Origin of the sequence: Streptococcus sp. FSL R7-0248 (assembly GCF_037967965.1) — a bacterium.
Taxonomy (GTDB): Bacteria; Bacillota; Bacilli; order Lactobacillales; family Streptococcaceae; genus Streptococcus.
The window spans coordinates 2,091,004-2,145,946 of sequence record NZ_CP150201.1 but is presented as its reverse complement, the minus strand read 5'-3'; the positions used below and the strand labels follow the sequence as shown (position 1 = coordinate 2,145,946).

Sequence of the window (54,943 nt, the reverse complement as noted above, 5' to 3'; positions counted from 1 at the left end):
ACAATAACTAGATTCATAACTTGAATAGGACTCATATCAAGTTTCAGCATAAATACAGATACAGAAATCATATATCCAATCAAATGAAGTGTAAGGTTGACAGCTATCTTAGCATTTAAAATCGTTTTCACTTCAACTGGAGAACTTTTCAAAATCCAAATATTTTTACCTTCTAAAGATATAGATGAAGCTGCTGGACAACTGAGTGAAAGCATAGATGCAATAAAGACGGGAGCTAAGTTTGAAAGATACTCATTTATATTTTCAATTCCTGCTGAATTTCCTATTTGACCGACAGAATTAAACAGGAAACATATACTAAAGACACATAAAAGAATCACTCCAAGCCCAGCATTCAAGACTGCCATATAAGAACTTAAAAATCGTCCAAGCTCTTTTTGATACAAGGAAAAAAATACCGATTTTCTTTCATAAGATACTTTGTCATTAGCATAACTTGATTTTGTATTGGCAAGTGTATTAAGTAGTCCATACTTCAACGAAGCAATTTTGACAAATAGATAAAAGACGACTATTGAAAGAACTATATAAAATCCCATCCCATAGTACATTGGAAAATTGTAGTATGACATAAATAGTCTAGAAATTGGATACAGTCCAGTAATTTGCTTAGCCAGAGTAACCCCAATACTACTTTTATCACCTGATTGCAAAGCTGATAATGCAAAATATCCAATTATACCTAGCATCGCAAATGAAAAAATAAGAGAGATAACATTTTTTCTTTTAAAAAAAGATGAAGCGACAACAATAACGAGTCCCATGCATGCCGCTATACACATGGGGATCAAAGGGGCAAAAATTATAGAAGTAAAATACAATATAATCTGTAGGATGTTTAAACTTCCGTTCAAGCCCCATATAATTCCACCCGGAAGCATAAACATCAAGCCTATTAAAAAATTCAATAAGTACATAAACATGAACTTGCTGGTGATAATATACGAACTTTTAACAGGTAAGGATTGGAGAATTTCCATATCTCGACTGCCAAATAAAATGCCATTCGAATAAAATACTGTCAAAAATAATATTGAAAAACTTGAGACAGATACCATATATGCTGGAATCAAGTTCTGCTGTCCGACGTGTACCAATGTTTTCGCTGTTATTATATTATAAACAAAGCAAAATAAGGAAAGAGTTATTATGCCAAAACTCGCAATAGCCATTGAACTTTGTTTTTTATTTCGTGAATCTCTAATCTCGTTAATAGGAAAGAAATTAATCAATTGCGCTTTAAGCAGTATCCAAATGTTACTCATTGTTCTGCACCTCCATGAAAAATGCCTCCAATGATTCATCACCTTTGACGTCTCCTGTATTGCCACTTGCAATTAACTTTCCATTTTTGATAATGGCAATCTTATTACATAATTTTTCCGCAACATCCAATACATGGGTTGAAAAGAAAATAGCACCTCCATCTGAAACACACTCATGCATAATTTTCTTTAGTAGGAAAGTTGCTTTGGGATCTAGCCCAACAAAAGGTTCATCTAAAATCAACAGTTTGGGAGAATGTACAAGTGCAGAAATAATGGCTGTTCGTTGCTTCATTCCATGTGAATATGAAGAAATAATCCCCGAAAGATGATCAGTCATATCAAATAAATCACCGTATTTTTGTATTCTCTCCTTGCGTATTTTTGTAGGAATTTCAAACAAGTCAGCAATAAAATTAATATATTGAAGTCCTGTCATATGTTCATACAAATCTGGATTATCTGGGATATACGCCATCATTTTTTTACAAATAACAGGTTCTTCTTTAATAGAATGACCGTTGATAATTATACTTCCGTCTTCAAAATCATGGATACCGACAACTGCCTTTATCGTTGTCGTTTTGCCTGCACCATTTGCTCCAATAAAACCATAAATATCTCCAGGCTGTACTGAAATAGATAGGTTATCCACAACCTTCTTGTCCCCATAACTTTTACTAAAATTCTTTATCTCTAACATATTTTCACCTCTATTGACAATTTGTCAGTCATATTTTGAAATAATACCGATAGCTTGTTTTGATTTAGCTATCGGTACATAGTTCTCTTTACAAACATTCTATCTTTTTTTAATTGCTAAAGAGTCCTTTTGTATTTAGATTTTGTTCCAGCATTATCTTAAATGCATTCAAGTAATCTTTGGCAGTTTCTTTCTTTGAAGTTTTTATACCTATGTTATTTGAAACAAAAACATAGGCTGTCATCAGAAATTCTGCTGTTTCTGATGGATATTTTACAGAAAATACTTTTTCTGAGATGCCTTGATTTATTATCCTCTCAAAATATATAGTCAGTTTTTCAATGAGCTTATGAGATAACTTATCTAACATATAACGATTTTCTTCAAGATCAACCGTCTTTTGTAACTCAGTTCCTTCCGCTGAAACGTTATCTGTAGAGATTATTGTGGCATCTATAAAGGTTCTTATTTTTTCAATAGCAGTTTTGTCATCATCATAGACAATCACGTGAATATCACTCAATAATTTCTCTGAATAACGTTCCACGAGACAATACAGAATATCTTCTTTATTCTTAAAGTGATAGTATAGCAAACCTCGTGATATATTTACCTTATCGACTATATCCTGAGTTGTTGTGTTCGCATATCCTTTCTCCATAAAGAGGAGCATAGCAGCGTCCATAATCTCAGCCCGTCGAATTTCCGGATCTTTTACATCTCGCATTTTATTCCTCCTGCTTATAAATTATACTACTCTACTGACAAATTGTCAATAGGTGTGAATAATGTTATTTATATCCATATTGTTTTAGAGCGTTTTTATATGCTTCGCTACCTTTAAGATAGTAGTCGTGCTTAACTCCGCTAATATCAACAGAAAAGACCCCATCTTTAAATGAATAATCTTCTGATCGACTCGTAATATTTTGTCCAGTTAATTCGATCGTATTCTTTTTTTGTTAATGATAAAACTATCGGCTTCTCCATGCTCTATGGAAGCGTTATCTCCTTTAATAGTAAACACCAACTCGTTTCTTTCACTTGAGATCCAATAATACTCACCATCTAAAGATTGGTGGTTGTTTTTTGAGCAAGCAATTAAAGTAATTATTGATAATGAAAGCAGTAATATACCTACTAATTTTCTCATAATCTTTGCCTCCTTCTATAATTTTAATTATACCAAAATAATATTACAAGAGCATGCCAGTGTCTGTTATAACGGAAAAATGAAGAAATGTCTATTATAACAGCAAATATTAAACTTACGTCGATTGATTTTATTTAAGATTGAGACAAAGTATAGATCAATAGTACTATATAACTTAAATATTGATGGATTTGATCTTGATACAGTAGCATATCATTGTAAAATTCTGCCTGATGCAGGCTTCCTAGATAGTTATGAACCTACATGTTGTATTGAAAATAAAATACAGATAGAATTCTGCAAGTGTCTGATACTATGCTATTTTAGACTAATTGAAAGCTAACTTTTTATTTTCCCCTATTCAATCAAACTCAATCAGTTTTTTTTGAAAAAAGAGATAGAATTCTGTGAGTGCTTGATGCTGATGCTACGCTGTTTTTAGCCCAAATGAAACCCATACTTTCCAAACCAAATGTTACTATTTGTAAGTAAAAAAACAAATAACAAAAAGAGGAGCTTCACACTAAAGTTCCTCTTCTTTTAAATATCCGAATCATTATTTTTATTTCAAAAAAGGTAGTGAAAAAGGTAGTGATTCGGTTGATTTATATTGCAATGTAGTGAAATTTAGAATTTCAAAAATCGCTTTAAATCAAGGTTTCTCACATCTATTGACGTGTAGTGAATCCCTATTTCACTTCAGTAAAGATTACGTGTTTACGCAATTTTGGTGAGTATTTTTTCAATTGAAGACGGTCTGGAGTGTTACGTTTGTTTTTTGAAGTAAGGTACAAGCGTTCACCAGATTCTTTGTGTTCAAGTGTAATATTTACGCGCATGGTATCTCCCTTCTATTATTTAGTTGCGTTAGCTTTAGCGATTTTACGTCCTTTGTAGTATCCTTTAAGTGATACACGGTGTGAACGTGAGTAATCTCCAGTTGTTTCGTCAAATTGTACTGATGGAGCAGTCAATTTGTAGTGTGTACGACGTTTGTTTTTCTTCGCTTTTGAAGTGTGACGTGCAGGTACTGCCATTTCTTTATTTCCTCCGAATTAATATTTATGTTCTTGATTTTAAATCAACTATAACAGAATAACATATCTTTTTTGTAAAGTAAAGTTGCTTGACAAAAAAACTTGTCAATAAAATATATAGTTAAAAACTATATCGTATGATAACAAATATATATTTCACAGCTATAACAGCAAGTGCTAGAATAGGCTTATTATTACATTAAGTGAAAGCATAAAAGGAGTAAATAACTATGAGTAAAGTTCATTATCATTTTGATCATGTTGGTTCTTACCTTCGTCCACAAGCTTTAAAAGAAGCACGTGAAAAATTTGCCAATGGTGAGATTTCGCAAGATGAATTGTTGAAAGTACAAGATGAATTGGTTAAGGAATTGGTTCATCATGAAGTAGAAAATGGTCTTCAAGTCGTTTCTGATGGTGAATTTGGTCGTTCTTGGTGGCACCTTGACTTCCTATGGAACCTAACTGGTTTTGAAGCTTACCAACAAGAGGATTCATATAAATTCCATGGAGCTAAGACACGTACAACTAACGTTCGTATCAATGGTAAAATTGCTGAAAATCCTAATCATCCTTTCTATCGTGACTTTGAATATCTTAAATCAGTGACTCCTGAAGGAATTACTCCAAAAGTAACTATTCCAAGTCCATCACTCATCATTAACCGTGACCACCGTAGTGATCTTTATGCAGATTACTATGATTCATGGACAGATTTCCTTGATGATTTGGCTAAAGCTTACCATGATACCATCCAACATTTCTACGATTTGGGTGCACGTTATGTACAGTTGGATGATACGACTTGGGGTTATTTGATTCAACAGTTTGAGAATGAAAAAAATAATCCTGAGAAAACAGCTGAGTTGGCAAAAATTGCTGAGGATGATGTGTACACTATCAATAAAGCCTTGGAAGGTCTTCCAGAAGATTTGACTTTGGCTACTCATATTTGTCGTGGGAACTTTAAGTCAACTTATCTTTTTGAAGGTGGCTATGATTCAGTAGCTAAATATCTTGGTCAATTGAACTATGATATCTTCTTCTTGGAATACGATGATGCGCGTTCAGGTAGCTTTGCACCACTTCCAACGATTTGGAATAACCGTGATCATGTTGAATTGGTGCTTGGTGTGATTACTTCTAAGGATCCAGCTTTGGAAGATGTAGATGCTGTCATCGCTCGTATTCATGAAGCGGCTGAGCTTGTACCACTTAAGAACCTTGGTATCTCAACTCAATGTGGTTTTGCCTCAACTGAAGAAGGTAATATCTTGACTGAGCAAGATGAGTGGAATAAATTGCAATTGATTAAAACAATTACTGATAAAGTTTGGTCATAATAGAAAAAATGCAGAGGACAGGCTCAGCTTGTTCTCTCTTTTTATGAATATAGAAAGGAAGTGTCATGAATTATAAAGAGGTGGTGGCCAGTATCAAGTTGTTGTTGGGAGTGATGTACCAAATATATACCGCGCTTTGGAAGGGTTATTGGATCTAGATGAAGTATCTAAGGAATCATCGGAAAAACAAGATAGAACTCCTCTTCAAAGCTTTTTAGCCCTTATTTCTGGGATTTTCACCCCAATCTTACCAGTAATTACAGCAGCAGGGATGATCAAGGCTGTTTTGTCCTTTTGGGTTGTCTTTAAGGTAGTAGCTGTAGATGATGTTAACTATCAAGTTCTTAATTTTATTGGCGATGCTGGATTTTATTTCTTACCTGTATTTTTAGGTGCCTCAGCAGCTCGACAGTTTAAGACGAATGCTCAATTGGGGATGTTGATTGGTGCTATTTTATTACACCCAACTTTTACTCAGATTGTGACAACTGCCAAGGAATCAGGTCATGGCGTCTCTTTCTTTAGTATTCCTCTTACATTAACTTCTTACTCATCAACGGTTATCCCTGTTATTTTGGCAGTTTGGTTTATGAGTTACGTGGAGCGCTTTGCGATTAAAATTTCACCAAAGGCTGTGAAGTTTTTCTTGGTTCCTATGATTACGACCTTAATTACTGCAATCGTAACACTTTTGATTTTAGGTCCAGGTGCTTTGGCTTCGAATGTGGCTCAGGGGGGAGTAACCCTTGCTATTGCTTTAAAAACTAAGGATACCAATAAAAAAGCTCTGGCTTCATCTGCTGGAATTACTGCAATTTGTGGGATTACGGAACCGGCTCTTTATGGGGTAACTTTGCAAAATAAAGCTGCTCTCATAGGATCTATTGTTGCAGGGGGAGTAGGTGGCTTCTTCCTTGGTATTTTAGGTGCGAGAAATTTTGCAGGTGCTTCCCCAGGTCTCTTGACGATTGCAGCCTATATCGGTGAAGATACACTTAAATATTTTTACACAGCTATTGGAGGTCTCGTAATTTCTGTTGTAGTCTCTTTTATTGTGACCTTCGTTCTTTATAAAGAAGATTAATGATTGTGGCAGGCCGAGAGGTCTGTTTCTTTCTTACGTTGAAAAAACCTCTACCATTTCCCAAAAGCTATGTAAATTATGATAGAATAGAGTGATTATATCTGTAATAACGGAAAAGGAGGGCAGGTCTATTTGAGACCTGTATCATCATTATGAAACTTCAAAAACCTAAGGGAACGCAGGATATTTTACCTGCTGATAGTGCTAAATGGCAGTACGTAGAAAATGTTGCACGTGAAACATTTAAGAAATACAATTATGGTGAAATTCGTACACCTATGTTTGAACATTACGAGGTCATTTCACGTTCAGTAGGTGATACAACTGACATCGTTACTAAGGAAATGTACGATTTTCATGATAAGGGAGACCGTCATATTACACTTCGTCCAGAAGGAACAGCACCGGTTGTACGCTCTTATGTAGAAAATAAACTCTTTGCGCCAGAGGTTCAAAAACCCGTTAAAGTTTATTATATTGGATCAATGTTCCGTTATGAACGTCCTCAAGCAGGACGCTTGCGTGAGTTCCACCAACTTGGTGTAGAGTGCTTTGGATCAAAAAATCCAGCCACAGATGTTGAAACCATTGCTATGGCCTACCAACTCTTTAATACGCTTGGCATCAAGGAAGTTACCCTTCATTTGAATAGCCTTGGAAATACTGAGAGTCGTCTGGCTTATCGTCAGGCCTTGATTGACTACTTGACACCAATGCGTGATACTTTATCAAAAGATAGTCAACGCCGTTTGGATGAAAATCCTTTGCGAGTACTCGATTCAAAAGAAAAAGAAGATAAGGTTGCAGTTGAAAATGCACCCTCTATTCTTGATTATTTAGATGACGAAAGTCAAGCGCACTTTGACGAAGTGCGTGCCATGCTCGATAGTCTTAACATTCCTTATGTGATTGATACTAATATGGTACGTGGTCTTGATTACTACAACCACACGATTTTTGAATTTATTACCACTATTGATAAGTCTGAATTAACAATCTGTGCGGGCGGTCGTTACGATAGTTTGGTTGAATACTTCGGTGGTCCAGAAACAGCTGGTTTTGGTTTTGGACTTGGTTTAGAACGCTTGCTTTTGGTTCTTGATAAACAAGGTATTGAACTTCCGGTGGAAGAAAGTCTAGATGTTTACATTGCAGTACTTGGTTCAGGTGCTAATGGTAAAGCTCTTGAGTTAGTTCAAGCTATCCGCTATCAAGGATTTAAAGCTGAACGTGATTACCTTGGACGGAAGATTAAGGCACAATTCAAGTCAGCAGATACCTTCAAGGCCAAGACTGTTATCACATTAGGTGAGAGTGAAGTAGAGTCAGGTCAAGTTAATGTCAAAAATAATGCTACTCGTGAGGAAGTTACTGTAAGTTTCGAAGAGCTAACTAAGAACTTTGCAGCAGTCCTCAAACAGTTAGAAAAGTAGGGGGCATATGATTAGTATAGTTGATATGCTCAAACGGAGTGAAAAGTTTAGTTTGGCTTTTGATCGTAGTATGCCTATTCGTTTCCAACAACAGTTTTGGCAGTTGATTGCTTTTCTTGATAAGCATGAAATTACTTGGTTTAATGATGAGCCTGCAAGTAATCATGCGATGTGTCAGCAATTACTTGGTCAAGTTTGGCGTCAAGATTGTCAAGATGTAGTCTTGAGTTTTGAAACTCAGGAACGTTATTTGGGATGGCAGGTAGACGAGGAAACTGATGAACTTAGTGTTATCATTGAAGATGTTTACGGTTTCCGCTGGAATAGTTTACTTGACTTAGAAACAGCTGATTATCGTTTTGAAGATTTTGAAGAGTTTGCTGAAGATTACGTGGATACTAGTGATTTGTTGAAACAATTTGGCAAATAGTTTGATAAAAAAGAAAGTCTATTAAAATTCTAACCTGAAATGGGTGGGGTTTTGATGGGCTTTTTGCTATAATAGTTAAGACTAAAAAATTAACGAAAGAAGTGTATTTATGGAACGTTCTATGTATGCCGGACGTGTTCGTAGTGAACACATCGGAACTACTATTACTTTGAAAGGTTGGGTATCTCGCCGTCGTAACCTTGGAGGTTTGATTTTCATCGATCTTCGTGACCGTGAAGGTTTGATGCAGTTGGTTGTTAACCCTGAGAATGCGGATGCAACTGTGGTTGAAACAGCTGAGAGCTTGCGTAGCGAATTTGTTATTGAAGTAACAGGAACTGTTGAAGCGCGTGAACAAGCTAATGATAACTTGCCTACAGGTGCTGTCGAACTTAAAGTTGAAGACCTTAAAGTCCTTAATACTGCCAAAACAACACCATTTGAAATCAAAGATGGTGTTGAGGCTAGTGATGATACACGTATGCGTTACCGCTACTTGGATCTTCGTCGTCCAGAGATGTTGGAAAACTTTAAGCTCCGTGCAAAGGTAACTCACGCCATCCGTAATTATCTTGATGACTTGGAATTTATCGATGTTGAAACACCAATGTTGACAAAATCTACACCAGAAGGTGCTCGTGATTACTTGGTTCCAAGCCGTGTTAGCCAAGGCCACTTTTATGCTCTTCCGCAAAGTCCCCAAATCACTAAACAATTATTAATGAATGCTGGTTTTGACCGTTACTATCAAATTGTTAAGTGTTTCCGTGATGAAGATTTGCGTGGAGATCGTCAACCTGAGTTTACACAAGTTGACTTGGAAACCTCATTCCTTAATGAGCAAGAAATCCAAGATATTACTGAAGGATTGATTGCTAAAGTTATGAAAGAAACTAAAGGTATTGAAGTTACACTACCATTTCCACGTATGTCTTATGATGATGCCATGAATAACTATGGTTCTGACAAGCCAGATACACGCTTTGACATGCTTTTACAAGACTTGACAGAGGTTGTCAAGGGGGTAGACTTCAAAGTGTTTGCTGAGGCACCAGCTGTTAAGGCAATTGTTGTCAAAGGAAATGCAGACAAATACTCACGTAAAAGCATTGACAAGTTGACAGAGTTTGCCAAACAATTTGGCGCTAAAGGTCTTGCTTGGGTTAAGATGACTGACGGAGCTCTAGCTGGTCCAGTTGCTAAATTCTTGACAAGTATTGAAGAAAAGTTGACAGATGCTTTACACCTTGAAGAGAATGATCTAGTTCTTTTTGTAGCAGATACTCTTGAAATCGCTAATAACACACTTGGTGCTTTGCGTAATCAGATTGCTAAAGAACTTGACATGATTGACAATACTAAGTTCAACTTCCTTTGGGTTGTCGATTGGCCAATGTTTGAGTGGTCTGAAGAAGAAGGACGCTATATGTCTGCTCACCACCCATTTACTTTGCCAACAGAAGATTCTGTAGCAGAGCTTGAAGGTGATCTTTCCAAGGTTCGTGCTGTGGCTTATGATATTGTCTTGAATGGTTATGAGCTTGGTGGCGGTAGTCTACGTATCAATCATAAAGACCTACAGGAACGTATGTTGAAAGCCCTTGGCTTCTCTGAAGAATCAGCCTACGAGCAATTTGGATTCCTTCTTGAAGCTATGGACTATGGTTTCCCACCACATGGTGGTTTGGCTATCGGTCTTGACCGTTTTGTTATGCTTCTTGCAGGTAAAGATAATATCCGTGAAGTGATTGCCTTCCCTAAAAATAATAAGGCATCAGATCCTATGACTCAGGCTCCAAGTCTTGTGGCTGATAAACAGTTGGAAGAACTTGCCCTTCATGTAGATTTAGAAAATGAATAAAGCACCTCTTCATAAACATGTTAAATTTGTAGCGAAAAAGTCTGCGAAGAGAATGGGCGTTTTGCAGGCTGTTCGTAGTATTTCCCGTGAAAAGTATACTGAAAAAGTCTCAGCGTCTTTACTTTATGGGCTCTTATCGTCAATCGCCGTTAATTTCTTTTTTCAACCTGGACATGTTTACTCCAGTGGAGCGACAGGTTTGGCACAGGTTTTATCGGCATTGAGTGTTAGAACTTTGGGCTTTGAGATACCAGTATCATTGACTTTCTACGCGATTAATATCCCTCTCTTGATTTTGGCTTGGTATAAGATTGGCCATAAATTTACTATCTTTACCTTCATTACAGTAACGATGAGTTCCCTTTTTATTCAGGTGATGCCACATGTAACCTTGACAGAGGATCCTTTGATCAATGCTATCTTTGGTGGTTTGGTCATGGGAACAGGGATTGGTTTCGGTTTAAAATCTCGTATCTCTAGCGGAGGGACGGATATCGTTAGCCTCACTATTCGTAAGAAAACAGGCCGTGATGTTGGTAATATCTCCTTGATTGTCAATGGGATTATCATGGTTTTTGCGGGCATTCTTTTTGGTTGGAAATACGCTCTCTATTCAATGGTTACGATTTTTGTTTCTAGTCGAGTAACGGATGCGATTTTCACTAAACAAAAGAAAATGCAGGCTATGATTGTTACAAGTAATCCAGATCCAGTTGTACGAATGATCCAGAAGAAACTCCACCGTGGAGTAACGTTGATTAATGATGCGGAAGGAACATATAATCACGAAAAGAAAGCCGTATTATTGGCGATTATTACGCGTGAAGAGTATACTGACTTCAAGCATTATATGAGAAAAGCAGACCCTAAAGCCTTTGTCTCCATTGCAGAAAATGTACATATTCTAGGTCGTTTTGTTGATTTAGATGACTAACAAAAAAAGAAAGTTGACGAACGTTAGCTTCTTTTTTGTTGGATAGAATTCTTGACGAAATGCTTGCTTGACTTTACAATATCAGTATGATTAGATTTTTAATTCCAACCGCAAAAGAAATGAAGGCCAGTAAGGAAGTTCCGTCTCAAAAATTATCTGAAAAGAGTGCGGCTATCCTAACTGAAATGGCAAAATTATCCACAGATGAATTGTCCACAGCTTATAAAATAAAGCCTGAGCAGGCTGAGAAAGAGAAGCAGCGCTGGGCTGCGATTTTGTCTGGAGAAGCGAAGAACTATCCGGCTGTCGAGCTTTTTAATGGACTGATGTATCGTCACATCAAACGTAGTGACTTATCCACATATGAAAAAGATTTCTTAGGCCAACAAGTATTCATCACATCTTCTTTTTATGGAATCATTCCCGCTTTTTACCCGATTCAAGAACATCGTCATGACTTTCATACGAAGATCAAGGTTAATGGTCAGTCCTTAAAAAACTATTGGCGTGCTGAATATGACCAATTTCTAGAGGAGAGTCAAGCTCCAGTTTTTTCTTTACTTTCAAGTGAATTTGAGGATGTTTTTAGTCCAACTCTTCGTAAGCAGTTATTCACGGTTAGCTTTATGGAAGACCGCAATGGAGTTCTTAAGACTCACTCTACGATCTCCAAAAAGGCAAGAGGGGCTTTTTTGACAGCTGTTATGGAGGAGAATTGTCAAACGATTAATGCTTTACGAAAATTGTCTTTTGATGACTTTAACTATCGTGAGGATTTATCCTCTAACAATGAGCTAGTTTTTGTTAAAATCGTTTAAAAAAGTCTGAGTTATCAACTCAGACTTTTTCTTATAGCATATCTTTACGATCGACTTGTTCATAGTTCGTTTGACCGTCATTTAGCTTGTCCCAAATAATGACTGCTCCTTGATCAAGAGATTTTTTGACATCAATAATACGTTGATTAGATGATCCTCGAAACTGGAGCATAAGATTCTTTTTAGTGATGTCAAAGCGGCCGTCAACGAGAATATCAACGAGTTGAAGAAGTTCTAGTTTATCAGGGGTTTCAAGCATCAACTCCTCCCAAGTATACCCAGTCCAAGACCAGATATCTTTTTCTGGGAGTTCCTTACGAATGCGTTTGACTAAGGGAATGAGAATTCCTGTGTTTAGGAAGGGTTCACCACCAAGTAGCGTGAGACCTTGTACGTAAGGTTGAGCTAGATCCCTCATGATTTGTTCTTCAAGTTCTTTAGTATAGGGAATTCCTGCCTTAAATGACCAGGTAGCAGCGTTATAGCATCCCTCGCAATGAAACATGCAACCAGAGACGTAAAGGGAGTTACGTACGCCTTCACCATCAACGAAGTTAAAAGCTTTGTAGTCAATAATGCGTCCTTGGCTAAGTTCTTCAGACTTCCATTCCTGTGGTTTTGGTGTATTCCATGTCATGATTCTACTCCAAATCTATCCAATAGCGCTCAGTTTCATGGCGAATGTCCTCCAACTGACCACCGTTGGCCAATATAACAGCTCGGCTAGCAGGATTTTCTGTGCTACAAGTTACTAGAGCTCGTTTGATATTCTTTTCCTTAGCAACTTGTAAACCTTGTCGTAGGGCCTCTTTAGCATAGCCCTTACCTCTTTCAGATGGACGGATGGAGTAGCCGATATGGCCCCCTTTTTCTAGTAAGTAGTCATTTAATCGGAGACGAAGGTTGAGAAAGCCAAGAGCCTGGCCTGCTTCGTCAAAACTAACCAGCTGGATAGCAGGAACCCAGTTTTCAGGAATATTGAGTCCCGCTTCCGCTTGAAGATTTTCTTCTAGCCACTCTTCATAAACAAAATTGTTGGCGTTCCAAAATCCACCATCATGAGCAGCTTGCTCCCTTTCAAATTCAGCCATCATCTCTAAGATAGCTTCTTTATCTGTTTGACTTGGACGGCGTAAAATCATATTACTTCTTCTTTCCAGCTTTTTTCAAAAGGGCTTGGACACGTGCTTTTTTATCATTTTTGATGGTTGCATTTTTTTCGTGGTGACGTTCCACTTGTTGCATACCTTTATAATCTAATTGATATTTTCCCATAATATTCCTTTCTAAAAATGAAATAAGCAAAGCAGTTGGAAGGTATCATCCAGCTGCTTCTAGTTTATTATAATGTATTCTAGGTCTTATTAAAGGTGTTTACCTTCATATTTTATGGTTGAACCGTTCATGTGTTTGACTCGAGCAGAGATTTCTTTGTGGCGTCCTTTAACCATTGGGCGTGCCTGTGGATTTCCTAGATAGCCGCAAGTACGTTTGACAACATCAACTGTTTTAGGATCTGTGTTGCCACAGTTAGGACACATGAATCCACGTTCTGTTGGGGTGAAGTCCCCTTCAAAGTCACACTTGTAGCATTTATCAATTGGAGTATTCGTTCCGAGGTAACCGACACGGTCATAAGCAAAGTCCCAGACAGCTTCGAGTGCCTTTGGATTTTGCTGGAGAACTGGATATTCGCAGTAATGGATGAATCCACCAGTTGCGCCAGCTTCGGGGTAAGCTTTTTCGAATTCTAATTTTTCAAATGGTGTTGGATTTTTACGAACATCGTAGTGGAAAGAGTTGGTGTAATACTCTTTATCTGTGATATCAGTCACGACACCGAACTTTTCAGTATCCAAACGACAGAAACGATCCGTCAAACTCTCTGATGGTGTTGAATAAACAGAGAAATGATAATCATATTCGTCAGACCAACTTTCACAAGCATTTTTCATAGATTTAACGATATCTAACGTGAATGCTTTGGCTTCTGGATTAGTCTCCCAGTCACTACCATAAAAAACGGATGCTACTTCATAAAGCCCAATATAACCAAGTGATACAGTTGCACGACGATGTTTGAAGAGTTGATCTACATTATCGAATTTACCTAGACGTTGGCCAAAGGCCCCGTACTGATAAAGAATAGGTGCATTAGCAGGTGTAGCTTCTTTGACACGTTCAACTCGGTAGACGAGTGCATCTTTGGCAATTCCCATTCTTTCTTCAAAAATTTCCCAAAATTTATCTTGGTCTCCCTTAGATTCTAGGGCAATTCGAGGAAGATTAAGGGTTACAACACCCAGATTCATTCGTCCAGAATTAACTTCAACACCATTTTCATCCTTCCACCCCTGGAGGAAGGAACGACATCCCATAGGAGCCTTAAAGGAACCTGTCAATTCAACGATTTTGTCATATGACAAGACATCTGGATACATACGCTTTGTTGCACATTCAAGAGCTAGTTGCTTAATATCGTAGTTAGGTGAGCTAGGCTCTAAGTTAAGTCCACGTTTTAAGGTAAAAATGAGTTTAGGGAAAATGGCTGTACGGTGCTCGGAGCCAAGTCCTAAAATACGAACTTGTAGGATAGCCTTTTGGATTTCACGCTCAAACCAGTTTGTCCCTAAACCGAAACCGAGGGAGGTAAAGGGAGTTTGTCCATTCGAAGTGAAAAGCGTATTAATCTCGTATTCAAGAGATTGCATAGCATCGTAGATATCTTTACGCGTTTTGGCGCGTGCATAGTCTTCACGTTTTTCTTCAGCTACCCACTCTTTAGCATCAGCTAAGTGTTTTTTGTAGTTAAGTTCTGCGTAAGGAGCTAAAAACTCATCGATACGGTCTGCAGTACAGCCACCATATTGACTAGAGGCAACATTTGCGATGATTTGTGAAATTTGTGCTGTTGCAGTTTGAATGGATTTAGGACTTTCAACTTCAGCGTTACCAATTTTAAAACCATTTGCCAACATGCCTTTGAAGTCAATCAAACAACAGTTGGTCATAGGTGTGTAAGGGCTGTAGTCTAAATCGTGGAAATGGATATCTCCCTTTTGATGAGCATTTGCTACGTGTGGAGGAAGCATCTTAAGTCCTACAGATTTTCCGACAATTCCTGCGGTTAAATCACGTTGCGTATTGTAAAGATCGCTATCTTTATTAGCATTTTCGTGAACAACAGCCTGGTCTTTATTAACAAGTTTACTAATGGTGAAATTGATGTCAGTAGCCTGAGAACGCTCAAAATCACGTTTGGTACGATAGTTGATATATTCTTGAGCGATAGCATATTCGTTAGCTTCGAGTAACTCGTGCTCTACTATGCTTTGGATTTCATATATTTTGATATTTTGAGTGAAGCGGTCATTGATTTCAGCAACAATACGGTTGGCAATTCCCTCCAACTTTGCTTCAATCAAGGGTGTGATAGGTGTAATAGCTTCACTTGCTTTTAGGATAGCCTCATATATTTTACTTGAATCAAAGACAACCATACGACCATCACGTTTGATGACTTTGATATCAGGGTTGATTGTAACCTTTTCTTTTTCTAATGTAATCATCTAAAAATCACCTCGCTACTAATTATAGCACTAGGCAAAAAAAAATCAATATATTGTGGTATATTTTTATCTCAACCACTATATATTGATTTTTTGACCTATTTTAGGACGTAAACAGTGTATCGTTCAACGCCTTTTACAGGGGCTTTTTTATAGTTTTTTGAAAGTGTAGATTTAACATCAGAAGGTAGTTGTGTATCTTGTTGGACAACGATATATTGTGCTGAATCTTGGATAATAGTATCTGAGAGAGCTTTCTGATGACTAGATTTAGCTGTGTTAAGTTCTGGAAGAACAAATTGTGAGGCTGCTTTACGACCGCTTTCCAAATAAATTTTTGCTGATGAATCGTAAACGTAGATAGTTTCATCCTTCTTAGTATTTTTAGCGAGGTAATTTGCAACAGTACTACGTTCAGTATTATTTCCTAAATTAAATAGGAATATAATGATTGGCATCGCGAAAGCAAATGCAAAGACTGCAATAGGTAAGAAGTAATTACGACTAAGGAAGATACCAAAAACTTTAAGTGTGTGAATCTGGTTACCATTACGACGTCGGTGAGAAGTTCGCTCTGCTCTCTTTTTAATAGCATCATCTAAAGAAAGTGCTGTCAAGACTAGACCATAAGGTACGATGTTGAGAATACTGTAAAGCCCAAAGCTTTGAGAGAACAAGCTGTAAACTACTGTAAAGATAAAACTAAGGAGTAGTACCCACTTGATGCTCTTATCTTTAGCATCGCCAAGAAGGTGGTTGCTTGTAGTCAGTGCACCAACAAGTAATCCAGAGCCTATAACAGCAAAACTTTGGTAAGCTAACGTAAGTAGAAAGTCATTTTTTTCTACAGCGAGTTGTGTAAAGTTGTAAACCAAAACTTGGTTAATATAGTCCGATGTAATTTGTAAATTTAGGATAAAGTAAAGACATAGATACAATACTAGAATGTTACCAAAAATAATACAAAGAACTTGATAAAAACCACGAGCAAAGTGTTTGTTGACAAGGTTGTAAACGAAGATTGTCACAAGTGACAATATCCAGAAAATAAGAGTTCGAGCTTCAAAAAGAGCTCCCGCAGTGCCAGCGAAGCCGTAAAGAATAAAGGCTTCATCACGACTGTGACCCGCAAAGTAACGAGTTAAGAAGAAGATGGCACCTAGGACAAAAGGCATAGCAAATTGGATAGGGTAGAGACCACCAAAACCAAGTGTTCCATTAGTGACATAGAAAATAATACTAATTAGAGTGGCAATTTCCTTCTTGTTTGTCATGTGCATGACAGTCTTGTAAAGGTAACTTCCAGAAAGATAGTAGGTAAGGAATTGAATAGGAATCAGCCAAAGAGTTGATCCTAAACGGAAAGCCAGAGAAACTAGTAAGTAATAAAAGAAGCCGCCTGTCGCAAAAAAGTCAGAGTAGGGTAAGCTACCATTGGCAAACATTTTTGCAATGTAAAGGTTTTGAGACTGTATATTATTGGCAAAGTCTGTAAAGCAGGGAACTGATATACTAAAAATACTCAAAATCAAACTGAGAATCAGGATATGGCCTCTATGCTTCCATGGAAGTGAAATCTTAGTTTTTTTCTCTATTTGAGACGAATTTGATTCTTCTGTATGTCCCTGAATTGTCACTTCAATCTTTTCGGATTGATTATCTTGTATATGAGATTGATGGTGGCTTCGATGATAACCTTGGTAGCCACTTGAATCTAAAGTATTGTCTTCGTTGTATGGACTCACAATTAAACTCCTTTGTTGACATTTGGATAGTTATAAATAAAAGGGTCTTATCCCCTAATTGTCTTATTTAAAGTATATCAGATAATACCATTTAGTCAATTTTCCTCTAATTTCTTACATTTAAGAAAAAAATATCTAAAAAAGAGACTGAGATACAATATCCCAATCTCTTTTTAACAAGTCATTTCTTTGCCTATGGCATTGATTATTTTTTAGTTTTCATCGATGAAGCTATTGAAAACTTCTTCAATCATATCCCATTCAGCATCTGAATCTTCAGGGATTGGTTGAAGGTCGCCTTCAGTACCGTCTTCATTTTCAGTGAATGAGTATGCTTGGATTTCAATTTCTCCATTAGCATCTTCTTCAGCACCAGCTGGTACCAAAAGAACATAGTTTTTACCAAATTCTTCGCGTCCATCAATAGTCAACAAGATTTCAAAAAGTGTTTCATTTCCTTGTTCGTCTACTAAAGTGATGACTTCATGATCATGGTTGTGGTCGTGATTGTGTGACATATTGTTCTCCTTTTTGTAGAGAGCACTGAATAGTGAGGAAATCTAGTATATTGCTTGGCAGTTTACTAGATTGTCACTTGACTATTAGGTCTCTATTACACTTTCTTAAAACATTCGATCGAGGTAGTTTTGTAGAATAAGTTGGGCAGCTAATTTATCAATAACTTTTTTACGTTTACCACGGCTGATATCTGCTTGTTCAACCAACATACGCTCGGCTTGAACAGTTGTCAAGCGTTCGTCTTGGTAATCTACAGGAATTCCAAAGATTTCCTTGATTTTGTAACCATAGGCTTTGCTTGCCTCAACACGTGGTCCTTCAGTGTTATTCATATTTTTAGGAAGACCAACAACAAATTTTTCTACCTTATATTCTTTAACGAGCTCGCCTAGTCGGTCGAAACCAAACTCTTCAGCCTCCTCGTCAATTTTAATAATTTCAACGCCTTGGGCTGTAAAACCGAGGGGATCACTAATCGCAACTCCTACTGTTTTTGAGCCAACATCAAGTCCCATTACTCGCATTAGAGGTCAATTCCATTTCCTTTAAGATAATAGCGAACGAGTTCTTCAACGATTTCATCACGTTCGTATTTACGAATCTGGTTACGGGCGTCATTATAACGCGGAACATAAGCAGGGTCACCGCTCAGAACATAACCGACGATTTGGTTGATAGGATTATAACCTTTCTCAGCTAACGAACGGTAGACATTTGTCAAAGTATTACTGATTTCATCTTTGCTACCGTCGTCTAGGTTGAAACGAACAGTTTCATCTGTAAATCCCATACTGACACCTTCTTTCTATAAGAATTATCTGTTAGTTCTTTATTATAACATAAGTATAGCCAAAAGGGAAAGACGATGAACAAAAAAAGAGACGACTGAAGCCATCTCTCTTAATATCCAATAAGATTAAACGCGTTCAACTTTACCAGATTTAAGCGCACGAGCTGAAGCCCAAACTTTTTTAGGTTTACCATCAACAAGGATAGTAACTTTTTGAAGGTTAGGTTTAACGGCACGTTTAGTTTTGTTCATAGCGTGTGAACGGTTGTTTCCAGAAACAGTTTTACGTCCTGTAAAGTAACATACTTTAGCCATTTCGTGTTTTCCTCCTAGGTAGAATTTATTACGGATGTGCTAGCACCACATACCAAAACATTCTATCATAAGAATTTAGGTTTGACAAGAACTATTTATAATTTCTTTTTATAACAAAATAGTATATGCTTATTATAATAAGAAAAAATCAGTTAAAAAAGGAGAGAAGATGCCAGATAATCTTGCTCTACGCATGCGTCCACGTACAATTTCAGAGGTGATTGGTCAGAAGCATTTGGTTGGTGAAGGTAAAATTATTCGCCGTATGGTAGAAGCGAATATGCTGTCGTCAATGATTCTCTACGGGCCACCAGGAATCGGGAAGACCTCAATAGCTAGTGCTATTGCAGGAACAACAAAATTTGCTTTTAGAACCTTTAATGCTACTGTTGATAGCAAGAAACGCCTACAGGAAATTGCGGAAGAGGCTAAATTTTCAGGTGGCTTAGTTCTGCTTCTAGATGAGATTCATCGTTTGGATAAAGCTAAACAAGACTTTTTATTGCCACTCTTAGAGAATGGTAATATTATCATGATTGGGGCTACAACGGAGAATCCGTTTTTTTCTGTCACACCAGCCATCCGTAGTCGTGTACAAATATTTGAGTTGGAACCACTCTCTAACGAGGATATTAAGGAAGCTATACTAGGTGTTCTAGAGGACAAGGAGCGTGGCTTTGACTTTGATGTCCAGTTAGATGAGGATGCTCTAGATTTTATTGCTACGGCTACTAATGGTGATTTACGTTCGGCTTATAATTCCTTAGATTTAGCTGTCATGTCGACGCCAGCTTCAGAAGATGGGCTTCGCCATATTACTTTAGATACAGTGGAAAATAGTTTACAACGTAGCTATATCACCATGGATAAAGACGGTGATGGACACTATGATGTACTTTCTGCTTTGCAAAAATCTATTCGAGGCTCTGATGTTAATGCCAGTCTTCACTATGCAGCACGTTTGGTTGAAGCAGGAGATCTCCCTAGTCTAGCACGACGCTTGACTGTGATTGCGTACGAGGATATTGGTTTAGCTAATCCTGATGCGCAAGTTCACACGGTTACAGCTTTGGAAGCTGCACAGAAAGTAGGTTTCCCAGAGGCGCGTATTTTGATTGCCAATGTAGTTGTTGACTTAGCTTTATCTCCTAAGTCGAATTCGGCTTATATGGCTATGGATGCTGCCTTGGCAGACCTTAGAAAATCAGGGAATTTACCTATTCCTCGTCATTTGAGAGATGGACACTATGCTGGAAGCAAGGAACTGGGCAATGCACAAGATTACAAGTATCCCCATGCTTATCCTGAAAAGTGGGTCAAACAACAATATCTTCCGGATAAATTAAGAGGTGTGAATTATTTCCAACCCAATGAAACCGGGAAATATGAAAGAGCTCTTGGAGCTAATAAAGAACGGATCGATAAGTTATCTAGGTAATACGAGAGGAATCAACGAAAACGATTGCAATAAAATTGATTTTTCCTCTTGCAATAATTTTCAAAAGTGGTATTATAAAAACATAGAAATTGCTGTGGTATACGAATCCACATATAAGTGTTGACCGACTAATTTTTGTATTATCGGGAGACAGAGGTCTATTAACAGTGTGCAGGCTGGCTCACCCAGAAGCAACTGAAGTTAGTAGCGAGTCGCCCACCTGCTTTTTTACGTCGCGGGTTCAATACAAACGGTGGATCATCGGTACCAATACAGCATCCAGCCTCCTTAGCTCAGTTGGTAGAGCAGTGGACTCTTAATCCATGGGTCACAGGTTCGAGCCCTGTAGGGGGCATCAAACTTCAACAGTAAAAGCCTTGATAACCAAGGCTTTTTTGCTTGTCTTAAGAGCATTTGCCCCATCGTTTGCCCCACATTTTTTTATGAGCAATCTTTCCAGATATCTCTGATTTGATTAAATTCCTCAAAAATTTTCTCTTCTAAAGTGTGTCCATATACTTCTACCAACATTGAAATATCTCTATGCCCTAGAATTTTTGCAATAACTCCAAGGTCAAAACCTTTGTGCCAGAGGTAGCTTCCATAGGTGTGACGTGCTCCTTTTGTCGTGATAATTGGATAAATGTCCAACTCATTTAAGAGAACACTCAAAGCTTTATTGACGCTTGCAATATCTGGAACTGAATGAATATATCCAAAATGTTGAAAGATCATTCGATATCGATTTTTGATTCCTAACTCCATGTTTGATCTTTCTTGCTCCGTTTGTAAAAGGCGCAAAATTTTGATACACTCTTCGTCTATCGGAACCATCCGAATAGACGTTTTATTTTTTGGTGGAACAAACTTATGAGAGAGAGTATTATACCTCCTGTATGTTTTTAACAATCCTCTGTCAAAATCAACCTCATTCCAAGTTAACGCTACTAACTCTCCAAACCTCATGCCTGTTTTTAATAGAAAATAGACGATATAAGGAACAATTGAACGTTGGTAATCGAATTTTCTCTTTACTGCTAAAAGTAAATCCAGATAGTCCTTTTCTGTATGTAAATATTTCTCTTCTGTCATCTGTTGTTCTTTGGATGAAAACAACTCGACATGTTGTGTAAAATCATCTATTAGAACTTTGTCAGCAATTGCCATTTGGATGCTCTGATGAATTCCAGTATTCAATCTACCAAGAAAATTTCTACCAACTGTTTGTCCATACTTATTCATAATTCTTTGGTATTCACTCGCACGAATTTGAGTGACTTTTTTATTTCCAAATAATCTTTCAATTGTGTTTTTACGGAGAAGATATTTTTTCTTTGTCTCTTCCGACCTACTACTCGGTAGAATTTTTAGTTCAAGCCATTCTTGATATAGATCGACAAGAGAAATATCTCTAGAAATTCTTTTCCCTAAACGAAGTTCTTGCAGAATCGGTTCAGCTTCTGACTCTGCAAGTTTTTTTGTTTTAAAACCGCTATTATGAGCAACAGTTTTTCCTTCGTTACGAATTTCATAGGTCCATAAGTTACTATCTCCTCGCTTTCGATAACGAACACTTGCCATATTACGCCACCTCTGTTCCTAGAATCTCATTTACAACACTTTTTGGAACAACCATCAAACGTTTGCGATTATAAAATGTATAGCCTCGTGATACAAGTAATTCTCTTGCCTGATGAATGATATCATTCGCTGTATGAGGGCGATAGCCCATTTCAATTAATTCTTTGTTACTAATTAAATTATTATCCATAGTTATCCTCCTTAATTATTTTCTAAATTCAGAAACTCGCCTACAAGTAGTTTTAATTCTGTATTTAATTTAGGGAGATTCTGTATTAATACTTCTTTTAATTCTTCCGCAAATTGGTTCGTTTCTTCTCTCAATAATTTGCGGACTCTTGTTTTTTTCTTTTTGATGCTGTCAGATTTTAAATTTGGAAAAGCTAATGATAACAGTTCAGGATTGTTGAGAAAGATAATTGTAAAGGCTCTTTGATCCACTCGAATATGATCTAGCTTATAAAATCCGAAATTATCAAGTCGATTCATAACATCTTGGACCATCTCCTCACCAATCGCTTTGGTTCTAAGTTGGAATTCCAGTCTCCACCAAAACGGATTTACAGCCAAATCTAGCTTCTCATCGCGCTTGTGAGCAATGATTTCTTTATTCTTATCATATAACCTAACTTGTACATTACTACCGCTAGAACCCCAATATTTCGTCTCTAATTCACCCCCTCTACCATAGAAGACCTTATGGGTAACACCACCTTTAATATGTTGCAAATTAACGATTTCAGGCCTATTGAAAATGTCAAATGCCAAATCAAAACGAGACAAACGTACTGTCAATGAATTCAATCTAGCAAAGTACATTAATTGCCTCCATACTTTCATTCCATCAAATTCTTTTAAAGTATTAGGATTGAAATCAATTCGAATCAATTGTTCATTTCCATAAGTGGATAATTGAAAAAATATAATATTGATTGAATCATACTCATTAAAATCTTTAGCTAAAGTAAAGACATCATCTCGTACGTTATCATGTATTTCAAATGAATCAACTCTTGTACTTATTGCCTGTTTCAGATTTTTAAAAATTTGTCTTAGGGAACCAATGTCTGTATCCCAGATAACCGTTAATCTATCAATACTGACATCTAACATCTGTACTAATTCTCCTACATCACATCGTTCTTGAATGCTTCTTAAATCTTGTAAAGAAACCAACAAAATTGTCCCCCCTTCTTTTTGATTTTTTAGGTCTCAGAAACACCGTCAAATCAACGTTCGCTCGTTCCGTCGTTCTTTGGGCGTTGCCCTAAGTGTACCTTTTTGCTGGCTGTTAGAATAGCCAGCTTTTGCTTGGCTAGAAATTGTCTGGACGGCAGTCTGCAGGACTTCGCCTGACTTCCCGTCAGGCTCGTCCCTTGTCCTTGTCCACACAATTTCTAGCTCCAAGGCTTCGAATAGTCATAAGTCATCGTCTTGTCCTCAACTTCCTCCCCACTCACCAATCCTAAACTTACGAGCTATTTTGTATTATTTATAACTTATTTATAAGTTATAAATATATTTTATAAAAAATATTTTAATTAGTCAACTAAAAACTTGATTTGTAAGTTTATAGGTGATAAAATAAGTTAAAAATAAAAATAGGAGTTTCCCATGACCTTTATTATTCAAAATTTTGGACCCAATTTGGCACGACTACGCATAGAAAAAGGAGTAAGCCAAACTCAACTAGCTGAAGATTTAGGAATCGGTAAACAGTCCATCTCTGATTACGAAAAACAAAAAAGCTATCCTACCTTTGCAAATTTGGATAAGATAGCAGAATATTTTAATGCAACTCCAACCCAACTCTTTGGAACGAGTAAAGAGATTGAGTTAGAAAAGAGTGTTCTTGAATCTAATGAATACTCTGATAAAGTAAGTGAGATTTTAAAAGCTGTCAAATACATCGAAGATTTTCTAGAAACTGATGGACAGTACTTAGAGGATTTACTTTACCTAACAAGAGGCAACCAACTATACACAGAAGATGGAGATGAGTTGTATATTGATTCAACTTCTCAGAAAAGAACACTTCATAACCAATATGAACCTGGTTTTATTGTAGCAAGGGATAAATCTCCACTAGAACTCTTAATTGAAAATAAGGAATTGTTTGATAAATAGAAAAAGCGAGGATAACCTCGCTTCAGATTGAAGTTAAAATCTTTAGAAGACACTTTTATAAGGACTTTGTCTTCAATCTGTGAAAAGGAGTGGAAACTCCTTTTCTTTTTGTAAGTCAGACTGAAACTTCCAAATTGTTTATTTATTTTATTGACATTTTCTATAAAAATAAGTATAATAGTTTAATTATCAGACTATACTATAAAGGACTTTGTCTTCAATCTGTGAAAAGGAGTGGAAACTCCTTTTCTTTTTGTAAGTCAGACTGAAACTTCCAAATTGTTTATTTATTTTATTGACATTTTCTATAAAAATAAGTATAATAGTTTAATTATCAGACTATACTATATAGGGGGTATTGAAATGAAATTTTCTAATCGTTTACTGCTATTCCTTGCAGGAGTTGTTTTTGTCCTTTTAGGACTTTTCCTATTTACAAACCCAGTAGCTAATCTTGTTGCTTACAGCTGGTGGATTGCATTTGATTTACTGGTTTCTTCTATAGCAGCTATTTTAGGCTATTTCTCTGCACCAAAAGAGCTTCGCTCACCTGTTTATCTTTTCCAAGGGTTTGTTAGTCTTCTCTTAGCTCTTTACCTCGTTGCTTATGGCTTTGTGACCCTGCCGGTCGTCATTCCGACCATTGTAGGAATTTGGTTAATTGTAGAAGCCATTATTGCTTTCTTTAAAGGCAAACGTCTAGGATTGATTTTCCCTATTATTGGTAGCAATATCACGTGGGTAGCCTTGCTTGTATTTTTACTAGGTCTAGTGATTCTGTTCAATCCAGTGGCTACAGGTGTCTTTGTCGTTTATGTCATTGCCTTTTCATTTTTAGTTACTGGCTTCACCTACATTATTGAGGCCTTTCGTAAATAGTCTAGTTGCTATTTCTATCGCATTCAAAAAAGCTGGGAAATCATATTCTCAGCTTTTTCGTCTCTTTAATTATCACTTTTTCGCATTCCATTCTACGTAGAATTGCTCTAAGTATTCTTCCAAAAAGTGATGGCATAGTGCTCTAGCATTCGATAAGTTGCAATAATAACCGGTCGAGAACGGGGCATCGACTCAATCATACTGAAAATAAAAGAGCGAATGTTATCTGCAAAAAGAAAGCTTAGATTCTTTGCGATTTCAACAAAAAAAGCACTGTTTGTACTGACCCCAAAAAGTTAGACAAGTAATTTAAGTGAAGGATTTAGTTCTGTATTTCACAGGACTAATGTAAGTGGCTCATTTGGACTATCCTCCTGTTTTGTTTTGTCACTTACAGTATAGTCTTTTTAGGCTTTTCTTGTATTTTGAGTTTAACTAATGCATGTTCTTAAAATTTCCTAAGTCTACCAACAGCTCTATCCAAATCTTTCTTTTTAATCAAAATTTTAAAGTTGTCTAATTTATAGAATATAAGTTTTGTAATAAAACCTCAATCTCTTTGTAAAATATTGTATATTACATAAAAGATTATTGTATGCTATAATTCACCTTGTGTAGCAGTATTTTGTACTACTAAATATAGGAGATTTTATTCTATCTCTATAAAGTAATAAAGGAGTGTAAGCCCATGGAAAATGTTGTTGTCTCAATTTTTGATATTGAAAGTGAAGCCTTTCAGGCCTTTTCAGAATTAAAACAGTTTGGTCAAACTGAAAATACAAAATTAGCTCAGGCTTCAATTGTAAAAGCTGAAAATGGTGTTGTTAACGTCAAAGATAGCTTTGATTTGATGGATTCCCTAGGAGATGATTATTTCGAAGGCGGATTAATTGGTAGTTTAATCGGAATTTTAGGTGGACCACTAGGTGTTCTCTTTGGTTTTGCTGCTGGTGGAGCAATTGGCGCCTCCGTTGGTTCAGACAAAGAATTGGCCAATTCGGTATTAATTACAACCGTTAGTAATAAGTTGACAAATGGCGAAGTAGCTATTATTGCACTTGTACAAGAAAATGATGAATCTGTTTTAAATTCTATTTTTGAAAAGTATCAGGTTCACATTGCTAGGTGGGATGTCGCTACTGTTGCGGCAGAAATAGAGTCAGCTCTCAAAATTCAAGAAGATTTAGAGCATCAAGCTAAAGCTCGCTTAATTGCGGATAAAAAAGAAGCTCGTCGTGAAAAATTTGATAAATTGAAAGCTAATATTAAAGAGAAATTTTCGAAAAAAAATTAACAGACTGAAGAGACTGAGGTAATTAGGAATCGGTAAACAGTCCATCTCTGATTACGAAAAACAAAAAAGCTATCCTACCTTTGCAAATTTGGATAAGATAGCAGAATATTTTAATGCAACTCCAACCCAACTCTTTGGAACGAGTAAAGAGATTGAGTTAGAAAAGAGTGTTCTTGAATCTAATGAATACTCTGATAAAGTAAGTGAAATCTTAAAAGCTGTCAAATACATCGAGCATTTCCTACATACTGATGGACAGTACTTAGAGGATTTACTTTACCTAACAAGAGGCAACCAACTATACACAGAAGATGGAAAAGAGTTGTATATTGATCCAACTTCTCAGAAAAGAACACTTCATACCCAATATGAACCTGGTTTTATTGAAGCAAGAGATAAATCTCCACTAGAGCTCTTAATTGAAAATAAGGAGCTATTAGATTAAATAAAAAAAGCGAGGATATCCTCGCTTTTCTATTGTAAAATCTTATTCTTCATTATCAATCATCAAACACTCTGCCTGTGAGTTGGTACATGAGGTAAATGTGCTCCAAGGTTTTGACAATTCGCGTCACATGAAGTTATTTAAGCATCTCCTTTTCTCTCATTACCATTTTCTGTTATAATAAATTGTACTTCTAGAATAGAAAGGTCTTAAGATGGCAACTCTTATTAAACATAAACGTGTAGAATTTTCAGAACTTTTTTATGACTTAGTTTTTGTTTTTGCAATTTCAAAAGTAACTACTTTAATTGACCATCTTCATAACGGTATTTTGACTTGGAATTCTTTCCTTGATTTTCTCATTGCTACTTTGATTCTCATCGATTCCTGGATGATTCAAACCGATTATACCAATCGCTATGGAAAGAACTCTTTATTTAACATAGTAATCATGTTTATCAAAATGGGAATTTTACTCTTTATAGCCAATATGATTGGACCTGATTGGCAACAATATTTTCATTATGTCTGTTGGGCTATTGGTACATTAACCCTTACCTTATTTTTTCAATATTTGGTTGAGTTTTTTAAAAAATCAACCGATAATGTTCATAGGGAAAGTATCAAAGGTTTTCTATGGATAACAGGTCTACGAATTTTAGAAATCTATCTAGCAGCTCTTCTTCCTATTTACATTGGAGTCTATATCCTTTATGCTAGTATTCTGCTAACATTTATTATGCCAAGTATCTTGCTTAATAAAGATAAGCATTACCAGGTAAATCTCCCCCATTTAATCGAGCGCATCTCCCTTCTTGTCATTATTATGTTTGGAGAGATGATTACGGAGCTAGCTAACTTCTTTACAATCGAGAATTTCTCGATTTATTCGGTTCTTTATTTCATTATTATGATTTCTCTGTTCTTGTTTTATTTTGGTCAATTCGACCATGCTATTGATGAAAAATCTAATCAAAAGGGGCTATTTCTAATTTACAGTCACTATCCTATTTTCATTGGACTTATGATGATGACTGTATCGATGGGATTTCTTCAGAATCCTGAAGCTAATCGTCTCTTTGCAACCAGCTTCTCTTATATCGGATTTGGCCTCTTTCAAGCTGCTGTCCTAGTAAATGGGCCCCATAACAAACACTATCTTCGCTATTCGAAAAGTTACTACTGTGTCCAAGCGACACTCTATCTGGCTGCCTTGATTCTCTCTTTGGTTTTCGCTTCGAATCCTACAATAGTGCTGAGTATTGCAACCATCTTCGCTCTAGCTATAGCCATTCATTTTATTTATTTTTATGTGACACAGAATAAAAAATATTCCAAATCTAACTGGGGGTTCTTTTAATGAGTTTATAACATAAAAAAGCTTTGGGAACCAAGGCTTTTTTTTCATTAATTTGTTTTTCCATTTTATCCTCCAATTTGATCTCGCACTGACATTTATTTATAACAAAACTATATATCTAGAATAGCATAATCATTAGGTATTATAGGTTTTCAAACAAAATACGAGTCATTCGTTTTTGCCCCACTTTTGCCCCATTTTTAAATCCTGACATTGAAAACACCTAAAAGTATTTCCCTAAAATCAGCTATATTTCAACATTTTTGTTTATTTTCAATATGAAAAGTTCTTACAAATCCATGTAGGGGGCAGTTTAATATCGAAAAGAGACTTGATTGTAGGTCTCTTTTTTTTATTTTTCTAAGAAAGAACTCACTTTAAACAGAACTTTACGTGCTTGTTTGTCCAAACGAGAGTTGTTCCAAATGATAATTCCTTCTAAGATATATGCTTTGTGTTATGATATTAGTCAGGAAACAGAATTGAAAAAGGAGACCTGTATTGAAAATTGCAATCATTGGCTATAGCGGCTCTGGAAAGTCTACTTTGGCAAACTTTTTAGGTCAACACTACAATTGTGAGGTTCTTCATTTAGATAAAATTCATTTCACATCAAATTGGCAAGAGCGAACAGTTGATGAAATGACTGACGATATATCAACATTTATGCTACAACGTGATTGGATTATTGAAGGGAATTACTCGGCCTGTCTTTATGAAGAACGCATGAGGGAAGCTGACTGTATTGTCTATTTCAACTTTAACAGAGTTAATTGTCTCTATCGGGCATTTAGGCGCTATTTAACATATAGGGGAAAGACACGTCCTAGCATGGCAGAAGACTGTAATGAAAAATTTGATTTTGCATTTGTGAAATGGATTTTATTAGACGGACGTTCTAAAAAATATGTCGAGCAATATAATGTAGTTATTAAAAATTATTCTGACAAGACAATTATTTTAAAGAATCAAAGGCAGTTAAATCATTATATGAAGCAGGTTAAATAGCTAGTAGAATTATTTAGTCATAAAATAGCTGGTAGTTTTACATAAAATACACAGTAAGCAACCAGTCGCAAACCGAGACATAACTGTCAGAATATTTCGTAAGAAGCGCTTTCAACGTTGAACAAATAGCCTTTTTTCTGCTATAATAAACTGTAACGCGAAACTTGTGGGTGAAATTCCCACCGTGAAGTTTTTCAAGAAAGGTGGGGACAGCCTCGTAAAGGTGGAGCTGTCCGTTATCAAAATAATATGACATCAGTAGTTGTTGTGGGTACCCAGTGGGGTGATGAAGGTAAAGGGAAAATTACAGATTTCCTAAGTCAAGATGCCGAAGTGATCGCACGTTATCAAGGTGGAGACAATGCAGGTCACACGATTGTTATCGATGGTAAGAAATTTAAATTGCACTTGATTCCATCAGGTATTTTCTTCCCAGAGAAAATCTCTGTTATCGGGAACGGTGTAGTGGTCAATCCTAAATCACTTGTCAAAGAGTTGGAATATCTTCATGCCGAAGGTGTGTCAACAGAGAGCCTTCGTATTTCTGACCGTGCGCACGTTATCTTGCCGTACCATATTAAACTTGATCAACTGCAAGAAGCTGCTAAAGGTGATAATAAGATTGGTACAACTAACAAAGGTATTGGTCCTGCCTATATGGATAAGGCTGCGCGTGTAGGTATCCGTATTGCAGACCTTTTGGACAAAGAAATCTTTGCTGATCGTTTGAAAACAAACTTAGCTGAGAAAAACCGTCTTTTCAGTAAGATGTATGAATCTGAAGAATTATCATTCGAAGAGATTTTTGAAGAGTACTATGCTTATGGACAACAAATTAAGCAATATGTCACAGATACATCTGTAATCTTGAACGACGCTCTTGATGCAGGCAAACGTGTCCTCTTTGAAGGAGCTCAAGGGGTTATGCTTGATATTGACCAAGGTACTTACCCATTTGTAACGTCATCAAACCCAGTTGCGGGTGGTGTTACAATCGGTTCAGGTGTTGGTCCATCTAAAATCAACAAGGTCGTTGGTGTATGTAAGGCCTATACGAGTCGTGTTGGTGATGGTCCTTTCCCAACTGAGTTATTTGATGAAGTGGGTGAACGCATCCGTGAAGTTGGTCATGAATATGGAACAACAACTGGACGTCCACGTCGTGTAGGATGGTTTGACTCAGTGGTGATGCGCCATAGCCGTCGTGTATCAGGTATCACAAACCTCAGCTTGAACTGTATCGATGTTCTCTCAGGTCTTGACACTGTAAAAATTTGTGTAGCTTATGATCTTGATGGTGAGCGTATTGATTACTACCCAGCTAGTCTTGAGCAATTGAAACGCTGTAAACCAATCTATGAAGAATTGCCAGGTTGGGAAGAAGACATCACAGGTTGCCGTAGTTTAGATGAGCTTCCTGAAAATGCTCGTAATTATGTTCGTCGTGTTGGTGAATTGGTAGGTGTACGTATCTCTACTTTCTCTGTAGGACCAGGACGTGAACAAACAAACATTCTTGAAAGTGTTTGGTCAAATATCTAAAGCCAACAAAAGGAGAATCTAGGAAACTAGGTTCTCTTTTCTCACGCCTTAAACATATAGATTAATATGAATGCTGCAACTGTTAAAAAAGGTTACTAATTTTTCGATATGATTAGGAAAGAAACCTTTCTATTTGATTAGTTTTTCGGTATAATATGGATTGATTAAATGAAAATTAATGAGAACCTACTTTCATGATTTAAAAGTGTGTTCATAATTTTGACGAAGAAAATAAGTGAGCATATCTCTTAATAGTTTTGGGCAAGAGGTGAATAATGAATAAGATTGTATTTGTTTGTCTGGGGAATATTTGTCGTAGCCCAATGGCAGAATTTGTGATGAGAGAGCTGGACCAAGAAAAGTCTTTGCATATCGAAAGTCGCGCGACATCTTCATGGGAGCATGGAAATCCAGTTCATCAAGGAACCCAAAAGATTTTAAGGAAATATGCTATTTCTTTTGACTCTTCCAAGGGCTCACAACAGATTAGTCAGGGTGATTTTGAGTTCTTTGATTTAGTTGTGGGAATGGATGAGTCAAATGTTGAGGATCTTCTACAGATATCTGCAGGGCGTTATGACGATAAAATCAAGCTTTTCAGACCTGGTGGAGTTCCGGACCCATGGTATACAGGTGACTTTGAAGAAACATACAAATTGGTAACTGCAGGTTGTCGAGATTGGTTACAGTGGATTAAGGATAGATAATGAATTTTAAACAACTAAAGGATTTTGATTTTAAAAATATTGATATTGACCGAAATCAATTTGAGCGTATTACAGTAGGGGTTATTATTTTATGCGCCCTGTCCTTGTTTTTGGTGACTATAAAAACGCAACATTCTATCAAGATTGATGGGACTAAGATTGCCTATAAAGGTCAGATGCAGAACTATCGTTTGAATGGTCAAGGAACTTTGACCTATGATAATGGTGATACCTATACGGGAGAATTTAAGAATGGTTCCTTTAATGGTCAAGGAACCTTCAAATCTCATGAGGGTTGGATTTATCAAGGAGAGTTCAAGTCTGGTCAAGCTGATGGTCAAGGAAAATTGACTACTGAAAATAAGGTTACCTACAAAGGAAAATTTAAACAGGGGATTTTTAAAGGATGAGAATTAACTGGTTTTCTTATATTCGTGTGACAGGACTTCTTTTGGTTCTGATCTATCATTTCTTCCCAAGTATCCTTCCTGGGGGATTCATCGGTGTTGATGTCTTCTTTACCTTCTCAGGGTATTTGATTACAGCACTTTTGATTGATGAGGTATCTAGGACGCATCGCATTGATTACCTTGGTTTTATGCGACGACGCTTCTACCGGATAGTACCACCACTTGTGTTGATGGTTCTTATCTGCACTCCTTTGGCACTCTTGGTTCGAAATGATTTTATTGCAGGTATTGGACGTCAAATCACCTCTGTTATCGGTTTTGTAACTAACTATTATGAGATTTTGACCGGGGGAAATTATGAGAACCAGTTTAACCAGCATATTTACCTCCATACATGGAGTCTGGCTATTGAGGTTCACTATTATATTCTTTGGGGTGCCTTGCTTTGGTTCCTAGCTAAGCGTGTTAAACATCAAAATCAATTTAGAAGCCTAGTCTTTATGGTATCTCTTGCCTGCTTTATGGTGAGTTTTCTATCAATGTTTATTAGTGCTTTCTTTGTTGATAGTTTTTCTCGCTTATATTTCTCATCAATTACGCATGCCTATCCGTTTTTCCTAGGTTCGCTCTTTGCGACACTTTCAGGTGTGTATGAAACGACCGCTAGGTTCAAGAAAAATATACGCCTTTGGACTCTGAAAAAGACGGTCCTTTATATGGTAGGAAGTTTTGCCTTGCTCGTATTGTTGGGCCTAGTTCTCCATTTTGAGGAACGCATTACCTATCTATTTGGTTTTGTTTTAGCTAGTTTGTTCACGGCTGTTATGATTTACTCTGCCCGTGTCCTCCATGAGAAATTGCCTGGAAAATCAGAGCCTGCTCTTATTAGTTATTTGGCAGAGATTAGCTATAGTGTCTATCTTTTTCACTGGCCACTATATATTATCTTTAGTCAATTGACCAATAATATTATTGCAGTCATTCTGACAACGATTCTGTCAATTGTTTTCGCAACACTTTCCTACTATATAATAGAGCCATTTATTGCAGGAAGAAAGGCCAGTCTCTTTGGAATAGATTTAGACTTGACGCCGTACCGACATATTGTGCTTTATGTTTTTAGTGGTCTTACTTTAATTACAGTGCTTATTTCTCTCTTTGCGCCAGCTGTAGGGAACTTTGAGAAAGATTTAGAAGCTAATGGTTTGTCGCAAGCTCAGACTAAGATGAAATTAACGCGTACCAATGCGGAAAACAGTCAGGCTACTTCATTTGGTGTGAATAAGGGAGTGACAGTTTTAGGGGACTCCGTAGCTCTTAGATCAAAAGATCAGCTGGAATCAAGTATTGATAATGTCGCTATAGATGCAGTTGTCAGTCGTAACCTATCAACAATCAATGATTTGCTTAAAGATTACGCGGATAGTAATGCTCTTGCTAAAGATGTTGTCATTGCTGGTGGTGTTAATGAGATTGACGACTATAAAGGCGTTATTAATAAAATCATCAAGAATTTACCTAAGGGTCACCATATTATCTTTGTGACACCATATAATGGTAGTAAATCTGGTAATGAGGCCCAATCTTTGATTCAGTTACGTAAGTATGAGTTAGAGATGGCTAAGAAATACGACTTTGTGACGGTTGCTGACTGGTATCAAGTGGCTAAAGAAAATATTTCTATCTGGAATGGTACAGATGGGGTTCACTTTGGATCTGATAGCGACTCTATTAACCGTGGTGCTAAACTCTATACTAAGACAATTAAAGAAGCTATAGAGAAAGCTGATAAGGCACCAGTTAAGGGTGGTAAGAAATAATCAAAAGAGAAGGCAAGTCTTGTCTTCTTTTTTATGGACAAATTTTGACTGCATTTTTTGTTTTGTGCTAAAATAAGCCTATGGCAAGAATATTAGATAATGATTTACTAGGAGATGAAGAGTATGTTGAGCGTACCCTTCGTCCTCAGTACTTTAAGGAATATATTGGTCAAGATAAGGTTAAGGACCAATTAAAGATTTTTATAGAGGCAGCTAAACTTCGTGATGAAGCATTGGATCATACTCTTTTGTTTGGTCCTCCAGGTTTAGGGAAAACGACCATGGCTTTTGTGATAGCTAATGAGATGGGCGTCAATTTAAAGCAGACGTCTGGGCCAGCAATTGAGAAGGCTGGAGATCTGGTTGCCATACTAAATGACTTGGAGCCAGGTGATATCTTATTTATTGATGAGATTCATCGAATGCCTATGGCAGTGGAAGAAGTACTTTATAGTGCTATGGAAGATTACTACATCGATATCATGATTGGTGCAGGTGAAACAAGTCGTAGTGTTCACCTAGAGTTACCACCGTTCACTTTAGTGGGTGCAACCACACGAGCAGGTATGTTGTCAAATCCATTGAGGGCTCGTTTTGGGATTAATGGTCATATGGAATATTATGAGTTACCAGATTTGAAGGAAATTATAGAACGCACTTCAGAAATCTTTGATATGACTATAACACCTGAGGCTGCCCTAGAGTTAGCACGTCGTAGTCGTGGAACGCCACGTATTGCTAACCGCCTACTTAAGCGTGTGAGAGACTATGCACAAATTATGGGTGATGGCATCATTGATGATAAGATTGCAGACAAGGCGTTGACTATGTTGGATGTGGACCATGAAGGACTAGATTATGTCGACCAAAAAATTCTCCGAACCATGATTGAGATGTATGGTGGGGGACCGGTTGGTCTAGGGACCTTGTCAGTTAATATTGCTGAAGAGCGAGAAACGGTAGAAGATATGTATGAACCCTATCTAATTCAAAAAGGATTTATTATGCGAACACGAACAGGACGTGTTGCAACGGTTAAAGCCTATGAACACATGGGGTACGACTACAGTAAAGAAAGTTGATAAAAAATCCATCGAAGGTGGATTTTTTTGTTTAGTCAAAAAGAAAATAAAGAAAAAAGAAAAAAACTTAAAAAATCCCTTGCAATGAGTGGGTTCTTTTGTTATTATATTATGGTGCTGTAAATACAGCGCTTAGCTATGATACAAGAGGTTGCGACACGCCTGGTTGCACTGCCACGCAATCCGTGTTGGTTTTCTTGAGGAGCTAGCCTATTATCTTAAATAGACGAAAGAGGAGAAAAAATGGCAAACAAAAAAATTCGTATCCGTTTGAAAGCTTACGAACACCGTACGCTTGATACAGCGGCTGAAAAAATCGTAGAAACTGCAACTCGCACAGGTGCGACAGTTGCTGGACCAGTTCCACTTCCAACTGAACGTAGTCTCTACACAATTATTCGTGCGACTCACAAATATAAAGATTCTCGCGAACAATTTGAAATGCGTACACACAAACGTCTTATCGACATCATCAACCCAACTCAAAAAACAGTTGACGCTTTGATGAAACTTGATCTTCCAAGTGGTGTGAACGTAGAAATTAAACTTTAATTTAAAGTTTGATTCAATGAGCATAAAAAACGCTCGTTAAAAACTTTTTTGAGCATAAAAAACGCTCATAAAAAACTTTTTGAAAAAACAATAAAGTAAAGGAAATATTTTCTCATGACAAAAGGAATCTTAGGGAAAAAAGTGGGAATGACTCAAATCTTCACTGAAGCAGGTGAATTTATCCCTGTTACTGTCATCGAAGCTACTCCAAACGTTGTGCTTCAAGTTAAAACTGTTGAAACAGACGGTTACGAAGCAGTTCAAGTTGGTTTTGACGACAAACGCGAAGTATTGAGCAACAAACCTGCCAAAGGCCACGTAGCGAAAGCTAACACAGCTCCTAAGCGCTTCATTCGTGAATTCAAAAACATTGAAGGCTTGGAAGTTGGATCAGAAATCACTGTTGACACATTCGAAGCTGGAGATGTTGTTGACGTAACTGGTACTTCAAAAGGTAAAGGTTTCCAAGGTGTTATCAAACGCCACGGTCAATCACGCGGACCTATGGCTCACGGTTCTCGTTACCACCGTCGTCCAGGTTCAATGGGACCTGTTGCGCCTAACCGTGTTTTCAAAAACAAACACTTGGCAGGACGTATGGGTGGTAACCGTGTGACAATTCAAAATCTTGAAGTTGTACAAGTTATCCCAGAGAAAAACGTTATCCTTATCAAAGGTAACGTACCAGGTGCTAAGAAATCTCTTATCACTATCAAATCAGCAGTTAAAGCTGCTAAATAATAAGAAAGGAGAAATCAGTTAAAAATGGCAAACGTAAAACTATTTGACCAAACTGGTAAAGAAGTTAGCACAGTTGAACTTAACGACGCTATCTTCGGTATCGAACCAAACGAATCAGTAGTATTTGATGTCGTAATCAGCCAACGTGCTAGCCTTCGCCAAGGTACTCACGCGGTTAAAAACCGTTCAGCAGTATCAGGTGGTGGACGTAAACCATGGCGTCAAAAAGGAACTGGACGTGCTCGTCAAGGTTCTATCCGCTCACCACAATGGCGTGGTGGTGGTGTTGTCTTCGGACCAACTCCACGTTCTTACGGATACAAACTTCCACAAAAAGTTCGTCGCCTTGCATTGAAATCTGTTTACTCAGCTAAAGTTGCAGAAGATAAATTTGTAGCAGTTGAAGCTCTTTCATTTGCAGCTCCAAAAACTGCTGAATTCGCAAACGTTCTTTCAGCTCTTAGCATCGATTCTAAAGTACTTGTTATCGTTGAAGAAGGAAACAAATTCGCTGAACTTTCAGCACGTAACCTTGCAAACGTAACTGTTGCAACTCCTGCAACTGCAAGCGTACTTGATATCGTAAACGCAGATAAACTTCTTGTTACTAAAGAAGCTATCTCATCAATCGAGGAGGTTCTTGCATAATGAATTTGTATGACGTAATCAAAAAACCTGTTATCACTGAGAAATCTATGATTGCTCTTGAAGCAGGAAAATACACTTTCGAAGTTGATACACGTGCACACAAACTCTTGATCAAACAAGCAGTTGAAGCTGCATTTGAAGGTGTTAAAGTTGCTAGCGTGAACACTGTAACTGTTAAACCAAAACAAAAACGTGTTGGACGTTACACTGGTTTCACTTCAAAAACTAAAAAAGCTATCATCACTCTTACAGCTGATTCTAAAGCAATCGAGTTGTTTGCAGCTGAAGCTGAATAATCAAAGGAGAAATTAACGTGGGTATTAAAGTTTATAAACCAACGACAAATGGCCGTCGTAACATGACTTCTTTGGATTTCGCAGAAATCACTACAAGCACTCCTGAAAAATCATTGCTTGTTTCTCTTAAGAACAAAGCTGGTCGTAACAACAACGGTCGTATCACTGTACGTCACCAAGGTGGCGGACACAAACGTCACTACCGTTTGATTGACTTCAAACGTAACAAAGATGGCGTTGAAGCAGTTGTTAAAACAATTGAGTATGATCCAAACCGTACTGCAAACATCGCTCTTGTACACTACACTGACGGGGTTAAAGCTTACATCATCGCACCTAAAGGTCTTGAAGTAGGTCAACGTATCGTTTCAGGTCCAGATGCGGATATCAAGATTGGTAACGCTCTTCCACTTGCAAACATCCCAGTTGGTACAGTTATCCACAACATCGAGCTTCAACCAGGTAAAGGTGCTGAACTTATCCGTGCCGCTGGTGCTTCTGCTCAAGTTTTGGGTCAAGAAGGTAAATACGTACTTGTTCGTCTTCAATCAGGTGAAGTTCGTATGGTTCTTGGTACATGTCGTGCAACTATCGGTACTGTAGGTAACGAACAACAATCACTTATCAACCTTGGTAAAGCCGGCCGTAATCGCTGGAAAGGTATTCGCCCAACAGTTCGTGGTTCTGTAATGAACCCTAACGATCACCCACACGGTGGTGGTGAAGGTAAAGCACCAGTTGGACGTAAAGCGCCATCTACTCCATGGGGTAAACCTGCGCTTGGTCTTAAAACTCGTAACAAGAAAGCTAAATCTGACAAACTTATCGTTCGTCGTCGTAACGAAAAATAATTTAGTCGCTTAGCACATAACATCCGCCAACTCGGTAGCATTTCTTAGTGCAAGCCGCTGTGGTACATTCAATTTAAAGGAGAAAACTACAAAATGGGACGTAGTCTTAAAAAAGGACCTTTCGTCGATGAGCATTTGATGAAAAAAGTTGAAGCTCAAGCAAATGACGAAAAGAAAAAAGTAATTAAAACTTGGTCACGTCGTTCAACGATTTTCCCAAGTTTCATCGGATACACTATCGCAGTTTATGATGGACGTAAACACGTTCCTGTTTACATCCAAGAAGACATGGTAGGTCACAAACTTGGTGAATTTGCACCAACTCGTACTTACAAAGGTCACGCAGCTGACGATAAGAAAACACGTCGTTAATAGGAGGAGGACACAATGGCAGAAATTACTTCAGCTAAAGCAATGGCTCGTACAGTGCGTGTTTCACCTCGTAAAACACGTCTTGTTCTTGATCTTATCCGTGGTAAGAACGTTGCTGATGCAATCGCAATCTTGAAATTCACTCCAAACAAAGCAGCTCGCATTGTTGAGAAAACTCTTAACTCTGCTATCGCTAACGCAGAAAACAACTTTGGTTTGGAAAAAGCTAACTTGGTAGTATCTGAAACATTCGCAAACGAAGGACCAACAATGAAACGTTTCCGTCCACGTGCGAAAGGTTCAGCTTCACCAATCAACAAACGCACAACTCACGTAACAGTAGTTGTGTCAGAAAAATAAGGAGGTAAACTCGTGGGTCAAAAAGTACATCCAATTGGTATGCGTGTCGGGATCATCCGTGACTGGGATGCGAAATGGTATGCTGAAAAAGAATACGCAGATTACCTTCACGAAGATTTGGCAATCCGCAAATTCATTCAAAAAGAACTTGCAGACGCTTCAGTTTCAACTATTGAAATCGAACGTGCTGTAAACAAAGTTATTGTTTCACTTCACACTGCAAAACCAGGTATGGTTATCGGTAAAGGTGGATCAAACGTTGACGCTCTTCGCGCTCAACTTAACAAATTGACTGGAAAACAAGTACACATCAACATCGTTGAAATCAAGAAACCTGATTTGGACGCTCACCTTGTTGGTGAAACAATTGCTCGCCAACTTGAGCAACGTGTTGCTTTCCGTCGTGCACAAAAACAAGCTATCCAACGTGCAATGCGTGCTGGAGCTAAAGGAATCAAAACTCAAGTATCAGGTCGTTTGAACGGTGCAGATATCGCCCGTGCAGAAGGATACTCTGAAGGTACAGTTCCACTTCACACACTTCGCGCTGATATCGATTACGCTTGGGAAGAAGCTGACACAACTTACGGTAAACTTGGTGTTAAAGTTTGGATCTACCGTGGAGAAGTTCTTCCAGCTCGTAAAAACACTAAAGGAGGCAAATAACAAATGTTAGTACCTAAACGTGTTAAACACCGTCGTGAATTCCGTGGAAAAATGCGCGGTGAGGCTAAAGGTGGTAAAGAAGTATCATTCGGTGAATACGGTCTTCAAGCTACAACTAGCCACTGGATTACAAACCGTCAAATCGAGGCTGCTCGTATTGCCATGACTCGTTACATGAAACGTGGTGGTAAGGTTTGGATTAAGATCTTCCCACACAAATCATACACTGCTAAAGCTATCGGTGTACGTATGGGTTCTGGTAAAGGGGCACCTGAAGGTTGGGTAGCACCAGTTAAACGTGGTAAAGTAATGTTCGAAATCGCAGGTGTTTCTGAAGAAGTTGCACGTGAAGCGCTTCGTCTTGCTAGCCACAAATTGCCAGTTAAATGTAAATTCGTGAAACGTGAAGCAGAATAAGGAGAAGACATGAAACTTGAAGAAATCAAAAAGTTTGTTGCTGAGCTTCGTGGCTTGTCTCAAGAAGAGCTTGCTAAAAAAGAAAACGAACTTAAGAAAGAACTTTTCGACCTTCGTTTCCAAGCTGCAGCAGGTCAACTTGATCAAACTGCCCGTTTGAACGAAGTGAAAAAACAAATTGCACGTGTTAAAACTGTGCAATCTGAAATCAAATAATAGATTGGGAAAGGAGCAATTCTAATAATGGAACGTAATCAACGTAAAACCCTTGTTGGACGCGTAGTATCTGACAAGATGGATAAAACAATCACAGTTGTAGTTGAAACTAAACGTAACCACCCAGTCTATGGTAAACGTATCAACTATTCTAAAAAATACAAAGCACATGATGAAAACAACGTTGCTAAAGAAGGCGATATCGTTCGTATCATGGAAACTCGCCCACTTTCAGCTACAAAACGCTTCCGTCTTGTAGAAGTTGTGGAAGAAGCTGTTATTATCTAATAAAACTAAAAGGAGACAATTGAAATGATTCAACAAGAAAGTCGCTTAAAAGTTGCTGATAATAGCGGTGCTCGTGAAATCTTGACTATCAAAGTTCTTGGTGGTTCAGGACGTAAATTCGCTAACATCGGCGACGTTATCGTTGCAACTGTTAAACAAGCTACACCAGGTGGAGCTGTTAAAAAAGGTGATGTTGTTAAAGCTGTTATCGTTCGTACAAAAACTGGTGCTCGCCGTCCAGACGGTTCATACATCAAGTTTGATGATAACGCTGCAGTAATCATCCGCGATGACAAAACTCCTCGTGGAACTCGTATTTTTGGCCCTGTTGCACGTGAATTGCGTGAAGGTGGATACATGCGTATCGTATCTTTGGCGCCAGAAGTACTTTAATCTGAATTAACACAAACTTAGTCCCCTGAAATGTTCAGGGTGCCCATTAGGGCGTAAGAAATAATAGGAGAAATACTCAAATGTTTGTAAAAAAAGGCGATAAAGTTCGCGTTATTGCTGGTAAAGACAAAGGAACTGAAGCAGTAGTTCTTAAAGCTCTTCCAAAAGTAAACAAAGTTGTTGTTGAAGGTGTTGCAATCATCAAAAAACACCAAAAACCATCAGCTGAAAACCCTCAAGGTGCTATCGTGGAAAAAGAAGCACCAATCCACGCTTCAAACGTTCAAGTTCTTGACAAGAACGGTGTAGCTGGACGTGTAGGTTACAAAGTTGTTGACGGCAAAAAAGTTCGTTACAACAAAAAATCAGGCGAAGTGCTTGACTAATCACGAAGGAAAGGAGAAAGTATTAAATGGCTAACCGTCTTAAAGAAAAATACACTAACGAAGTAATTCCAGCTTTGACTGAAAAATTCAATTATTCTTCAGTTATGGCTGTGCCAAAAGTTGATAAAATCGTTATCAACATGGGTGTTGGTGAAGCTGTAAACAACGCTAAAACTCTTGAAAAAGCTGCTGCTGAGTTGGCACTTATTTCAGGTCAAAAACCATTGATTACTAAAGCTAAGAAATCAATCGCTGGCTTCCGTCTTCGTGAAGGTGTAGCGATCGGTGCTAAAGTTACCCTTCGTGGTGAACGCATGTACGAATTCTTGGATAAATTGGTATCAGTATCACTTCCACGTGTTCGTGACTTCCATGGTGTTCCAACTAAATCATTTGATGGACGTGGTAACTACACACTTGGTGTTAAAGAACAACTTATCTTCCCAGAAATCAACTTCGACGATGTTGATAAAGTACGTGGTATGGATATCGTTATCGTAACTACTGCTAACACTGACGAAGAAGGTCGTGAATTGCTTAAAGGCCTTGGAATGCCTTTTGCAAAATAATCTAGGAGGTAAATAAATTGGCTAAAAAATCAATGATTGCTAAGAACAAACGCCCTGCGAAGTTCTCTACGCAAGCTTACACTCGTTGCGAACGTTGTGGACGTCCACACTCAGTTTATCGCAAATTTAAACTTTGCCGTGTTTGCTTCCGTGAATTGGCTTACAAAGGTCAAATTCCAGGTGTTACCAAAGCTTCTTGGTAAAAACATGGTACATTTAAGTTAGTTTTACCTAATTTGAATGTATTTAACACAATCTGAGCCTAGCTCAATCATTAACTAGCAAGTGAATTATTCAAACTACTAGTAAGAGGAGAAAATATAAAATGGTTATGACTGACCCAATTGCAGATTTCTTGACACGTATTCGTAACGCTAACCAAGCTAAACACGAAGTACTTGAAGTACCTGCATCAAACATTAAAAAAGGTATCGCTGAAATCCTTAAACGTGAAGGTTTCGTAAAAAATGTTGAAGTTATTGAAGATGACAAACAAGGTATCATCCGCGTATTCTTGAAATACGGACAAAACGGTGAACGTGTTATCACTAACTTGAAACGTATTTCTAAACCAGGTCTTCGTGTTTACTCTAAACGTGAAGATGTTCCTAAAGTTCTTAACGGACTTGGAATCGCGATCATCTCTACTTCAGAAGGTCTTTTGACTGATAAAGAAGCTCGTCAAAAGAACGTTGGTGGAGAAGTTATCGCTTACGTTTGGTAAGAAGTTGATACTAAGCACTTATCTCAAATGATTTGTGCGAGTTTCGTTGATTATATTCTATGAAACTCATCCCCGTGAAAACTAGTCACTTTGTGGCTTGATAATCTAACAGGAGAATTAAATACTATGTCACGTATTGGTAATAAAGTTATTACTTTGCCTACTGGTGTTGAAGTAACAAACAATGATAACGTTGTTACTGTTAAAGGACCTAAAGGCGAACTCACTCGTGAGTTTAACAAAAACATTGAAATCAAAGTTGAAGGCAACGAAGTTACACTTCACCGTCCAAACGACTCAAAAGAAAACAAAACAATCCACGGTACTTCACGTGCAAACTTGAACAACATGGTTGTTGGTGTTTCTGAAGGTTTCAAAAAAGAACTTGAAATGCGCGGTGTCGGATATCGTGCGCAACTCCAAGGAACAAAACTTGTTCTTTCAGTTGGTAAATCTCACCAAGACGAAGTTGAAGCTCCAGAAGGTATTACTTTTGAAGTACCATCTGCAACTTCAATCGTTGTAAGTGGTATTAACAAAGAAGTTGTTGGTCAAACAGCGGCTTACATCCGTAGCCTTCGTTCACCAGAACCTTACAAAGGTAAAGGTATTCGTTACGTTGGTGAATACGTACGTCGTAAAGAAGGTAAAACTGGTAAATAAAAGGATTTTATCCTTATGGCAATTCTTTGTGGATTGTCTCTTTACCAAAAGCTCTCATGAGCTAGCATTATAATTAAGAGGTGAAAATTGTGATTTCGAAACCAGATAAAAACAAACTCCGCCAAAAACGCCACCGTCGCGTTCGCGGAAAACTCTCTGGAACTGCTGATCGCCCACGTTTGAACATTTTCCGTTCTAATACAGGCATCTACGCTCAAGTTATTGATGACGTAGCGGGTGTAACGCTCGCAAGTGCATCAACTCTTGATAAAGAAGTTTCTAAAGGAACTAAAACAGAACAAGCCGTTGTTGTCGGTAAACTTGTTGCTGAACGCGCAGTAGCTAAAGGTATTTCTGAAGTGGTGTTTGACCGCGGTGGATATCTCTATCACGGACGTGTTAAAGCTTTGGCTGACTCAGCTCGTGAAAACGGATTGAAATTCTAATAGGGAGGACACTTAATAATGGCATTTAAAGATAATGCAGTAGAACTTGAAGAACGCGTAGTTGCTATCAACCGTGTTACTAAAGTTGTAAAAGGTGGACGCAACATGCGTTTTGCTGCTCTTGTTGTTGTTGGTGACCGTAATGGTCGCGTAGGATTTGGTACTGGTAAATCTCAAGAGGTTCCAGAAGCTATCCGTAAAGCAGTTGAAGCAGCTAAGAAAAACCTTATCGAAGTTCCTATGGTTGGTACAACTATTCCTCACGAAGTTCGTTCAGAATTTGGTGGAGCGAAAGTATTGTTGAAACCAGCTGTTGAAGGGGCTGGGGTTGCCGCTGGTGGTGCAGTTCGTGCCGTCATCGAATTGGCTGGTGTTGCTGATGTAACATCTAAATCACTCGGTTCAAACACTCCAATCAACATCGTTCGTGCGACTGTTGAAGGATTGAAACAACTTAAACGTGCTGAAGAAGTTGCGGCTCTTCGTGGCATCTCAGTATCTGACTTGGCATAAGAAAGGAGATAACAATGGCTCAAATTAAAATTACTTTGACTAAGTCTCCAATCGGACGCAAACCAGAACAACGTAAAACAGTTGTTGCTCTTGGACTTGGTAAATTGAATAGCTCAGTTGTTAAAGAAGACAACGCTGCTATCCGTGGTATGGTCAACGCAGTATCTCACTTGGTAACTGTAGAAGACGTTAAATAAAAATTGATTTAAGTCGTGAGGGTTACCTCGCGACTTAAACTGAATTTCATGTATAGGCGAGTTTCTAATCAAGCTACCTTACTTGATTAGAGGCGCTAGCATTTTACAAAAAGAGGAGAAAATAATAATGAAACTTCATGAATTGAAACCTGCTGAAGGTTCTCGTAAAGTCCGCAACCGTGTAGGTCGTGGTACTTCATCTGGTAACGGTAAAACTTCAGGCCGTGGTCAAAAAGGTCAAAAAGCTCGTAGCGGTGGTGGCGTACGTCCAGGATTTGAAGGTGGACAAACTCCATTGTTCCGTCGTCTTCCAAAACGCGGATTCACTAACATCAACGCTAAAGAATACGCACTTGTAAACCTTGATCAATTGAACGTCTTTGAAGATGGTACAGAAGTAACTCCAGCAGTTCTTAAAGAAGCTGGAATCGTTCGTGCTGAAAAATCAGGCGTTAAAGTTCTTGGTAACGGCGAATTGACTAAGAAATTGACTGTTAAAGCAGCTAAATTCTCAAAATCTGCTGAAGCAGCTATCACTGCTAAAGGTGGTTCAATCGAAGTCATCTAATGAGGGGTAACTCATTATGTTCTTTAAACTATTAAAAGACGCATTGAAAGTCAAAAACGTTCGTAATAAGATTTTATTTACAATCTTCATTATTTTCGTTTTTCGTGTAGGGACTCATGTAACAGTTCCTGGTATCAATGCGGAAAGTTTGAAACAATTAAGTGATTTACCTTTCTTGAACATGCTTAACTTGGTGTCTGGTAATGCCATGAATAACTTCTCAATCTTCTCGATGGGGGTTAGTCCTTACATTACAGCATCAATCATCGTCCAACTTTTGCAGATGGATATCTATCCGAAATTTGTGGAGTGGGGCAAACAAGGGGAAGTTGGTCGTCGTAAATTGAACCAAGCGACTCGCTATATTACTCTTGTTTTAGCCTTTGTTCAATCGATTGGTATTACAGCAAGTTTTAATACTCTCTCATCAATTTCATTGGTTAAAACACCAAATGTTTCAACCTACCTATTGATTGGGACAATTCTAACTGCTGGTAGCATAATTGTGACATGGCTTGGTGAACAAATCACAGATAAAGGTTTTGGTAATGGTGTGTCAATGATTATCTTTTCAGGGATCATCGCTTCTATTCCAAAAATGTTCTCAACGATTTACGAGGATTTCTTTGTCAATGTTCGTTCAGGAGAATTGACTCGTTCATATATCATAGTTGCTTTGTTAATTGTGGTAGGTTTGGCGATTGTCTTCTTTACGACATTTGTTCAACAGGCAGAATATCAAATTCCAATTCAATATACTAAATTGGTTCAAGGGGCTCCAACGAGTTCTTACCTTCCATTGAAAGTAAATCCAGCTGGTGTTATTCCCGTTATCTTTGCTAGCTCGATTACAACAATTCCTAGTACTATTCTTCCATTCTTCTCGAAGGTTACATGGTTATCACACTTACAAGGACTACTCTCGTATAATACACCTAGTGGAATGATTACTTATGCGATATTGATTATCTTATTCTCATTCTTCTACACATTTGTCCAAGTAAATCCTGAAAAAACTGCTGAAAATCTTCAAAAGAATGGGTCTTACATTCCTAGTGTTCGTCCAGGTCGTGAGACTGAAAAGTACATGTCTTCATTGCTTAAGAGATTGGCAACAATCGGGGCTGTATTTCTCGCGTTTATTTCATTGGCTCCAATTGCGGCTCAACAGTTTATGCACCTTACAAGCTCAATCGCGCTTGGTGGTACATCTCTCTTGATCTTGATTTCAACTGGTATCGAAGGTATGAAACAACTCGAAGGTTACCTATTGAAACGTCAGTACGTTGGATTTATGAATCTTGAAGACTAAGTCTTCTCATGAACAATTGAGAGGGAAAGAAAGGTTACTTTCTGTCCCTTCTCTTTTGTTTTTTGATAACTCTACCAATGTGTTAAAACCTTGATAGAGTTATTTGAAAACAAAAATAAGGAGTTCGTAAGATGAATCTTTTAATTATGGGTCTACCAGGTGCTGGTAAAGGGACTCAAGCTGCAAAAATTGTTGAAGAATTTGGTGTAGCTCACATCTCAACTGGTGATATGTTCCGTGCTGCTATGGCTAACCAAACAGAAATGGGAACTTTGGCAAAATCATTCATCGATAAAGGTGAATTGGTACCAGATGAAGTAACAAACGGAATCGTTAAAGAGCGTTTGGCTCAAGACGACATTAAGGAAAAAGGATTCCTTTTGGATGGTTTTCCTCGCACAATCGAACAAGCTCATTCCTTGGATCAAATCTTGGTTGATCTTGGTTTGGAGCTTGATGGAGTAATCAATATCGAAGTGGATCCATCTTGCCTTCTTGAACGCTTGAGTGGTCGTATTATTCACCGCGAAACAGGTGAAACTTACCATAAAGTATTCAACCCACCAGCTGATTACAAGGAAGAAGACTATTACCAACGTGAAGATGACAAACCAGAAACAGTGAAACGCCGCTTGGATGTGAATATTGCTCAAGGTGAGCCAATTATTGCACATTACCGTGAGCTTGGTCTTGTATCAGATATTCAAGGTAACCAAGATATCGACGATGTATTCGCTGATGTAAAAAAAGCGATTGCAGCAATTAAATAATTATATAATCTTACTTGCGTATCAGACTTAAGCATGTTATAATACTTTAGTCTGACTTATAATTGTTACCTCTGTGCTCAGAGGAAATCAAATCGAAATTTTAGGGGGTACTTTTGCGTGGCAAAAGAAGACGTGATTGAAATTGAAGGTAAAGTTGTAGAAACTATGCCTAATGCTATGTTTACTGTTGAATTGGAAAATGGACACCAAATTTTGGCGACAGTTTCTGGTAAAATCCGTAAAAACTACATTCGTATTTTGGTCGGTGACCGTGTGACTGTTGAAATGAGTCCTTATGATTTGACACGTGGACGCATCACATACCGCTTTAAATAATCGAAATAATTGGAGGGATTGAAACATGAAGGTAAGACCATCGGTTAAACCAATTTGCGAATACTGTAAAGTTATTCGTCGTAACGGTCGTGTTATGGTAATTTGTCCAACAAATCCAAAACACAAACAACGTCAAGGATAATATAGAAAGGAGAAATCATGGCTCGTATTGCTGGAGTTGACATTCCAAACGATAAACGTGTAGTAATTTCACTTACTTACGTATACGGTATCGGACTTGCAACATCTAAGAAAATCTTGGCTGCTGCAGGCGTTTCTGAAGACATCCGCGTTAAAGATTTGACAAATGATCAAGAAGACGCTATCCGTCGCGAAGTGGATGCAATCAAAGTTGAAGGTGACCTTCGTCGTGAAGTTAACCTTAACATCAAACGTTTGATGGAAATCGGTTCATACCGTGGTATCCGTCACCGTCGTGGACTTCCTGTCCGTGGACAAAACACTAAAAATAATGCCCGCACTCGTAAAGGTAAAGCTGTTGCGATTGCAGGTAAGAAAAAATAATTAAAATAAAATAGGAGGTAAAAACATTGGCTAAACCAACACGTAAACGTCGTGTGAAAAAGAATATCGAATCTGGTATTGCTCACATTCACGCTACTTTCAATAACACTATTGTTATGATTACAGATGTGCATGGTAACGCTGTAGCATGGTCATCAGCTGGTGCTCTTGGTTTCAAAGGTTCTCGTAAATCTACACCATTTGCTGCACAAATGGCTTCAGAAGCTGCTGCTAAATCTGCACAAGAACATGGTCTTAAAACAGTTGAAGTAACTGTTAAAGGTCCTGGTTCAGGTCGTGAGTCTGCTATCCGTGCTCTTGCTGCTGCAGGTCTTGAAGTAACAGCAATCCGTGATGTAACACCTGTACCACATAATGGTTGTCGTCCTCCAAAACGTCGTCGTGTGTAATCTTTAATAACAATAGTACACAAGGTTCGTTTCGAGGGAGTATAATAAATGATTGAGTTTGAAAAACCAATAATAACAAAAATTGATGAAAATAAAGATTACGGCAAATTTGTCATCGAACCACTAGAACGTGGTTATGGTACAACTTTGGGTAACTCTCTTCGTCGTGTACTTTTGTCATCACTTCCAGGTGCTGCCGTAACATCAATTAAGATTGATGGAGTACTCCACGAATTTGATACCGTACCAGGCGTCCGTGAAGACGTGATGCAAATCATCCTTAATATTAAAGGACTTGCTGTAAAATCTTACGTCGAAGACGAAAAGACAATTGAACTTGATGTCCAAGGTCCAGCTGAAGTTACTGCTGGAGACATCTTGACTGATAGCGACATTGAAATTGTTAACCCTGATCATTATCTTTTCACTATCGCTGACGGCGCTTCTTTGAAAGCGACTATGACAGTAGCTACAAACCGTGGTTATGTTCCAGCAGATGAAAACAAGAAAGATGATGCACCAGTGGGAACATTGGCTGTAGATTCAATCTACACACCAGTGAAAAAAGTCAATTATCAAGTTGAACCTGCCCGTGTAGGTAGTAATGATGGTTTTGATAAATTGACAATCGAAATCATGACAAACGGAACAATCATCCCTGAAGATGCCCTCGGTCTCTCGGCTCGCGTTTTGATTGAACACTTGAACTTGTTTACTGACCTTACTGATGTTGCTAAAGCTACTGATGTAATGAAAGAAACTGAAAAAGTGAACGATGAAAAGGTGCTTGACCGTACCATCGAAGAACTTGATTTGTCTGTACGCTCATATAACTGTTTGAAACGTGCCGGTATTAATACCGTTCATGATTTGACAGAAAAAACTGAGCCTGAAATGATGAAAGTCCGTAACCTAGGTCGTAAATCTCTTGAAGAAGTCAAAGTTAAGTTGGCTGATCTTGGACTTGGACTCAAAAACGATAAATAATAATATAGGAGGATAACATGGCTTACCGTAAACTTGGACGCACAAGCTCACAACGTAAAGCGGTTCTTCGTGATTTGACTACAGATCTTATCATTAACGAAGCAATCGTTACAACTGAAGCACGTGCTAAAGAAATCCGTAAAACAGTTGAAAAAATGATCACTCTTGGTAAACGTGGTGATTTGCACGCACGTCGTCAAGCAGCTGCATTTGTACGTAACGAAATTGCATCTGAAAGCTATGATGAAGCAACTGATAAATATACATCAACAACTGCTCTTCAAAAACTTTTCTCAGAAATCGCACCTCGTTATGCTGAACGTAACGGTGGATACACTCGTATCCTTAAAACAGAACCACGTCGTGGCGATGCTGCCCCAATGGCAATCATCGAACTTGTTTAATTTTTATCAATTTTGTTGAGTGTTATGATGATGGAATAGCTTAGCTTTTCTTAGTCTAGCTCTGGTCTACCGCTGGGCATACGCCTAGCGGGAACACTCATCATAAAAATGGGAATAAATAAGCATGTAACGCTTGTTTACGAAAGGTAATACGGTTATTTTTCGTAAGCAGGCGTTTTTTTTTGTCTATAAATCGTCTGAATATTTTGATATAATGGAGTAAGCTTATTTTAAAAAGGGGGACATTATTTTGACAACAGCCAAGAAACTGCTTAAGCAAAGGTACTATGAGCCAATTAAGGAGCAACCCGAATTATTTGTGGGGATTGAGTTGGAATACCCAGTTGTTAATTTGAGTGGTAATGCTACAGATGTCTCTCTTACAAAACAGTTACTAGTCTATCTCTTGGATAATTTTGATTTTCAAGCTGATAAGTATGATTCTGATAATAATCCTATTCAGCTTATCGATAAAGCTTCTGGAGACATGATTCTTTTTGAAGTTTCGTACAATACGATCGAGTTTGCTTTTGCAAAGGCTGAGAGAATTTCTGAGGTTGAGGAACGTCTGGATACTTACCTCAGTATAATCCAACCCTATCTTCAGAATCATAATCATGAGTTGCAAGGTTGGGGAGTGAATCCAAACTGGGAAAAAAATGACAACAGACCTGTTAAATCTCCTCGTTATGAAATGCTTATGGATTTTCTCGAGCTATCTAAAGCAAAGAACGATTCTTTCTTTCATGATTATCCAGAATATGCTTCTTTCATCTGTGGGAGTCAGGTACAATTAGATATTTCAAAAACGTCCTATTTAAGAGTCTTAAATGCTTTTAACCAAATAGAGGGACCCAAGGCAGTATTATTGGCAAACTCTGAATTTTGGGGTTCCGATTGGGATTTAGCGCTTTCCCGTGATGTTTTCTGGGAGAATTCCATGCATGGTGTGTTTGAGGAAAATGCAGGAGTATTTCCTAAGGTATTTAAGAATGAAGATGACTATTTTTCTTACTTGTCTGAGACAGCCATTTTTACTGCTAAGCGTGGTGACGAAACTTACTATTTTGAACCAATACGCGCTAAAGACTATCTGAGTACGCCATCTATCAAAGCACACTCTATTCGTGGCGAAGTAGTCACTATTGAACCAAGTGAGGAAGATTTTAAGACTCACCGTTCTTATCAATTCCAAGATTTAACGACGCGAGGGACTATTGAGTTTCGCAGTGTTTGTACCCAACCTTTCTCATCAACCTTTGCGCCGGCAGCCTTTCACCTTGGTCTTTTAGTCAATTTGGTAAATCTAGAAAATATTTTGAATGACTCACCTTTTTTTGAAGCGTTTGACTATGATTACCCTAGAATTCGTCGTTTATTTTCTAAAAAAGATATTTCTGCTACAGACCTCAAAATGATTTTACCTTTGACAGAATCGTTATTGTCTTGTGCTGAGGATGGCTTAAAATCGCGTGGTTTTGGAGAAGAAGTTTACTTAGCTCCCCTTAGAGAGAAATTAGATAGGCTGAATAAGAGTTTAGATTAACCTTTGACAAGAGATATGATAGATAGTTTTTGCTAAAAAATTTAAAAAAAGTCGAAAAAGTATTGACGTCAGCAAACAATAAATGGTATTATATAATAGTTGTTTCGAAAGAGACAAGAGAAAGTTACTAAAAAACTTTCAAAAAAGTATTGACACGAGTTGTCAATCCTGATATAATAACTAATGTTGTTAGCGGAAATGGCGGAATTGGCAGACGCGCAGGACTAAGGATCCTGTGACCGCTTTAGGTCGTGAGGGTTCAAGTCCCTCTTTCCGCAGAGTAACCAGTCACATGACTGGTTTTTTTTGTATTAAAAAATCAAAACGCTTACAAATTGTAGAAAAGCTAGTTTTTTGAGTTCAATTGTGATAGAATAAACTTGTAAACGGGTTCAAACCCAAAAAAATATAGGAGGCCTTTATAATGGCAATCGTTTCAGCAGAAAAATTTGTCCAAGCAGCTCGTGATAATGGTTACGCAGTTGGTGGATTTAACACAAACAACCTTGAGTGGACTCAAGCTATCTTGCGTGCAGCAGAAGCTAAACAAGCTCCAGTACTTATCCAAACTTCTATGGGTGCAGCTAAGTACATGGGTGGTTACAAATTGTGTAAAGTCCTTATCGAAGAATTGGTTGAATCAATGGGTATCACTGTACCAGTTGCTATTCACCTTGACCACGGTCACTACAATGACGCTTTGGAATGTATCCGTGTAGGTTACACTTCAGTTATGTTTGACGGTTCACACCTTCCAGTTGAAGAAAACCTTGAAAAAGCAGCTAAAGTTGTTGAATTTGCACACGCTAACGGTGTATCAGTTGAAGCTGAAGTTGGTACAATCGGTGGTGAAGAAGATGGTATCATCGGTGATGGTGAATTGGCACCAATCGAAGATGCTAAAGCTATGGTTGCAACTGGTATCGACTTCCTTGCAGCAGGTATCGGTAACATCCACGGTCCTTACCCAGAAAACTGGAGCGGACTTCACCTTGACCACTTGCAAAAATTGACAGAAGCTGTTCCTAACTTCCCAATCGTATTGCACGGTGGATCAGGTATTCCTGATGATCAAATCCAAGAAGCTATCAAACTTGGTGTTGCTAAAGTTAACGTTAACACTGAATGTCAAATCGCATTTGCTAACGCAACACGTAAATTTGTTGCTGAATACGAAGCAAATGAAGCAGAATACGACAAGAAGAAACTCTTCGACCCACGTAAATTCTTGAAACCAGGTTTCGAAGCTATCACAGAAGCTGTTGAAGAACGTATCGACGTATTCGGTTCAGCAAACAAAGCTTAATTAGACTATATAAGCTTGAAATGAAAGGGTTTGTCCAATATGGACAAGCCTTTTTCTTATGTTTTGCCCCCATTTTTCCCCCGATTTCTAAATTTCAGTTCGTTTTGATTATAGATGTAGCGCAAACAAAGCGCTATTAGGCTATTAAAACAAGGTCCTTTCTGCGTTTTGTTTTTTGTACCCAAATAAATAGTTAGTATCTGCGAATCAATCTGTGATTGAGAGGAAACAAATTTTAAAGATTGGATATCACTTAGGTTGATAGATTCTATTTCCTAACTTTTTAAGATATGCTATAATATGAATATGTTTGATAATTATATTGTACCTGTATTTTTTGGTGGTGGAGCTCTTGCTCTACTAGGTTTAGTATTATTTGGTTGGGCCTTGCCTTCATTTTTGAAGGGTAAGTGGTCTTATTTGATTTCTTTGTTAGGTTTAGGTTTGGTTGTTTTTGCCTATTTTGATGCGGCGATTGTTATCACTTATAAAATCTGGCTTGGATTGCTAGGTGTCATCATGATTGGTTGGGGACTTCCTTTTAACAATCGCAAGGGACGCCGTGCGATGACTATTTTCTGGGCTGTCATGGCAATCGTTGTAGGTATTGCTGCTATTGCATTCACTATTGCTTATGGTGTCATTAACCGCCACTAACATGAAACTGTAAAACATGCTATAATAATGGCATGTTTTATTTTATGACCCTATCATTTATTATCATGCCTGCCTTGGGCTGCTTCTTAATAGGCTTGGCTTTTGCTAAATCAGATCGTTGGGAGTTTTCTTGGATATTATCCTTAATAGGTTTGGTGGCCTTTATTTCTTCTTTTTGGCATATAGCACGTGTAGATTTATGGTTTATGCTAAGTTATAGTGTTGGTCCTTTTTTGATGGGATTTGGTTTCTCCTGGGACCTAAGTAAGAAACGCCGTGGGCAGTTATTATTATTAGGGGTGTTTTTCCTTATCTTTTTTGTGATTCTGTACTATCTTATTGTGCGAATCCTGAATACAGCTGTTGTCTAAAGGAGGGCTGTTGTGATGTTGCTAGATTTAGAAGAGAAGACACGTGTGCTTGTAGAAGATATTGTTGAACGTTCCGCTATTGGGCGAGGAGCTATCTTTGTCTTGGGATTGTCTTCCAGTGAGGTCGCTGGTGGGATAATCGGAAAAGCCTCTAGCCGTGAAATTGGCCAACGAATTGTGAAAACGATTCTTGAAGTTTTGGAACCTAAAGGAATTTACTTGGCTGTTCAAGGCTGCGAACATCTGAATCGTGCTTTGGTTGTTGAGCGTGAGCTCGCCATGGCTAAAGATTTGGAAATTGTTAATGTTCTTCCGACCTTGCATGCTGGGGGAAGTGGTCAGCTGGCTGCTTTCGACTATATGAAGGATCCTGTTGAGGTGGAGGAAATTGTCGCTCAGGCTGGTATCGATATTGGGGATACCTCTATTGGTATGCATGTGAAGAGGGTCCAAGTTCCTCTTCGCCCGATTACTCCAGAATTAGGTGGTGCTCATGTGACTGCTTTGGCGAGTCGTCCTAAGTTAATTGGTGGAGCTCGTGCTGAGTATCTAGCAGATCCTATCCGTAAAAACTAAAAAGTATCGGACATTCTTGTCCGATACTTTTTCTGTTAGCAGAGCCCTTTCTTTCAATGACGACGCTTGGCATAATCGACAAATTTGAATTTTTCAAGTTTGTGGCGACTTTCCGTAAATTGGAACTGTTTTCCATTAGTTAAATAAACTTTAGAACGGATACAAACAACATGCTGGTCTTTACCTAGGTCGATAAGAATCTTATCTTGATCGGTAGCATTATCAATAGTGATTTCTTTGGAGCATGAGTGGTTCCAAAAAGCTTTGGCTGGAGACCAGTATTATCAAGATTTCTTCTTTATTCAGAACCAACCAACCGATTGGTTGTCTAAATTTGGTGGTTCTGCCTGGGCTCCTTTTGGAGATACAGGGAAATACTATCTTCACCTCTTTGATGAAACACAGTCGGACCTTAATTGGCGCAATCCCAATGTCCGTAAGGAGTTGTTCAAGGTGGTCAACTTCTGGCGTGACAAGGGAGTCAAAGGCTTCCGTTTCGATGTGATCAATTTGATTGGGAAAGATGAAGTCTTAGTGGATTGCCCTGAAAATGAAGGGAAACCAGCTTATACGGATAAACCAATTGTCCATGACTATCTTCGTATGATGAATGAAGCGACCTTTGGTTCTGATGGTAGCTTTATGACAGTTGGAGAGATGTCATCGACAACAATTGACAACTGTGTTCTTTATTCAGCACCGGAGCGTCACGAGTTGTCTATGGCCTTTAACTTCCATCATCTTAAAGTAGATTATGAAGATGGACAAAAATGGACTATTACTCCCTTTGATTTTGAAGAGCTCAAACGTCTCTATCATACCTGGGGTAAGGAAATGAGTGAACGAGGTGGTTGGAGTGCCCTTTTCTGGAATAACCATGACCAACCTCGTGCCTTGAATCGCTTTGTGGATATTAAGAACTTTCGTAATGAAGGAGCGACCATGCTAGCAGCTAGCATTCACCTATCACGTGGAACACCTTATATCTACATGGGCGAAGAAATCGGGATGATTGATCCAGATTATGATTCTATGGCAGATTACGTGGATGTCGAGTCCATCAATGCTTACCAAATGCTCTTGGACCAAGGCGAGTCTCCTGAGCAGGCCTTCAAGATCATTCAAGCCAAATCACGTGATAATTCTCGTACGCCAATGCAATGG

72 protein-coding genes, 2 tRNA genes, 1 other RNA gene and 2 pseudogenes (2 of these 77 running past the window's edge) are annotated in these 54,943 nt (G+C 38.0%); 57 read left to right on the top strand and 20 right to left on the bottom strand.

The window, feature by feature from the left end:
* From NYE32_RS10030 to rpmF, 6 genes are all read right to left on the bottom strand, one after another.
* Positions 1–1,286, bottom strand: partial view of a hypothetical protein gene (locus tag NYE32_RS10030; RefSeq protein WP_164376141.1) — the 5' portion only. It extends 274 nt beyond the left edge of the window; the window shows 1,286 of its 1,560 coding nt (coding positions 1–1,286); it begins with the start codon at positions 1,284–1,286; the stop codon falls past the left edge of the window.
* A complete protein-coding gene (locus tag NYE32_RS10025; RefSeq protein ID WP_002890485.1) occupies positions 1,279–1,989 on the bottom strand; it encodes an ABC transporter ATP-binding protein in 711 nt (236 codons plus the stop codon). Before NYE32_RS10025 ends, NYE32_RS10030 begins: the two co-directional genes overlap by 8 nt.
* 109 nt (positions 1,990–2,098) lie before the next feature.
* Positions 2,099–2,716: a TetR/AcrR family transcriptional regulator gene (locus NYE32_RS10020; protein WP_081509354.1), complete on the bottom strand. Its 618-nt coding sequence runs from the start codon at positions 2,714–2,716 to the stop codon at positions 2,099–2,101.
* 210 nt (positions 2,717–2,926) lie between these two features.
* A complete protein-coding gene (locus tag NYE32_RS10015; protein WP_339157018.1) occupies positions 2,927–3,142 on the bottom strand; it encodes a hypothetical protein in 216 nt (71 codons plus the stop codon).
* Positions 3,143–3,831: 689 nt separating this feature from the next.
* Entirely contained in the window at positions 3,832–3,981 is a 150-nt protein-coding gene (rpmG, locus tag NYE32_RS10010) for a 50S ribosomal protein L33 (RefSeq protein ID WP_002262412.1), read from the bottom strand.
* 15 nt (positions 3,982–3,996) lie between these two features.
* Positions 3,997–4,179 (bottom strand): 50S ribosomal protein L32, encoded by a 183-nt coding sequence (rpmF, locus tag NYE32_RS10005; RefSeq protein WP_002892130.1) that lies wholly within the window; start codon positions 4,177–4,179, stop codon positions 3,997–3,999.
* Positions 4,180–4,409: 230 nt separating this feature from the next.
* On the opposite strand from rpmF, the gene NYE32_RS10000 reads away from it, so the two are divergent.
* The 7 genes from NYE32_RS10000 (at position 4,410) to yaaA (ending at position 12,082) form a co-directional block, all read left to right on the top strand.
* Positions 4,410–5,522, top strand: a complete 1,113-nt coding sequence (locus tag NYE32_RS10000; protein ID WP_049529086.1) for a vitamin B12 independent methionine synthase — start codon at positions 4,410–4,412, stop codon at positions 5,520–5,522.
* 148 nt (positions 5,523–5,670) lie between these two features.
* The gene (locus NYE32_RS09995) at positions 5,671–6,606 is read left to right on the top strand and encodes a PTS transporter subunit EIIC (RefSeq protein WP_339157017.1); all 936 of its coding nucleotides are present in this window, start codon (positions 5,671–5,673) and stop codon (positions 6,604–6,606) included.
* A gap of 152 nt (positions 6,607–6,758) precedes the next feature.
* Complete coding sequence (hisS, locus tag NYE32_RS09990) at positions 6,759–8,039, top strand: histidine--tRNA ligase (protein ID WP_070576093.1); 1,281 nt, start codon at positions 6,759–6,761, stop codon at positions 8,037–8,039.
* Positions 8,040–8,046: 7 nt separating this feature from the next.
* The gene (locus NYE32_RS09985) at positions 8,047–8,469 is read left to right on the top strand and encodes a hypothetical protein (protein ID WP_064523598.1); all 423 of its coding nucleotides are present in this window, start codon (positions 8,047–8,049) and stop codon (positions 8,467–8,469) included.
* A gap of 109 nt (positions 8,470–8,578) precedes the next feature.
* Positions 8,579–10,330 (top strand): aspartate--tRNA ligase, encoded by a 1,752-nt coding sequence (gene aspS / locus NYE32_RS09980; protein WP_073689281.1) that lies wholly within the window; start codon positions 8,579–8,581, stop codon positions 10,328–10,330.
* Positions 10,323–11,264: a YitT family protein gene (locus NYE32_RS09975; protein WP_002892117.1), complete on the top strand. Its 942-nt coding sequence runs from the start codon at positions 10,323–10,325 to the stop codon at positions 11,262–11,264. The genes aspS and NYE32_RS09975 overlap by 8 nt, the downstream gene beginning before the upstream one ends.
* Positions 11,265–11,350: 86 nt before the next feature.
* Positions 11,351–12,082, top strand: coding sequence for a peroxide stress protein YaaA (gene yaaA / locus NYE32_RS09970; protein ID WP_073689282.1), 732 nt, complete (start codon positions 11,351–11,353; stop codon positions 12,080–12,082).
* Positions 12,083–12,113: 31 nt separating this feature from the next.
* On the opposite strand, the gene nrdG is transcribed toward yaaA, so the two are convergent.
* From nrdG to rpmB, 9 genes are all read right to left on the bottom strand, one after another.
* Positions 12,114–12,719, bottom strand: coding sequence for an anaerobic ribonucleoside-triphosphate reductase activating protein (nrdG, locus tag NYE32_RS09965; protein WP_073689283.1), 606 nt, complete (start codon positions 12,717–12,719; stop codon positions 12,114–12,116).
* Between the two features lie 4 nt (positions 12,720–12,723).
* Positions 12,724–13,224 carry a GNAT family N-acetyltransferase gene (locus NYE32_RS09960; RefSeq protein ID WP_110980784.1) on the bottom strand — a complete coding sequence of 167 codons (501 nt, stop codon included), beginning with the start codon at positions 13,222–13,224 and terminating at the stop codon, positions 12,724–12,726.
* 1 nt (position 13,225) lies between these two features.
* Entirely contained in the window at positions 13,226–13,357 is a 132-nt protein-coding gene (locus NYE32_RS09955; RefSeq protein ID WP_110980785.1) for a hypothetical protein, read from the bottom strand.
* An 89-nt stretch (positions 13,358–13,446) separates the two neighbouring features.
* A complete protein-coding gene (nrdD, locus tag NYE32_RS09950; RefSeq protein ID WP_002885751.1) occupies positions 13,447–15,651 on the bottom strand; it encodes an anaerobic ribonucleoside-triphosphate reductase in 2,205 nt (734 codons plus the stop codon).
* 98 nt (positions 15,652–15,749) lie between these two features.
* Positions 15,750–17,396 carry a hypothetical protein gene (locus tag NYE32_RS09945; RefSeq protein ID WP_038676894.1) on the bottom strand — a complete coding sequence of 549 codons (1,647 nt, stop codon included), beginning with the start codon at positions 17,394–17,396 and terminating at the stop codon, positions 15,750–15,752.
* A 212-nt stretch (positions 17,397–17,608) separates the two neighbouring features.
* Entirely contained in the window at positions 17,609–17,914 is a 306-nt protein-coding gene (locus NYE32_RS09940) for a DUF1292 domain-containing protein (RefSeq protein WP_002887079.1), read from the bottom strand.
* A gap of 105 nt (positions 17,915–18,019) precedes the next feature.
* Positions 18,020–18,439 carry a Holliday junction resolvase RuvX gene (gene ruvX, locus NYE32_RS09935; protein ID WP_022496180.1) on the bottom strand — a complete coding sequence of 140 codons (420 nt, stop codon included), beginning with the start codon at positions 18,437–18,439 and terminating at the stop codon, positions 18,020–18,022.
* Positions 18,439–18,705 (bottom strand): IreB family regulatory phosphoprotein, encoded by a 267-nt coding sequence (locus NYE32_RS09930; RefSeq protein WP_002885737.1) that lies wholly within the window; start codon positions 18,703–18,705, stop codon positions 18,439–18,441. Before NYE32_RS09930 ends, ruvX begins: the two co-directional genes overlap by 1 nt.
* 126 nt (positions 18,706–18,831) lie before the next feature.
* Positions 18,832–19,020, bottom strand: a complete 189-nt coding sequence (gene rpmB / locus NYE32_RS09925; RefSeq protein ID WP_002885786.1) for a 50S ribosomal protein L28 — start codon at positions 19,018–19,020, stop codon at positions 18,832–18,834.
* A 169-nt stretch (positions 19,021–19,189) separates the two neighbouring features.
* Between rpmB and NYE32_RS09920 the strand changes: the two genes are divergently transcribed.
* From NYE32_RS09920 to NYE32_RS09910, 3 genes are all read left to right on the top strand, one after another.
* Positions 19,190–20,458 carry a replication-associated recombination protein A gene (locus tag NYE32_RS09920; protein WP_002885641.1) on the top strand — a complete coding sequence of 423 codons (1,269 nt, stop codon included), beginning with the start codon at positions 19,190–19,192 and terminating at the stop codon, positions 20,456–20,458.
* A gap of 86 nt (positions 20,459–20,544) precedes the next feature.
* Positions 20,545–20,740: non-coding RNA, 6S RNA (gene ssrS / locus NYE32_RS09915), on the top strand.
* Positions 20,741–20,813: transfer RNA gene (locus tag NYE32_RS09910), tRNA-Lys, on the top strand. It begins immediately after the preceding RNA gene.
* An 86-nt stretch (positions 20,814–20,899) separates the two neighbouring features.
* Here NYE32_RS09910 and NYE32_RS09905 read toward each other — a convergent pair.
* The 4 genes from NYE32_RS09905 to NYE32_RS09890 are packed head-to-tail and all read right to left on the bottom strand — an operon-like array spanning position 20,900 to position 23,446.
* Positions 20,900–22,039, bottom strand: coding sequence for a site-specific integrase (locus NYE32_RS09905; RefSeq protein ID WP_175057851.1), 1,140 nt, complete (start codon positions 22,037–22,039; stop codon positions 20,900–20,902).
* 1 nt (position 22,040) lies between these two features.
* Positions 22,041–22,229 carry a DUF3173 domain-containing protein gene (locus NYE32_RS09900; protein ID WP_000369785.1) on the bottom strand — a complete coding sequence of 63 codons (189 nt, stop codon included), beginning with the start codon at positions 22,227–22,229 and terminating at the stop codon, positions 22,041–22,043.
* An 11-nt stretch (positions 22,230–22,240) separates the two neighbouring features.
* The gene (locus NYE32_RS09895) at positions 22,241–23,218 is read right to left on the bottom strand and encodes a replication initiation protein (RefSeq protein ID WP_339157016.1); all 978 of its coding nucleotides are present in this window, start codon (positions 23,216–23,218) and stop codon (positions 22,241–22,243) included.
* A 45-nt stretch (positions 23,219–23,263) separates the two neighbouring features.
* Positions 23,264–23,446, bottom strand: coding sequence for a hypothetical protein (locus NYE32_RS09890; protein WP_003095815.1), 183 nt, complete (start codon positions 23,444–23,446; stop codon positions 23,264–23,266).
* A gap of 207 nt (positions 23,447–23,653) precedes the next feature.
* Between NYE32_RS09890 and NYE32_RS09885 the strand changes: the two genes are divergently transcribed.
* From NYE32_RS09885 to NYE32_RS09660, 46 genes are all read left to right on the top strand, one after another.
* Positions 23,654–24,166 (top strand): helix-turn-helix transcriptional regulator, encoded by a 513-nt coding sequence (locus NYE32_RS09885; protein WP_339157015.1) that lies wholly within the window; start codon positions 23,654–23,656, stop codon positions 24,164–24,166.
* A gap of 363 nt (positions 24,167–24,529) precedes the next feature.
* Complete coding sequence (locus tag NYE32_RS09880; protein WP_037611159.1) at positions 24,530–25,045, top strand: DUF308 domain-containing protein; 516 nt, start codon at positions 24,530–24,532, stop codon at positions 25,043–25,045.
* Positions 25,046–25,733: 688 nt separating this feature from the next.
* A complete protein-coding gene (locus NYE32_RS09875) occupies positions 25,734–26,339 on the top strand; it encodes a DUF1269 domain-containing protein (RefSeq protein WP_002916827.1) in 606 nt (201 codons plus the stop codon).
* Between the two features lie 28 nt (positions 26,340–26,367).
* Positions 26,368–26,784, top strand: a complete 417-nt coding sequence (locus tag NYE32_RS09870; protein ID WP_071788307.1) for a helix-turn-helix transcriptional regulator — start codon at positions 26,368–26,370, stop codon at positions 26,782–26,784.
* A 214-nt stretch (positions 26,785–26,998) separates the two neighbouring features.
* Positions 26,999–28,144, top strand: coding sequence for a low temperature requirement protein A (locus tag NYE32_RS09865; protein ID WP_339157014.1), 1,146 nt, complete (start codon positions 26,999–27,001; stop codon positions 28,142–28,144).
* Between the two features lie 501 nt (positions 28,145–28,645).
* Positions 28,646–29,152: a DNA topology modulation protein gene (locus tag NYE32_RS09860; protein ID WP_022495839.1), complete on the top strand. Its 507-nt coding sequence runs from the start codon at positions 28,646–28,648 to the stop codon at positions 29,150–29,152.
* 249 nt (positions 29,153–29,401) lie between these two features.
* Entirely contained in the window at positions 29,402–30,694 is a 1,293-nt protein-coding gene (locus tag NYE32_RS09855; RefSeq protein ID WP_037601293.1) for an adenylosuccinate synthase, read from the top strand.
* A 275-nt stretch (positions 30,695–30,969) separates the two neighbouring features.
* Positions 30,970–31,401 (top strand): low molecular weight protein-tyrosine-phosphatase, encoded by a 432-nt coding sequence (locus tag NYE32_RS09850; RefSeq protein ID WP_156685139.1) that lies wholly within the window; start codon positions 30,970–30,972, stop codon positions 31,399–31,401.
* The gene (locus NYE32_RS09845; protein WP_156685140.1) at positions 31,401–31,811 is read left to right on the top strand and encodes a hypothetical protein; all 411 of its coding nucleotides are present in this window, start codon (positions 31,401–31,403) and stop codon (positions 31,809–31,811) included. Before NYE32_RS09850 ends, NYE32_RS09845 begins: the two co-directional genes overlap by 1 nt.
* Complete coding sequence (locus tag NYE32_RS09840) at positions 31,808–33,631, top strand: acyltransferase family protein (RefSeq protein ID WP_014635144.1); 1,824 nt, start codon at positions 31,808–31,810, stop codon at positions 33,629–33,631. Before NYE32_RS09845 ends, NYE32_RS09840 begins: the two co-directional genes overlap by 4 nt.
* 80 nt (positions 33,632–33,711) lie before the next feature.
* A complete protein-coding gene (gene ruvB / locus NYE32_RS09835) occupies positions 33,712–34,713 on the top strand; it encodes a Holliday junction branch migration DNA helicase RuvB (RefSeq protein ID WP_156685141.1) in 1,002 nt (333 codons plus the stop codon).
* 243 nt (positions 34,714–34,956) lie between these two features.
* On the top strand, positions 34,957–35,265 hold the full coding sequence (gene rpsJ / locus NYE32_RS09830) for a 30S ribosomal protein S10 (RefSeq protein ID WP_002885653.1): 309 nt from the start codon (positions 34,957–34,959) through the stop codon (positions 35,263–35,265).
* 114 nt (positions 35,266–35,379) lie between these two features.
* Entirely contained in the window at positions 35,380–36,006 is a 627-nt protein-coding gene (rplC, locus tag NYE32_RS09825; RefSeq protein WP_002885755.1) for a 50S ribosomal protein L3, read from the top strand.
* A 24-nt stretch (positions 36,007–36,030) separates the two neighbouring features.
* Positions 36,031–36,654, top strand: a complete 624-nt coding sequence (rplD, locus tag NYE32_RS09820) for a 50S ribosomal protein L4 (RefSeq protein ID WP_002885795.1) — start codon at positions 36,031–36,033, stop codon at positions 36,652–36,654.
* Positions 36,654–36,950, top strand: a complete 297-nt coding sequence (locus NYE32_RS09815) for a 50S ribosomal protein L23 (RefSeq protein WP_002887066.1) — start codon at positions 36,654–36,656, stop codon at positions 36,948–36,950. Before rplD ends, NYE32_RS09815 begins: the two co-directional genes overlap by 1 nt.
* Before the next feature lie 17 nt (positions 36,951–36,967).
* On the top strand, positions 36,968–37,801 hold the full coding sequence (gene rplB / locus NYE32_RS09810; RefSeq protein ID WP_002887065.1) for a 50S ribosomal protein L2: 834 nt from the start codon (positions 36,968–36,970) through the stop codon (positions 37,799–37,801).
* A 93-nt stretch (positions 37,802–37,894) separates the two neighbouring features.
* On the top strand, positions 37,895–38,173 hold the full coding sequence (rpsS, locus tag NYE32_RS09805; protein WP_000533765.1) for a 30S ribosomal protein S19: 279 nt from the start codon (positions 37,895–37,897) through the stop codon (positions 38,171–38,173).
* A gap of 15 nt (positions 38,174–38,188) precedes the next feature.
* Positions 38,189–38,533: a 50S ribosomal protein L22 gene (gene rplV, locus NYE32_RS09800; protein WP_002887063.1), complete on the top strand. Its 345-nt coding sequence runs from the start codon at positions 38,189–38,191 to the stop codon at positions 38,531–38,533.
* A gap of 12 nt (positions 38,534–38,545) precedes the next feature.
* Positions 38,546–39,199, top strand: coding sequence for a 30S ribosomal protein S3 (gene rpsC, locus NYE32_RS09795; protein ID WP_002885727.1), 654 nt, complete (start codon positions 38,546–38,548; stop codon positions 39,197–39,199).
* A gap of 3 nt (positions 39,200–39,202) precedes the next feature.
* Positions 39,203–39,616: a 50S ribosomal protein L16 gene (gene rplP, locus NYE32_RS09790; RefSeq protein WP_000960950.1), complete on the top strand. Its 414-nt coding sequence runs from the start codon at positions 39,203–39,205 to the stop codon at positions 39,614–39,616.
* 9 nt (positions 39,617–39,625) lie between these two features.
* Complete coding sequence (rpmC, locus tag NYE32_RS09785; RefSeq protein WP_002885754.1) at positions 39,626–39,832, top strand: 50S ribosomal protein L29; 207 nt, start codon at positions 39,626–39,628, stop codon at positions 39,830–39,832.
* 24 nt (positions 39,833–39,856) lie between these two features.
* Positions 39,857–40,120: a 30S ribosomal protein S17 gene (gene rpsQ, locus NYE32_RS09780; protein ID WP_232585530.1), complete on the top strand. Its 264-nt coding sequence runs from the start codon at positions 39,857–39,859 to the stop codon at positions 40,118–40,120.
* 24 nt (positions 40,121–40,144) lie between these two features.
* A complete protein-coding gene (rplN, locus tag NYE32_RS09775) occupies positions 40,145–40,513 on the top strand; it encodes a 50S ribosomal protein L14 (protein WP_002885711.1) in 369 nt (122 codons plus the stop codon).
* Positions 40,514–40,593: 80 nt separating this feature from the next.
* Complete coding sequence (gene rplX / locus NYE32_RS09770; protein ID WP_002885874.1) at positions 40,594–40,899, top strand: 50S ribosomal protein L24; 306 nt, start codon at positions 40,594–40,596, stop codon at positions 40,897–40,899.
* 26 nt (positions 40,900–40,925) lie between these two features.
* Positions 40,926–41,468: a 50S ribosomal protein L5 gene (gene rplE, locus NYE32_RS09765; protein WP_002887058.1), complete on the top strand. Its 543-nt coding sequence runs from the start codon at positions 40,926–40,928 to the stop codon at positions 41,466–41,468.
* Between the two features lie 17 nt (positions 41,469–41,485).
* A complete protein-coding gene (locus tag NYE32_RS09760) occupies positions 41,486–41,671 on the top strand; it encodes a type Z 30S ribosomal protein S14 (protein WP_001085699.1) in 186 nt (61 codons plus the stop codon).
* 122 nt (positions 41,672–41,793) lie between these two features.
* Positions 41,794–42,192 carry a 30S ribosomal protein S8 gene (rpsH, locus tag NYE32_RS09755; RefSeq protein WP_002885642.1) on the top strand — a complete coding sequence of 133 codons (399 nt, stop codon included), beginning with the start codon at positions 41,794–41,796 and terminating at the stop codon, positions 42,190–42,192.
* A gap of 126 nt (positions 42,193–42,318) precedes the next feature.
* On the top strand, positions 42,319–42,855 hold the full coding sequence (gene rplF, locus NYE32_RS09750) for a 50S ribosomal protein L6 (protein ID WP_155214006.1): 537 nt from the start codon (positions 42,319–42,321) through the stop codon (positions 42,853–42,855).
* A gap of 89 nt (positions 42,856–42,944) precedes the next feature.
* Positions 42,945–43,301 (top strand): 50S ribosomal protein L18, encoded by a 357-nt coding sequence (rplR, locus tag NYE32_RS09745; RefSeq protein WP_002885810.1) that lies wholly within the window; start codon positions 42,945–42,947, stop codon positions 43,299–43,301.
* 18 nt (positions 43,302–43,319) lie between these two features.
* Positions 43,320–43,814, top strand: coding sequence for a 30S ribosomal protein S5 (rpsE, locus tag NYE32_RS09740; protein WP_002885626.1), 495 nt, complete (start codon positions 43,320–43,322; stop codon positions 43,812–43,814).
* A 14-nt stretch (positions 43,815–43,828) separates the two neighbouring features.
* Positions 43,829–44,011: a 50S ribosomal protein L30 gene (gene rpmD / locus NYE32_RS09735; RefSeq protein WP_002885773.1), complete on the top strand. Its 183-nt coding sequence runs from the start codon at positions 43,829–43,831 to the stop codon at positions 44,009–44,011.
* A 127-nt stretch (positions 44,012–44,138) separates the two neighbouring features.
* Positions 44,139–44,579, top strand: a complete 441-nt coding sequence (gene rplO / locus NYE32_RS09730) for a 50S ribosomal protein L15 (RefSeq protein WP_002885849.1) — start codon at positions 44,139–44,141, stop codon at positions 44,577–44,579.
* A gap of 16 nt (positions 44,580–44,595) precedes the next feature.
* Positions 44,596–45,891 (top strand): preprotein translocase subunit SecY, encoded by a 1,296-nt coding sequence (gene secY / locus NYE32_RS09725; protein WP_002892081.1) that lies wholly within the window; start codon positions 44,596–44,598, stop codon positions 45,889–45,891.
* A 131-nt stretch (positions 45,892–46,022) separates the two neighbouring features.
* On the top strand, positions 46,023–46,661 hold the full coding sequence (locus tag NYE32_RS09720) for an adenylate kinase (RefSeq protein ID WP_003092019.1): 639 nt from the start codon (positions 46,023–46,025) through the stop codon (positions 46,659–46,661).
* Between the two features lie 117 nt (positions 46,662–46,778).
* A complete protein-coding gene (gene infA / locus NYE32_RS09715; RefSeq protein ID WP_001040189.1) occupies positions 46,779–46,997 on the top strand; it encodes a translation initiation factor IF-1 in 219 nt (72 codons plus the stop codon).
* 25 nt (positions 46,998–47,022) lie between these two features.
* Positions 47,023–47,139: a 50S ribosomal protein L36 gene (gene rpmJ, locus NYE32_RS09710; RefSeq protein ID WP_000868345.1), complete on the top strand. Its 117-nt coding sequence runs from the start codon at positions 47,023–47,025 to the stop codon at positions 47,137–47,139.
* Between the two features lie 17 nt (positions 47,140–47,156).
* Entirely contained in the window at positions 47,157–47,522 is a 366-nt protein-coding gene (gene rpsM / locus NYE32_RS09705) for a 30S ribosomal protein S13 (protein ID WP_002885820.1), read from the top strand.
* 26 nt (positions 47,523–47,548) lie between these two features.
* On the top strand, positions 47,549–47,932 hold the full coding sequence (rpsK, locus tag NYE32_RS09700) for a 30S ribosomal protein S11 (RefSeq protein ID WP_002885718.1): 384 nt from the start codon (positions 47,549–47,551) through the stop codon (positions 47,930–47,932).
* A 48-nt stretch (positions 47,933–47,980) separates the two neighbouring features.
* Positions 47,981–48,919 (top strand): DNA-directed RNA polymerase subunit alpha, encoded by a 939-nt coding sequence (locus NYE32_RS09695; protein ID WP_002885793.1) that lies wholly within the window; start codon positions 47,981–47,983, stop codon positions 48,917–48,919.
* 17 nt (positions 48,920–48,936) lie between these two features.
* The gene (gene rplQ / locus NYE32_RS09690; protein WP_002885709.1) at positions 48,937–49,323 is read left to right on the top strand and encodes a 50S ribosomal protein L17; all 387 of its coding nucleotides are present in this window, start codon (positions 48,937–48,939) and stop codon (positions 49,321–49,323) included.
* A 250-nt stretch (positions 49,324–49,573) separates the two neighbouring features.
* On the top strand, positions 49,574–50,869 hold the full coding sequence (locus NYE32_RS09685) for a gamma-glutamylcysteine synthetase (RefSeq protein WP_139724388.1): 1,296 nt from the start codon (positions 49,574–49,576) through the stop codon (positions 50,867–50,869).
* A 192-nt stretch (positions 50,870–51,061) separates the two neighbouring features.
* A tRNA-Leu gene (locus NYE32_RS09680) sits at positions 51,062–51,147 on the top strand.
* 146 nt (positions 51,148–51,293) lie between these two features.
* A complete protein-coding gene (locus NYE32_RS09675; RefSeq protein ID WP_002885816.1) occupies positions 51,294–52,175 on the top strand; it encodes a class II fructose-bisphosphate aldolase in 882 nt (293 codons plus the stop codon).
* A 300-nt stretch (positions 52,176–52,475) separates the two neighbouring features.
* The gene (locus NYE32_RS09670) at positions 52,476–52,832 is read left to right on the top strand and encodes a hypothetical protein (RefSeq protein WP_073689701.1); all 357 of its coding nucleotides are present in this window, start codon (positions 52,476–52,478) and stop codon (positions 52,830–52,832) included.
* A 32-nt stretch (positions 52,833–52,864) separates the two neighbouring features.
* Positions 52,865–53,203: a hypothetical protein gene (locus NYE32_RS09665; protein WP_073689700.1), complete on the top strand. Its 339-nt coding sequence runs from the start codon at positions 52,865–52,867 to the stop codon at positions 53,201–53,203.
* 15 nt (positions 53,204–53,218) lie between these two features.
* The gene (locus NYE32_RS09660; protein WP_014632528.1) at positions 53,219–53,779 is read left to right on the top strand and encodes a TIGR01440 family protein; all 561 of its coding nucleotides are present in this window, start codon (positions 53,219–53,221) and stop codon (positions 53,777–53,779) included.
* Positions 53,780–53,832: 53 nt separating this feature from the next.
* Here NYE32_RS09660 and NYE32_RS09655 read toward each other — a convergent pair.
* Positions 53,833–54,018 (bottom strand): annotated as a pseudogene (locus NYE32_RS09655) (UTRA domain-containing protein); the annotation flags it as partial.
* Here NYE32_RS09655 and NYE32_RS09650 point away from each other — a divergent pair.
* Positions 54,005–54,943 (top strand): annotated as a pseudogene (locus NYE32_RS09650) (alpha-amylase family glycosyl hydrolase) (its annotated part continues 390 nt past the right edge of the window); the annotation flags it as partial. The pseudogenes NYE32_RS09655 and NYE32_RS09650 overlap by 14 nt on opposite strands.

Bases quoted from the DNA above. Each gene is read 5' to 3' on its own strand.
- NYE32_RS10025 (WP_002890485.1), bottom strand. From the start codon at position 1,989: ATGTTAGAGATAAAGAATTTTAGTAAAAGTTATGGGGACAAGAAGGTT.
- NYE32_RS10020 (WP_081509354.1), bottom strand. From the start codon at position 2,716: ATGCGAGATGTAAAAGATCCGGAAATTCGACGGGCTGAGATTATGGAC.
- NYE32_RS10015 (WP_339157018.1), bottom strand. From the start codon at position 3,142: ATGAGAAAATTAGTAGGTATATTACTGCTTTCATTATCAATAATTACT.
- rpmG (WP_002262412.1), bottom strand. From the start codon at position 3,981: ATGCGCGTAAATATTACACTTGAACACAAAGAATCTGGTGAACGCTTG.
- rpmF (WP_002892130.1), bottom strand. From the start codon at position 4,179: ATGGCAGTACCTGCACGTCACACTTCAAAAGCGAAGAAAAACAAACGT.
- NYE32_RS10000 (WP_049529086.1), top strand. From the start codon at position 4,410: ATGAGTAAAGTTCATTATCATTTTGATCATGTTGGTTCTTACCTTCGT.
- hisS (WP_070576093.1), top strand. From the start codon at position 6,759: ATGAAACTTCAAAAACCTAAGGGAACGCAGGATATTTTACCTGCTGAT.
- NYE32_RS09985 (WP_064523598.1), top strand. From the start codon at position 8,047: ATGATTAGTATAGTTGATATGCTCAAACGGAGTGAAAAGTTTAGTTTG.
- aspS (WP_073689281.1), top strand. From the start codon at position 8,579: ATGGAACGTTCTATGTATGCCGGACGTGTTCGTAGTGAACACATCGGA.
- NYE32_RS09975 (WP_002892117.1), top strand. From the start codon at position 10,323: ATGAATAAAGCACCTCTTCATAAACATGTTAAATTTGTAGCGAAAAAG.
- yaaA (WP_073689282.1), top strand. From the start codon at position 11,351: ATGATTAGATTTTTAATTCCAACCGCAAAAGAAATGAAGGCCAGTAAG.
- nrdG (WP_073689283.1), bottom strand. From the start codon at position 12,719: ATGACATGGAATACACCAAAACCACAGGAATGGAAGTCTGAAGAACTT.
- NYE32_RS09960 (WP_110980784.1), bottom strand. From the start codon at position 13,224: ATGATTTTACGCCGTCCAAGTCAAACAGATAAAGAAGCTATCTTAGAG.
- NYE32_RS09955 (WP_110980785.1), bottom strand. From the start codon at position 13,357: ATGGGAAAATATCAATTAGATTATAAAGGTATGCAACAAGTGGAACGT.
- nrdD (WP_002885751.1), bottom strand. From the start codon at position 15,651: ATGATTACATTAGAAAAAGAAAAGGTTACAATCAACCCTGATATCAAA.
- NYE32_RS09940 (WP_002887079.1), bottom strand. From the start codon at position 17,914: ATGTCACACAATCACGACCACAACCATGATCATGAAGTCATCACTTTA.
- ruvX (WP_022496180.1), bottom strand. From the start codon at position 18,439: ATGCGAGTAATGGGACTTGATGTTGGCTCAAAAACAGTAGGAGTTGCG.
- NYE32_RS09930 (WP_002885737.1), bottom strand. From the start codon at position 18,705: ATGGGATTTACAGATGAAACTGTTCGTTTCAACCTAGACGACGGTAGC.
- rpmB (WP_002885786.1), bottom strand. From the start codon at position 19,020: ATGGCTAAAGTATGTTACTTTACAGGACGTAAAACTGTTTCTGGAAAC.
- NYE32_RS09920 (WP_002885641.1), top strand. From the start codon at position 19,190: ATGCCAGATAATCTTGCTCTACGCATGCGTCCACGTACAATTTCAGAG.
- NYE32_RS09905 (WP_175057851.1), bottom strand. From the start codon at position 22,039: ATGGCAAGTGTTCGTTATCGAAAGCGAGGAGATAGTAACTTATGGACC.
- NYE32_RS09900 (WP_000369785.1), bottom strand. From the start codon at position 22,229: ATGGATAATAATTTAATTAGTAACAAAGAATTAATTGAAATGGGCTAT.
- NYE32_RS09885 (WP_339157015.1), top strand. From the start codon at position 23,654: ATGACCTTTATTATTCAAAATTTTGGACCCAATTTGGCACGACTACGC.
- NYE32_RS09880 (WP_037611159.1), top strand. From the start codon at position 24,530: ATGAAATTTTCTAATCGTTTACTGCTATTCCTTGCAGGAGTTGTTTTT.
- NYE32_RS09875 (WP_002916827.1), top strand. From the start codon at position 25,734: ATGGAAAATGTTGTTGTCTCAATTTTTGATATTGAAAGTGAAGCCTTT.
- NYE32_RS09865 (WP_339157014.1), top strand. From the start codon at position 26,999: ATGGCAACTCTTATTAAACATAAACGTGTAGAATTTTCAGAACTTTTT.
- NYE32_RS09855 (WP_037601293.1), top strand. From the start codon at position 29,402: ATGACATCAGTAGTTGTTGTGGGTACCCAGTGGGGTGATGAAGGTAAA.
- NYE32_RS09850 (WP_156685139.1), top strand. From the start codon at position 30,970: ATGAATAAGATTGTATTTGTTTGTCTGGGGAATATTTGTCGTAGCCCA.
- NYE32_RS09845 (WP_156685140.1), top strand. From the start codon at position 31,401: ATGAATTTTAAACAACTAAAGGATTTTGATTTTAAAAATATTGATATT.
- NYE32_RS09840 (WP_014635144.1), top strand. From the start codon at position 31,808: ATGAGAATTAACTGGTTTTCTTATATTCGTGTGACAGGACTTCTTTTG.
- ruvB (WP_156685141.1), top strand. From the start codon at position 33,712: ATGGCAAGAATATTAGATAATGATTTACTAGGAGATGAAGAGTATGTT.
- rpsJ (WP_002885653.1), top strand. From the start codon at position 34,957: ATGGCAAACAAAAAAATTCGTATCCGTTTGAAAGCTTACGAACACCGT.
- rplC (WP_002885755.1), top strand. From the start codon at position 35,380: ATGACAAAAGGAATCTTAGGGAAAAAAGTGGGAATGACTCAAATCTTC.
- rplD (WP_002885795.1), top strand. From the start codon at position 36,031: ATGGCAAACGTAAAACTATTTGACCAAACTGGTAAAGAAGTTAGCACA.
- NYE32_RS09815 (WP_002887066.1), top strand. From the start codon at position 36,654: ATGAATTTGTATGACGTAATCAAAAAACCTGTTATCACTGAGAAATCT.
- rpsS (WP_000533765.1), top strand. From the start codon at position 37,895: ATGGGACGTAGTCTTAAAAAAGGACCTTTCGTCGATGAGCATTTGATG.
- rplV (WP_002887063.1), top strand. From the start codon at position 38,189: ATGGCAGAAATTACTTCAGCTAAAGCAATGGCTCGTACAGTGCGTGTT.
- rplP (WP_000960950.1), top strand. From the start codon at position 39,203: ATGTTAGTACCTAAACGTGTTAAACACCGTCGTGAATTCCGTGGAAAA.
- rpmC (WP_002885754.1), top strand. From the start codon at position 39,626: ATGAAACTTGAAGAAATCAAAAAGTTTGTTGCTGAGCTTCGTGGCTTG.
- rplN (WP_002885711.1), top strand. From the start codon at position 40,145: ATGATTCAACAAGAAAGTCGCTTAAAAGTTGCTGATAATAGCGGTGCT.
- rplX (WP_002885874.1), top strand. From the start codon at position 40,594: ATGTTTGTAAAAAAAGGCGATAAAGTTCGCGTTATTGCTGGTAAAGAC.
- rplE (WP_002887058.1), top strand. From the start codon at position 40,926: ATGGCTAACCGTCTTAAAGAAAAATACACTAACGAAGTAATTCCAGCT.
- rpsH (WP_002885642.1), top strand. From the start codon at position 41,794: ATGGTTATGACTGACCCAATTGCAGATTTCTTGACACGTATTCGTAAC.
- rplF (WP_155214006.1), top strand. From the start codon at position 42,319: ATGTCACGTATTGGTAATAAAGTTATTACTTTGCCTACTGGTGTTGAA.
- rpsE (WP_002885626.1), top strand. From the start codon at position 43,320: ATGGCATTTAAAGATAATGCAGTAGAACTTGAAGAACGCGTAGTTGCT.
- rpmD (WP_002885773.1), top strand. From the start codon at position 43,829: ATGGCTCAAATTAAAATTACTTTGACTAAGTCTCCAATCGGACGCAAA.
- rplO (WP_002885849.1), top strand. From the start codon at position 44,139: ATGAAACTTCATGAATTGAAACCTGCTGAAGGTTCTCGTAAAGTCCGC.
- secY (WP_002892081.1), top strand. From the start codon at position 44,596: ATGTTCTTTAAACTATTAAAAGACGCATTGAAAGTCAAAAACGTTCGT.
- NYE32_RS09720 (WP_003092019.1), top strand. From the start codon at position 46,023: ATGAATCTTTTAATTATGGGTCTACCAGGTGCTGGTAAAGGGACTCAA.
- rpmJ (WP_000868345.1), top strand. From the start codon at position 47,023: ATGAAGGTAAGACCATCGGTTAAACCAATTTGCGAATACTGTAAAGTT.
- rpsM (WP_002885820.1), top strand. From the start codon at position 47,157: ATGGCTCGTATTGCTGGAGTTGACATTCCAAACGATAAACGTGTAGTA.
- NYE32_RS09695 (WP_002885793.1), top strand. From the start codon at position 47,981: ATGATTGAGTTTGAAAAACCAATAATAACAAAAATTGATGAAAATAAA.
- rplQ (WP_002885709.1), top strand. From the start codon at position 48,937: ATGGCTTACCGTAAACTTGGACGCACAAGCTCACAACGTAAAGCGGTT.
- NYE32_RS09675 (WP_002885816.1), top strand. From the start codon at position 51,294: ATGGCAATCGTTTCAGCAGAAAAATTTGTCCAAGCAGCTCGTGATAAT.
- NYE32_RS09670 (WP_073689701.1), top strand. From the start codon at position 52,476: ATGAATATGTTTGATAATTATATTGTACCTGTATTTTTTGGTGGTGGA.
- NYE32_RS09665 (WP_073689700.1), top strand. From the start codon at position 52,865: ATGTTTTATTTTATGACCCTATCATTTATTATCATGCCTGCCTTGGGC.
- NYE32_RS09660 (WP_014632528.1), top strand. From the start codon at position 53,219: ATGTTGCTAGATTTAGAAGAGAAGACACGTGTGCTTGTAGAAGATATT.